The organism is Streptomyces sp. AK010 (assembly GCF_014207295.1).
Classification (GTDB): domain Bacteria; phylum Actinomycetota; class Actinomycetes; order Streptomycetales; family Streptomycetaceae; genus Streptomyces; species Streptomyces massasporeus.
The window spans coordinates 467,368-523,905 of record NZ_JACHCX010000002.1 but is presented as its reverse complement, the minus strand read 5'-3'; the positions used below and the strand labels follow the sequence as shown (position 1 = coordinate 523,905).

Annotated in this window: 49 protein-coding genes, 1 tRNA gene, 4 pseudogenes and 1 riboswitch (2 of these 55 cut by a window edge); of the genes and pseudogenes, 25 read left to right on the top strand and 29 right to left on the bottom strand. The window is 70.9% G+C overall.

The window, feature by feature from the left end; genetic code table 11:
- The 15 genes and pseudogenes from HDC93_RS05725 to HDC93_RS05655 all read right to left on the bottom strand — a co-directional run.
- Positions 1-600: the 5' end (the start) of an NAD(P)/FAD-dependent oxidoreductase gene (locus HDC93_RS05725; protein WP_078884975.1), read on the bottom strand. Its footprint begins 789 nt before the window's first position; the window shows 600 of its 1,389 coding nt (coding positions 1-600); the start codon lies at positions 598-600; the stop codon falls past the left edge of the window.
- A 421-nt stretch (positions 601-1,021) separates the two neighbouring features.
- On the bottom strand, positions 1,022-1,963 hold the full coding sequence (locus HDC93_RS05720; RefSeq protein WP_185007764.1) for a Ppx/GppA phosphatase family protein: 942 nt from the start codon (positions 1,961-1,963) through the stop codon (positions 1,022-1,024).
- A complete protein-coding gene (locus HDC93_RS05715) occupies positions 1,960-2,490 on the bottom strand; it encodes a DUF501 domain-containing protein (RefSeq protein WP_185007762.1) in 531 nt (176 codons plus the stop codon). The genes HDC93_RS05720 and HDC93_RS05715 overlap by 4 nt, the downstream gene beginning before the upstream one ends.
- Before the next feature lie 53 nt (positions 2,491-2,543).
- Positions 2,544-3,020, bottom strand: a complete 477-nt coding sequence (locus tag HDC93_RS05710) for a septum formation initiator family protein (RefSeq protein WP_185007760.1) — start codon at positions 3,018-3,020, stop codon at positions 2,544-2,546.
- A 107-nt stretch (positions 3,021-3,127) separates the two neighbouring features.
- Positions 3,128-4,408: a phosphopyruvate hydratase gene (eno, locus tag HDC93_RS05705; protein ID WP_031102807.1), complete on the bottom strand. Its 1,281-nt coding sequence runs from the start codon at positions 4,406-4,408 to the stop codon at positions 3,128-3,130.
- Between the two features lie 286 nt (positions 4,409-4,694).
- Positions 4,695-5,384 (bottom strand): transglycosylase family protein, encoded by a 690-nt coding sequence (locus HDC93_RS05700; protein ID WP_185007757.1) that lies wholly within the window; start codon positions 5,382-5,384, stop codon positions 4,695-4,697.
- 3 nt (positions 5,385-5,387) lie between these two features.
- Positions 5,388-5,554: riboswitch (cyclic di-AMP (ydaO/yuaA leader) on the bottom strand.
- A 228-nt stretch (positions 5,555-5,782) separates the two neighbouring features.
- Positions 5,783-6,745 carry a transglycosylase family protein gene (locus tag HDC93_RS05695; RefSeq protein WP_185007755.1) on the bottom strand — a complete coding sequence of 321 codons (963 nt, stop codon included), beginning with the start codon at positions 6,743-6,745 and terminating at the stop codon, positions 5,783-5,785.
- A 121-nt stretch (positions 6,746-6,866) separates the two neighbouring features.
- Positions 6,867-8,174 carry a cytochrome P450 gene (locus HDC93_RS05690; protein WP_185007753.1) on the bottom strand — a complete coding sequence of 436 codons (1,308 nt, stop codon included), beginning with the start codon at positions 8,172-8,174 and terminating at the stop codon, positions 6,867-6,869.
- 462 nt (positions 8,175-8,636) lie between these two features.
- Positions 8,637-9,665 (bottom strand): nucleoside triphosphate pyrophosphohydrolase, encoded by a 1,029-nt coding sequence (locus tag HDC93_RS05685; protein WP_185007751.1) that lies wholly within the window; start codon positions 9,663-9,665, stop codon positions 8,637-8,639.
- A gap of 93 nt (positions 9,666-9,758) precedes the next feature.
- Positions 9,759-10,406, bottom strand: a complete 648-nt coding sequence (locus tag HDC93_RS05680) for a SurA N-terminal domain-containing protein (protein ID WP_185007749.1) — start codon at positions 10,404-10,406, stop codon at positions 9,759-9,761.
- Between the two features lie 142 nt (positions 10,407-10,548).
- Entirely contained in the window at positions 10,549-12,045 is a 1,497-nt protein-coding gene (locus tag HDC93_RS05675; RefSeq protein WP_221516327.1) for a serine/threonine-protein kinase, read from the bottom strand.
- Positions 12,046-12,083: 38 nt separating this feature from the next.
- Positions 12,084-12,713 (bottom strand): hypothetical protein, encoded by a 630-nt coding sequence (locus tag HDC93_RS05670; RefSeq protein WP_185007745.1) that lies wholly within the window; start codon positions 12,711-12,713, stop codon positions 12,084-12,086.
- A gap of 185 nt (positions 12,714-12,898) precedes the next feature.
- Positions 12,899-13,641 (bottom strand): annotated as a pseudogene (locus HDC93_RS05665) (N-acetyltransferase).
- Between the two features lie 178 nt (positions 13,642-13,819).
- A pseudogene (locus HDC93_RS05660) lies at positions 13,820-14,161 on the bottom strand (MFS transporter); the annotation flags it as partial.
- A gap of 45 nt (positions 14,162-14,206) precedes the next feature.
- Positions 14,207-14,983, bottom strand: a complete 777-nt coding sequence (locus HDC93_RS05655; RefSeq protein ID WP_311774493.1) for an HNH endonuclease family protein — start codon at positions 14,981-14,983, stop codon at positions 14,207-14,209.
- A gap of 161 nt (positions 14,984-15,144) precedes the next feature.
- Here HDC93_RS05655 and HDC93_RS05650 point away from each other — a divergent pair, with 161 nt between their 5' ends.
- The gene (locus HDC93_RS05650) at positions 15,145-15,330 is read left to right on the top strand and encodes an antitoxin (RefSeq protein ID WP_185007743.1); all 186 of its coding nucleotides are present in this window, start codon (positions 15,145-15,147) and stop codon (positions 15,328-15,330) included.
- Positions 15,331-15,516: 186 nt separating this feature from the next.
- On the opposite strand, the gene HDC93_RS05645 is transcribed toward HDC93_RS05650, so the two are convergent.
- Positions 15,517-16,431 carry an SCO6745 family protein gene (locus HDC93_RS05645; RefSeq protein WP_185007741.1) on the bottom strand — a complete coding sequence of 305 codons (915 nt, stop codon included), beginning with the start codon at positions 16,429-16,431 and terminating at the stop codon, positions 15,517-15,519.
- A 132-nt stretch (positions 16,432-16,563) separates the two neighbouring features.
- Here HDC93_RS05645 and HDC93_RS05640 point away from each other — a divergent pair, with 132 nt between their 5' ends.
- The 3 genes and pseudogenes from HDC93_RS05640 to HDC93_RS05630 all read left to right on the top strand — a co-directional run.
- Complete coding sequence (locus HDC93_RS05640; RefSeq protein ID WP_185007739.1) at positions 16,564-17,166, top strand: TetR/AcrR family transcriptional regulator; 603 nt, start codon at positions 16,564-16,566, stop codon at positions 17,164-17,166.
- Positions 17,167-17,226: 60 nt separating this feature from the next.
- Positions 17,227-17,517 carry an SDR family NAD(P)-dependent oxidoreductase gene (locus HDC93_RS39585; RefSeq protein ID WP_398983912.1) on the top strand — a complete coding sequence of 97 codons (291 nt, stop codon included), beginning with the start codon at positions 17,227-17,229 and terminating at the stop codon, positions 17,515-17,517.
- Positions 17,518-17,919: pseudogene (locus HDC93_RS05630) on the top strand (MerR family transcriptional regulator); the annotation flags it as partial.
- A 50-nt stretch (positions 17,920-17,969) separates the two neighbouring features.
- Here the strand turns inward: HDC93_RS05630 and mfd are convergent.
- From mfd to HDC93_RS05615, 3 genes are all read right to left on the bottom strand, one after another.
- Positions 17,970-21,503, bottom strand: a complete 3,534-nt coding sequence (gene mfd, locus HDC93_RS05625) for a transcription-repair coupling factor (protein WP_185007737.1) — start codon at positions 21,501-21,503, stop codon at positions 17,970-17,972.
- Positions 21,504-21,855: 352 nt separating this feature from the next.
- Complete coding sequence (locus HDC93_RS05620; RefSeq protein WP_185007735.1) at positions 21,856-24,435, bottom strand: ABC transporter permease; 2,580 nt, start codon at positions 24,433-24,435, stop codon at positions 21,856-21,858.
- Positions 24,432-25,220 (bottom strand): ABC transporter ATP-binding protein, encoded by a 789-nt coding sequence (locus HDC93_RS05615; RefSeq protein ID WP_185007734.1) that lies wholly within the window; start codon positions 25,218-25,220, stop codon positions 24,432-24,434. The genes HDC93_RS05620 and HDC93_RS05615 overlap by 4 nt, the downstream gene beginning before the upstream one ends.
- Before the next feature lie 470 nt (positions 25,221-25,690).
- Here HDC93_RS05615 and HDC93_RS05610 point away from each other — a divergent pair, with 470 nt between their 5' ends.
- From HDC93_RS05610 to HDC93_RS05590, 5 genes are all read left to right on the top strand, one after another.
- Positions 25,691-27,184, top strand: coding sequence for an MFS transporter (locus HDC93_RS05610; protein ID WP_185007732.1), 1,494 nt, complete (start codon positions 25,691-25,693; stop codon positions 27,182-27,184).
- A gap of 20 nt (positions 27,185-27,204) precedes the next feature.
- On the top strand, positions 27,205-27,714 hold the full coding sequence (locus HDC93_RS05605; protein ID WP_185007730.1) for a GNAT family N-acetyltransferase: 510 nt from the start codon (positions 27,205-27,207) through the stop codon (positions 27,712-27,714).
- A gap of 92 nt (positions 27,715-27,806) precedes the next feature.
- Positions 27,807-28,181 (top strand): hypothetical protein, encoded by a 375-nt coding sequence (locus HDC93_RS05600; RefSeq protein WP_185007728.1) that lies wholly within the window; start codon positions 27,807-27,809, stop codon positions 28,179-28,181.
- 192 nt (positions 28,182-28,373) lie between these two features.
- Positions 28,374-28,823, top strand: a complete 450-nt coding sequence (locus HDC93_RS05595; RefSeq protein ID WP_185007726.1) for a DUF485 domain-containing protein — start codon at positions 28,374-28,376, stop codon at positions 28,821-28,823.
- 29 nt (positions 28,824-28,852) lie between these two features.
- A complete protein-coding gene (locus HDC93_RS05590; protein ID WP_221516325.1) occupies positions 28,853-30,433 on the top strand; it encodes a cation acetate symporter in 1,581 nt (526 codons plus the stop codon).
- A gap of 437 nt (positions 30,434-30,870) precedes the next feature.
- On the opposite strand, the gene HDC93_RS05585 is transcribed toward HDC93_RS05590, so the two are convergent.
- The 4 genes from HDC93_RS05585 to HDC93_RS05570 form a co-directional block, all read right to left on the bottom strand.
- The gene (locus HDC93_RS05585; RefSeq protein ID WP_185007722.1) at positions 30,871-31,758 is read right to left on the bottom strand and encodes a cellulose-binding protein; all 888 of its coding nucleotides are present in this window, start codon (positions 31,756-31,758) and stop codon (positions 30,871-30,873) included.
- A gap of 158 nt (positions 31,759-31,916) precedes the next feature.
- A complete protein-coding gene (locus HDC93_RS05580) occupies positions 31,917-32,378 on the bottom strand; it encodes a carboxymuconolactone decarboxylase family protein (protein ID WP_185007961.1) in 462 nt (153 codons plus the stop codon).
- Positions 32,379-32,555: 177 nt separating this feature from the next.
- Positions 32,556-35,759: an SUKH-4 family immunity protein gene (locus HDC93_RS05575; protein ID WP_185007721.1), complete on the bottom strand. Its 3,204-nt coding sequence runs from the start codon at positions 35,757-35,759 to the stop codon at positions 32,556-32,558.
- 8 nt (positions 35,760-35,767) lie between these two features.
- Positions 35,768-36,772: an SMI1/KNR4 family protein gene (locus HDC93_RS05570; RefSeq protein WP_185007719.1), complete on the bottom strand. Its 1,005-nt coding sequence runs from the start codon at positions 36,770-36,772 to the stop codon at positions 35,768-35,770.
- A 345-nt stretch (positions 36,773-37,117) separates the two neighbouring features.
- Between HDC93_RS05570 and HDC93_RS05565 the strand changes: the two genes are divergently transcribed.
- Positions 37,118-37,720: a YwqJ-related putative deaminase gene (locus tag HDC93_RS05565; protein ID WP_185007717.1), complete on the top strand. Its 603-nt coding sequence runs from the start codon at positions 37,118-37,120 to the stop codon at positions 37,718-37,720.
- Between the two features lie 80 nt (positions 37,721-37,800).
- Positions 37,801-38,295 carry an SUKH-3 domain-containing protein gene (locus tag HDC93_RS05560; RefSeq protein WP_185007715.1) on the top strand — a complete coding sequence of 165 codons (495 nt, stop codon included), beginning with the start codon at positions 37,801-37,803 and terminating at the stop codon, positions 38,293-38,295.
- 13 nt (positions 38,296-38,308) lie between these two features.
- Here HDC93_RS05560 and HDC93_RS05555 read toward each other — a convergent pair whose 3' ends face one another.
- Positions 38,309-39,613 (bottom strand): sensor histidine kinase, encoded by a 1,305-nt coding sequence (locus HDC93_RS05555; RefSeq protein ID WP_185007713.1) that lies wholly within the window; start codon positions 39,611-39,613, stop codon positions 38,309-38,311.
- Between the two features lie 168 nt (positions 39,614-39,781).
- Here HDC93_RS05555 and HDC93_RS05550 point away from each other — a divergent pair.
- The 8 genes and pseudogenes from HDC93_RS05550 to HDC93_RS05515 all read left to right on the top strand — a co-directional run bounded on the left by HDC93_RS05550 (position 39,782) and on the right by HDC93_RS05515 (position 46,238).
- A pseudogene (locus HDC93_RS05550) lies at positions 39,782-40,653 on the top strand (hypothetical protein).
- 8 nt (positions 40,654-40,661) lie between these two features.
- Positions 40,662-40,734 (top strand) — tRNA-Gln (locus HDC93_RS05545).
- 113 nt (positions 40,735-40,847) lie between these two features.
- Positions 40,848-42,296: a bifunctional UDP-N-acetylglucosamine diphosphorylase/glucosamine-1-phosphate N-acetyltransferase GlmU gene (glmU, locus tag HDC93_RS05540; RefSeq protein WP_185007711.1), complete on the top strand. Its 1,449-nt coding sequence runs from the start codon at positions 40,848-40,850 to the stop codon at positions 42,294-42,296.
- A 135-nt stretch (positions 42,297-42,431) separates the two neighbouring features.
- Positions 42,432-43,412: a ribose-phosphate diphosphokinase gene (locus HDC93_RS05535; protein ID WP_185007709.1), complete on the top strand. Its 981-nt coding sequence runs from the start codon at positions 42,432-42,434 to the stop codon at positions 43,410-43,412.
- Between the two features lie 186 nt (positions 43,413-43,598).
- Positions 43,599-44,195, top strand: coding sequence for a 50S ribosomal protein L25/general stress protein Ctc (locus HDC93_RS05530; protein WP_185007707.1), 597 nt, complete (start codon positions 43,599-43,601; stop codon positions 44,193-44,195).
- A gap of 69 nt (positions 44,196-44,264) precedes the next feature.
- On the top strand, positions 44,265-44,867 hold the full coding sequence (gene pth, locus HDC93_RS05525; protein WP_185007705.1) for an aminoacyl-tRNA hydrolase: 603 nt from the start codon (positions 44,265-44,267) through the stop codon (positions 44,865-44,867).
- A gap of 42 nt (positions 44,868-44,909) precedes the next feature.
- Positions 44,910-45,413, top strand: a complete 504-nt coding sequence (locus HDC93_RS05520; protein WP_185007703.1) for a hypothetical protein — start codon at positions 44,910-44,912, stop codon at positions 45,411-45,413.
- Between the two features lie 138 nt (positions 45,414-45,551).
- On the top strand, positions 45,552-46,238 hold the full coding sequence (locus HDC93_RS05515; protein WP_185007695.1) for an LPXTG cell wall anchor domain-containing protein: 687 nt from the start codon (positions 45,552-45,554) through the stop codon (positions 46,236-46,238).
- 65 nt (positions 46,239-46,303) lie between these two features.
- On the opposite strand, the gene ppc is transcribed toward HDC93_RS05515, so the two are convergent.
- Positions 46,304-49,036 carry a phosphoenolpyruvate carboxylase gene (gene ppc / locus HDC93_RS05510; protein WP_185007693.1) on the bottom strand — a complete coding sequence of 911 codons (2,733 nt, stop codon included), beginning with the start codon at positions 49,034-49,036 and terminating at the stop codon, positions 46,304-46,306.
- Between the two features lie 293 nt (positions 49,037-49,329).
- Between ppc and HDC93_RS05505 the strand changes: the two genes are divergently transcribed.
- Positions 49,330-50,343 (top strand): fatty acid desaturase, encoded by a 1,014-nt coding sequence (locus tag HDC93_RS05505; RefSeq protein WP_185007691.1) that lies wholly within the window; start codon positions 49,330-49,332, stop codon positions 50,341-50,343.
- Positions 50,340-51,017: a TetR/AcrR family transcriptional regulator gene (locus HDC93_RS05500; RefSeq protein WP_030844886.1), complete on the top strand. Its 678-nt coding sequence runs from the start codon at positions 50,340-50,342 to the stop codon at positions 51,015-51,017. The genes HDC93_RS05505 and HDC93_RS05500 overlap by 4 nt, the downstream gene beginning before the upstream one ends.
- Positions 51,018-51,028: 11 nt before the next feature.
- On the opposite strand, the gene HDC93_RS05495 is transcribed toward HDC93_RS05500, so the two are convergent.
- On the bottom strand, positions 51,029-51,388 hold the full coding sequence (locus HDC93_RS05495; protein ID WP_185007689.1) for a VOC family protein: 360 nt from the start codon (positions 51,386-51,388) through the stop codon (positions 51,029-51,031).
- On the bottom strand, positions 51,388-52,218 hold the full coding sequence (locus HDC93_RS05490) for a trans-aconitate 2-methyltransferase (RefSeq protein ID WP_185007687.1): 831 nt from the start codon (positions 52,216-52,218) through the stop codon (positions 51,388-51,390). Before HDC93_RS05490 ends, HDC93_RS05495 begins: the two co-directional genes overlap by 1 nt.
- Before the next feature lie 136 nt (positions 52,219-52,354).
- Here HDC93_RS05490 and tamR point away from each other — a divergent pair, with 136 nt between their 5' ends.
- Positions 52,355-52,852, top strand: a complete 498-nt coding sequence (tamR, locus tag HDC93_RS05485) for a MarR family transcriptional regulator TamR (protein ID WP_185007685.1) — start codon at positions 52,355-52,357, stop codon at positions 52,850-52,852.
- Here the strand turns inward: tamR and HDC93_RS05480 are convergent.
- Complete coding sequence (locus HDC93_RS05480) at positions 52,811-53,578, bottom strand: response regulator transcription factor (RefSeq protein ID WP_031104593.1); 768 nt, start codon at positions 53,576-53,578, stop codon at positions 52,811-52,813. The two genes, tamR and HDC93_RS05480, sit on opposite strands and share 42 nt — an antisense overlap.
- Positions 53,579-53,885: 307 nt before the next feature.
- On the opposite strand from HDC93_RS05480, the gene HDC93_RS05475 reads away from it, so the two are divergent.
- From HDC93_RS05475 to HDC93_RS05465, 3 genes are all read left to right on the top strand, one after another.
- Positions 53,886-54,344, top strand: coding sequence for an N-acetyltransferase (locus tag HDC93_RS05475; protein WP_185007682.1), 459 nt, complete (start codon positions 53,886-53,888; stop codon positions 54,342-54,344).
- Positions 54,345-54,649: 305 nt separating this feature from the next.
- Positions 54,650-55,102, top strand: a complete 453-nt coding sequence (locus HDC93_RS05470) for a hypothetical protein (RefSeq protein ID WP_260419416.1) — start codon at positions 54,650-54,652, stop codon at positions 55,100-55,102.
- 155 nt (positions 55,103-55,257) lie between these two features.
- Complete coding sequence (locus tag HDC93_RS05465) at positions 55,258-56,115, top strand: hypothetical protein (protein ID WP_311774492.1); 858 nt, start codon at positions 55,258-55,260, stop codon at positions 56,113-56,115.
- A 56-nt stretch (positions 56,116-56,171) separates the two neighbouring features.
- Here the strand turns inward: HDC93_RS05465 and galK are convergent, their stop codons facing one another.
- On the bottom strand, positions 56,172-56,538 hold the end of the coding sequence (gene galK, locus HDC93_RS05460) for a galactokinase (RefSeq protein WP_185007676.1). 788 nt of this gene lie beyond the right edge of the window; only the last 367 of its 1,155 coding nucleotides appear in the window; the start codon falls outside the window, past its right edge — the gene reads right to left on this strand; its stop codon occupies positions 56,172-56,174.

Genomic DNA, 56,538 nt, shown 5'->3' with positions numbered 1-56,538 from the left:
CTCACGGGACACGTTCTTGTAGTACTTCGAGGCGTCCCGGGCCATGTCCTCGACCTCGCCGATGGTCTCCGCACCGGCGAAACCGCCGCCCACGAAGACGAAGGTGAGCGCCTTGCGGCGGATCTCCTCGTCGGTGGTGGAGTCGGCCTTGTCGAGCTGCTCGAGGACGTGGTTGCGCAGGCCGATGGCCTCCTCGACGCCCTTCATGCCGATGCCCTGCTCCGCGAGGCCGGGGATCGGGAAGGTGCGGGAGACCGCGCCGAGCGCGATCACCAGGTAGTCGAAGGGCAGCTCGTAGGCCTCGCCGACCAGCGGGGAGACCGTGGCGACCTTGCGGTCCTGGTCGATGGTGGTGACCCGGCCGGTGAGAACCTCCGCCTTGGGCAGCACACGTCGCAGCGGGACGACGACGTGGCGCGGGGAGATGTTGCCGGCGGCGGCTTCGGGGAGGAAGGGCTGGTAGGTCATGTACGACCGGGGGTCGACGACCGTGACGGTCGCCTCGCCGTAGCGCATCTTCTTCTGGATGCGCCGAGCTGCGTACAGGCCTACGTACCCACCGCCTACTACGAGGATCCTGGGACGCTCCGTGGTGCTCATGCCATCGAGTATCCACCCGTCTCAGGGGGGTGGCTCGTGCGCCCCTTCACAAGCTCGGGTGGGGTGTGTGTTATCCTCCGCGACCCACGTGATCCAGGTCATGGTGACAACCGGGCTCCTTTGTGCACCCCGGAGCGTTGTCAATGCCGCGTGAGCTGCCTCTCTGTGCCTGAGGAGCCTCCGTGAGGCACTCCCCGAGCGCCACTCCGAGCAGCTTCCCGACCCCCTCCATACCATGCTTCTGAACATGTTCAAAGGGCCGTTCAGTCCCCGGACGGGTCAACGGGGCCCCTCTCATCGCCCAGGAGGACCGAATTCCTTGTGAAGAACTTCACGAACTTTCCCGACGGGCTGTCGCCCGGGGGTCCCTCCGGACCCCCGGAACGCGCTCATTCGTGATCCATGCCTGCTCAGAAGCGGGCTACGCGACCGACCATGCGATGCCGTCGAGGATGTCGTGCTCGCTCACGACGACCTCCTGCGCGCCGATCCGCTCCATGATCGACAGGAGCACGAGGGCACCCGCCCCGATCACGTCGACCCGGCCCGGGTGCATGGAGGGCACGGCCGCGCGCTCGGCGTGGGTGGAGCGCAGCAGCCACTCGGTGATCTCCCGGACCTTTTCGTGGGAGACGCGGGAGTGGTGGATGGCCTCGGAGTCGTACTCGGGCAGTTCCTGCGCGATCGCCGACACGGTCGTCACGGAGCCGGCGAGGCCGACCAGCGTGCGCGCCTCGCGCAGCGGAACCGTCTGCTCGGCGAGGTCGAGCGCGGCCTCGATGTCGGCCCGCATCGCCGCGATCCGCTCCTCGGAGGGCGGGTCGCTCACCACCCCGTCCCGGACCAGGTGCCGCTCGGTCATGCGCACGCAGCCGACGTCCACCGAGCGGGCCGCCCGGACCTGGTCGTCGCCCACGACGAACTCGGTCGAACCGCCGCCGATGTCCACGACCAGGTAGGGCTTCGGGAGGTGGTCGCCCCCGGCGAGTTCCTTGGTGGCGCCGGTGAAGGAGAAGGCGGCCTCCTGGTCCCCGGAGATCACCTCGGGCTCGACGCCCAGGATGTCCAGCACGCCGCGCACGAACTCGTCCCGGTTCCCGGCATCCCGGGAGGCGGACGTCGCCACGAACCGCAGCCGCTCCGCCCCGTGCTCCTTGATGATCGCGGCGTACTCGCGGCACGCCGCGAAGGTCCGCTGGAGCGCCTCGGGCGCGAGCCGGCCGGTGCGGTCGACACCCTGCCCGAGCCGCACGATCGTCATCCGGCGGTCCAGGTCGACGAGCTCGCCGGTGCTCGGGTCGGCGTCGGCGACCAGGAGCCGGATGGAGTTCGTACCGCAGTCCACGGCGGCGACACGGGTCACTGGGCGTCCTCCTCGGCGGTCGTCACACAGGCGCCCTTGCGCCACCACTGAGGCAGCATCGCCAGCGCCTCGTCGCCCAGCGGGTTCACGCCCGGCCCCGCGGCCAGCGAGTGGGCCACCAGGACGTGCAGGCACTTCACCCGGTCCGGCATGCCGCCCGCGCTCGGGAAGTTCTTCAGCTCCTCGATCTCGTCGCGCCGCCGGACGTAGTCCTCGTGCGCGGCCCGGTAGGCCGCCGCGAGCTCCGGGTCCGAGGCCAGCCGCTCGGTCATCTCCTTCATCACGCCGTTGGCCTCCAGCGTGCCGATGGCCGAGTTCGCCTTCGGGCACGTCAGGTAGTACAGCGTGGGGAACGGCGTGCCGTCCGGCAGCCGCGGGGCCGTCTCGACGACGTCGGGCTGTCCGCACGGGCAGCGGTGCGCGATCGCGCGCAGACCGCGCGGAGGCCGACCGAGCTGCTGCCTGAAGGCCTCGACGTCGGCGTCGGTGGGCTCGGTGCGCGGGGTGGTCGGCGGGGGCGTTTCCATGACTGTCTTCAGGCTGTCTTTCTCTGGGTTCAGGTCACTGAGCGGGACTCGGGTCACCGGCCGGCGGCGTCGGCCTTGTCGACCCCGTCCCACACGTTCGAGTACCAGGGGCGGTCGGCCGCCCCGAGGTCGGTGCGCGACTGCTTCGCCGCGTGCGGGTCGACGACGATGAAGCCCGTCTCCCCCGGCATGACGTAGTGCAACCGCTGCCGGATCTGCTGCTCGGCGTACGCGTCGTCCTGCCAGCGCGCCTTCAGGTCGCGCAGCCGTTCGACGCGCTCGCGGGCCTGCTGCTGTTCGCGCTGGAGGTCGTCGATCTCGGCGCGCTGCGAGACGTACTCCCGCATCGGGTAGGCCAGGGCCACGATCAGCGAGCACAGCACCAGGGCGAGCAGCGCGGCCCGGCCGGTCAGCCGCGAGCGGCGGGCCTGGCGCTTGGTCTGGGAACGGTAGACCCGGGCCGCGGTCTGCTCACCGAGCAGCCGGATCCTGGTCGCGGTGGAGAACCGGTCCCGGTCCTTCACGGCCATCTGTCCGCCTCCCGCTCCACCGTCATACGCGCGTACGTCCCCGGACACGGTACGGGACCGAGTACGGGGACGTACGTACGACTGGCTTAGGCTTGACCCGCCGAGGTTCAGCCCTTGAAGCGCGGGAAGGCGCTGCGGCCGGCGTAGACCGCGGCGTCGTCGAGGATCTCCTCGATGCGCAGCAGCTGGTTGTACTTGGCGACGCGCTCGGAGCGGGCCGGGGCGCCGGTCTTGATCTGGCCGCAGTTGGTGGCGACGGCCAGGTCGGCGATGGTGACGTCCTCGGTCTCGCCGGAGCGGTGCGACATCATGCACTTGAAGCCGTTGCGCTGGGCCAGCTCGACGGCGTCCAGCGTCTCGGTGAGCGAGCCGATCTGGTTGACCTTGACCAGGAGCGCGTTGGCCGCGCCCTCCTCGATGCCGCGGGCGAGGCGCTCGGGGTTGGTGACGAACAGGTCGTCACCGACGAGCTGGACCTTGTCACCGAGCTTGGCGGTGATGGTCTTCCAGCCCTCCCAGTCGTCCTCGAACAGCGGGTCCTCGATGGAGACGAGCGGGTACGCGTCGACGAGCTCCGCGTAGTACTCGGTCATCTCGGCCGCCGAGCGCTGCTTGCCCTCGAAGGTGTAGACGCCGTCCTTGTAGAACTCGGAGGCGGCGACGTCGAGCGCCAGGGCGATCTGCTCGCCGGGGGTGTAGCCGGCTTCCTTGACGGCCTCGAGGATGAGGTCGAGGGCCTCGCGGTTGGAGCCGAGGTTCGGGGCGAAGCCGCCCTCGTCGCCGAGGCCGGTGGCCAGGCCCTTGCTCTTCAGGACCTTCTTCAGCGTGTGGTAGACCTCGGCACCCCAGCGCAGGGCCTCGGAGAAGGACTCCGCGCCGATCGGGGCAATCATGAACTCCTGGATGTCCACGTTGGAGTCGGCGTGCGAGCCGCCGTTCAGGATGTTCATCATCGGCACCGGCAGCAGGTGCGCGTTGGGGCCGCCCAGGTAGCGGAACAGCGGCAGGTCGCTGGCCTCGGAGGCGGCGTGGGCGACGGCGAGCGAGACGCCGAGGATGGCGTTGGCGCCGAGGGAGCCCTTGTTGTCGGTGGCGTCCAGGTCGAACATCGCCTGGTCGATCAGGCGCTGCTCGGTGGCGTCATAGCCGACCAGCTCCGGGCCGATCTGCTCGATGACCGCGAGGACGGCCTTCTCCACACCCTTGCCGAGGTAGCGGTTCGAGTCGCCGTCGCGGAGCTCGATGGCCTCGAAGGCGCCCGTGGAGGCGCCGGACGGGACGGCGGCACGACCGGTGCTGCCGTCGTCGAGGCCGACCTCGACCTCGACCGTGGGGTTGCCTCGGGAGTCCAGGATTTCCCGGGCTACGACGACGTCGATGGACGGCACGAGCATCTCCTTCTTATGTGACGCGGTGACGCGGGTCGCGTGGACCCGGCGAGGTGCGGGCCCGGTGGCTCGCGACATGAGCCTAACCGGCTCGGAGCGATCGGCCACCGGGTCGCCCACCCCATGGACAGAACCGAGAGTAAATTGTTTCCGAACGGAACAAAGCCGGTCGCCGAAAAGACCCCGCCCCGGTGCGTACGGGGGATGACGCACCGGGGCGGGGAGCCTGCGGACCCTGGGCGGGTCCGGGCGGGCCGGGACCCTGGCGGGCCCGGTGGGCCGCTGCTTACTTCAGGTGCAGCTGCTGGCCCGGGTAGATGAGGTCGGCATCGGTGACGATGTCCTTGTTCAGCTTGAAGAGCTTCTCCCAGCCGCCCTTGACCTTCTTGTCCTCGGCGATCGAGCTGAGGGTGTCACCCTTGACGACCTTGTACTCGCCGTCGCCCTTCTTGACCTTCTTGCCGGTCGGGGTGGTGACGGTCTTCTTGGCCGCCGGACGCTCGTCGGAGCGGGAGGCCGGCTGCTGGGTCTCGCGGGACTCGGTGCTCTGCTGGCTCTGCTCGGAGGAGCTGCCGGAGTCGCTCGAGGAGCCGCCGGTGTAGCCGGCGCTCGACAGGCCCTTGCCGCAGACCGGCCAGGCGCCCTTGCCCTGGCTCGCCAGGACCTTCTCGGCGACCTGGATCTGCTGGTCCTTGCTGGCCTGGTCGGCGGTCGAGGCGTACTGGGTGCCGCCGTACGCGGACCAGGTGGAGGCGGAGAACTGCAGACCGCCGTAGTAGCCGTTGCCGGTGTTGATGGACCAGTTGCCGCCGGACTCGCACTGGGCGACGGCGTCCCACTCGGAGGCCGTGGCGGCGGAGGCGTTGCCGGCCGCCATCAGCGGGGCGGCGACGGCGGCACCGGCGACACCCGCGACGGCGATGGCACGGGTGGCCTTGGACGGACGGCGGTGCTTGCCCTTGCTGGAAAACAGCATGGTGGATCCCCTCACCGACGCCTGCGAGGTGAGCTGTCGGGTTCGGGCCGGTTGAGTTGCCCGGCCGCGTCCCTCCCGGGACACGGCTTCACCCCAAGCCCTTCCGGCACAACTGTCCGGTCGGGCACCTACCTTGGGTCCCCCGCTCCTGCCTACGGCGCTTGACGCGACGACTGTTCCCGTACGGCCGCTGGCAGGATTCGGCGTTGCGGCAGCCGGGGCTCGCGGTGGCGAGCGGTCATGACCGTAGACACGCGATCCACGGAATTTCAAAGACGATCAGGGCTTCTGAGATCTATCTCTCACGGGCCGCAAACAGGACATTAGCCGCGAAACATGACGCTAACTCGCGCCGTTCGAGGGCGACTTCCACCCCCGTTTCCGCACTGCCCGAACGGCTACTTCTCGCCCCCTTCGCCCTCCACCGTGAGCTTCTGACCGGGATGGATGAGGTTCGGGTCGGTACCGACGGCCTTCTCATTGCCGACGTAGAGCTCGTGCCATCCGCCGCTGACGTCAAGGGAGTCGGCGATGGACCAGAGACTGTCACCGACTCCCACGATGTAGTCGCCCTGGACGGCGTCGCCGGAGCCCTCGTCGCCGCGCGAGGCGTGACGGCCCGTGGACTCGTCCGAACGGCTGCTGTCGGACGGGAGGGATTCGTCGGCACTGGGGCCGCGGTGACGTCCGGAGCCGGTGTCGGTCAGCGCCGAGGACTCGTCACCCTCCCGCGACTTGCCGGACTCGCCGCTCTCGGGGGTGGCCGACGGGGAGCTGCCGGACCCCAGGTCCCGCGACGCGGAGTCGGTGGATTCAGGCGACTTGTCCGACTTGTTCTTTCCATCCTCCGTGTCCGACGTGTCGGACGGCGGCGGGGATGAGGAAGAGCTCGCGGAGGGCGACGACCCGAGCGAGTCGAGCAGGCCGGGCGAGTCCGTCGGAGCCGACGAGTCGGACGAACCGGACGCGCCGGAGTCCGAGTCCTTGCCCTGCTCGAGCCCGGAGAGCAGTCCGCAGGTGCGCCACGCGCCGACCCCCTGGTCGGCGAGGATTCTCTCGGCCACGGCTATCTGCTGGGAGCGGCTGGCCAGGTCGGCGCTCGCGGCGTAGTCGAGGCCGCCGTGGCTCTCCCAGTCCTCCTGGGACAACTGCAGGCCGCCGTAGTAGCCGTTGCCGCTGTTCTGGCTCCACGCGCCGCCGGTTTCGCAGTCCGCGACCCGGTCCCAGGTCGTGCCGTCGGCCGCACTGGCACCGGAGGCCCCGAGGAGCGGGATCGCGATGGCGGAGCCGGTCACTCCGGCCACCACGAGGAGAGCCGGAGCCTGGCGGGGGCGACGGTGCCGACCGTTCCCGGAGAGCATACGGAGACCTTTCGCGAGACAGCAGTGACCGACGCGGCGCGATTCCCCGCCGCGTTGATGGGTGAACGTATCGGCAGTCGATCACTTGTCACAAGTTCATGCCGCGCAGATCACGTGAAGATCACAGGTCTGATGTTTCGTCACCATCAGCCGGTGCTACCGGTGTGAACTCCACCGGCAGCGTGCGCAGCCCCCGCATGATGAGGCCGCCGCGCCACCGCAGCTCGGCCGGATCCGCGGCGAGCCGGAGGTCCGGGAGGCGGGTGAGCAGGGTCGAGAGCGCGGTCTGGCCCTCCAGACGGGCGAGCGGCGCGCCGAGGCAGTAGTGGATGCCGTGGCCGTAGCCGAGGTGCTGGTTGTCGCGGCGGGAGAGGTCCAGCACGTCCGGATCGGCGAACCGCTCCGGGTCCCGGTCCGCGGCGGCCAGGACCACGAGGACGGGGTCGCCGGCCTCGATGCGCTGCCCGCCGAGGGTGAGGGACTGCGTGGCGAACCGCCAGGTGGCGAGTTCGACCGGGCCGTCGTACCGGAGGAGTTCCTCGACGCCGGTCTCCAGGAGGCCGGTTTCCCCGGCGGCGAGGGAGCCCTGGAGCCGTGTGCGCTGTTCGGGGTGGGTGAGCAGGGCGTAGGTGCCGTTGCCGATCAGGTTCACGGTCGTCTCGAAACCGGCGAACAGCAGAATGAAGGCCATGGCCGCCGCCTCGTTCTCGGTGAGGTGCTCACCATGGTCGGACGCGCGGATGAGACCGGAGATGAGGTCCTCGCCGGGGGCGGCTTCGGTGGGCAGCGCCTCCCGCTTGCGGTGGATGAGCTCGGCGAGGTAGCCGCGCATCTTCTTCACGGACCGCGCGACGCCGCCCCGGGGGCCGCCCTGGTGACGGATCATCATGCCCGCCCAGTCGCGGAAGTCGTCCTGGTCCTCGCGCGGGACGCCGAGCAGGTCGCAGATGGCGTAGATGGGGAGCGGGAACGCGAACTCGTGGATCAGGTCGGCGGACCCCTTCTCCGCGAACCCGCCGATGAGGGTGTCGGTGAGCTCCTGCACCCGCGGCGCGAACTCGGCGACCCGGCGGGGCGTGAACGCCTTGGACACCAGCCGCCGCAGCCGGGTGTGGTCCGGGGGGTCGATGTTGAGCAGATGCGTCATCAGCTCGGCCTTGCGCTCCCCGGGGATCCCGGTCTTGCCCTTGGCGTGCGCCGGTTCGTCGTGATGGGCGGGGTTCTTGGAGAGCCGGTGGTCGGCGAGCGTCTGCTTGGCGTCGGCGTACCGCGTGACCAGCCAGGCCTCCACACCGCTGGGGAGCCGCGTCTTGTGGACGGGGCTGTGCTCGCGGAGCCAGGCGTAGGCGGGGTAGGGGTCGCTCGCGAACTCCCAGGTGAAGAGGTCTGGAGCGGTCGCGGGTGTGCGGGGCTGGGGCTGGTCGGTCACGGCTCGACGGTATCCGGCTTCCGGGAGCGCTCTTGCCTCGGTCGCGGCTGGGCCGGGCTTCCCCGGAGCTGTTCCGTCCTCCTGGCTCCCGGCCCCCAGCTTCGGCTCCCGGCTCCCGGCCCCCAGCTTCGGCTCCCGGCTCCCGGCCCCCAGCTTCGGCTCCCGGCTCCCGGCCCCCAGCTTCGGCTCCCGGCTCTCGGCTCCCGGCCCCCAGCTTCGGCTCCCGGCTCCCGGCCCCCAGCTTCGGCTCCCGGCTTCGGCTCCTGGCTCCCGGCTCCCGGCTCCCGGCCCCCAGCTTCGGCTCCCGGCTCCCGGCCCCCAGCTTCGGCTCCCGGCTTCGGCTCCTGGCTCCCGGCCCCCAGCTTCGGCTCCCGGCTTCGGCTCCCGGCTCCCGGCCCCCAGCTTCGGCTCCTGGCTCCTGGCTCCTGGCTCCTGGAGCCCGCGTCTCCGTCCCCGGGCCGCTCAGCCCTCGGCGCCCTCGGCGTCCCTGATCGCGTCCCGGTACGCGCGGGCCGCCGCTCTCAGGGCCGCCTCCGGGTCGACGCCCTCCGACTCGGCGCGGACGGCCAGGGCCAGGAGGTCGTAGCCGATGCCCGCCACGGGCGGGAGGGGTATGTCCAGGCTCGCCGTGCGGACACGGGAGGCCAGTTTGGCGGCGAGGGCCAGGCCGGGCTGGCCGAGGGGGATGCCCTCGGTGATCGAGGTGCGCTGCTTCTCGACCGCCTTGGTGCGCAGCCAGTGCTCCTTGACCTCCTCGGGGGTGGTGGCCGTCGCGTCGCCGAAGACATGCGGATGGCGGTGGATCAGCTTGGCGACGATGCCGCCGGCCACATCGTCGATGGAGAAGGGCTCCTCCCCGTCCTCCGGGCGGCCCTCCTCGGCGATGCGGGCGTGGAAGACGACCTGGAGGAGGACGTCGCCGAGCTCCTCGCGCAGTTCGTCGCGGTCACCCTCCTCGATCGCCTCGACGAGTTCGTACGCCTCCTCGATGCCGTACTTGGCCAGACCCTCGTGGGTCTGCTGGGAAGACCACGGGCATTCGGCACGGATGCGGTCCATGACCTGGACCAGATCGAGGAGCCGGGCGCCCGGCAGGTCGTAGGAGGCGGGCAGCAGCTCCAGCTCGGGCATGGCGATACGGCCGGTGCCGGCGAGGCGGGCCAGGCCGTCCGTGAGGACCGGTTCGCCCTCGCCGGTCGCGACCACGACCAGCGTGTGTCCGCCGGCGCAGGCGTCGACCAGCTCCTGGGCGGTCGGGGACGCCTCGGCGACGGGGATCCCCGCCTCGCGCAGGTACGGCAGCTGCGGGTGCGTGCCGTCCGCGCACAGCACCCGGTCGGCCGCGTGCAGTGCCTGCCAGGCGGGCCAGGAGAGCAGGCCGGGGGCGACGCGGTGGCTGGTGGTGAGCAGGACGATGCGGCCGGGGGCGGCGGCCGCGTCGGGGGCGGTCCGCTCGGGTCCCGGGGTGGCGTCGGGGCTGTTGGCGTTCACGGTTCGAAGCTATCCCACGCCGCCGACAGCGCCCGAAGTTGTCCACAGGGCCCCGGAGGTCAGGTTGTCCACAGGGCCCGGCGGCCGGGCGTCCTACATGCCCTGCTGCGTCTGTGCCGCCGTGACGTCCCGTACCCACGGTGTCTTGGCGTCGGCGCGGCTGCTCTTCTGGACGTCCCAGGTGCCGTAGCGCGGGTTGAGGTCGACGTTCAGGTCCTTGGAGGCGTCGGAGAGGGCCTTCCAGAACTCGGGACGATCGGTGTTCGTGCCGAGCTTCTCGGCGAGCTTCTGGGCCTCCAGCTGGAGGCGGAGGTTCTCGTCGAGGCGCTGCGGCGGGATGCCGTACTGCTGGAGCCAGGTCGTCTCCAGCGCCTTCGCGCCGCCGGCCTGCTGTTCCAGTCCGGACCGCATCGCCTGGATCTCCTTGCGGGAGACGCTCACTCCGGCGTTCTCGGCGGCGCGGTGCAGCACCCGGTCCAGGACCAGGGTGTGCAGGGTGTCGCGGGTGAGGGTGCCGGTCCTGGCGATGACCTGCTGGTACTGCGCCTCGTCCTGTACGGCCGCCCGCTGGGCCGCGCGAACCTCGCCGACCCTCTCGTCCAGCTGCGAGACGGTGATCCGCTGGCCGCCCACCACGGCTGCCGCGCCGGGATGCGCGTCGTTCCCGCAGGCGGTGAGAAGGGGCGCCGCGGCGGCGATCGCGGCGGTGAGGACGAGCGCGGTGCGACGGCGGCGGTGCAAGGAAACCTCCCGAGGAGATTGTGCGACGGTGCACAAGGTCTTGCGATGATCGATGGTAGGCAGTGGCCAAGCTCTGGCCAACCCATTCGACCAACGATTCACCGGGACTTCCGGCACCGCCGCGCCTCACCCCGGACGGTCGTCAGCCGCGGACCTGCCCCAGCCACTGCAGCGTCCTGCGGATCTCCGCACCGAGCGGGTGCCCGGGGCCGTGGGTTCGCTCCACGTCGTGCAGCAGCCGGGCGAGGGTGTCGTGGGCGGCACCGCGGTCCCCGAGGGCGAGCTGGAGGTGCCCGATCCGGCGGCGGACGTCGTGCGCGAGCTCGGGTCCGCCTGCGGCGACGTACTGGTTCTCGTAATACGGCAGGACCGCCCGGTACTCGGCGAGCGCCGCGGCCGGTTCGCCCAGCTGTTCCAGGCACTGGGCGGCCTCGTAGCGGTGGCACAGGGCCTGTGGGTCGGCCTGGCCCGCCTCGGCGGCGCGTTCGTCGGCGAGGCGGCGCAGCTCGGGCAGGGCGCGCCGGTACTGGCCGTCGTCCAGGAGCGTCGCCGCGTACTGCTTGCGCAGGGTGCGCACGACCGGGGAGTGCGCCCCGTGCTGTTCGGCGGCGGCGGGCAGGATCGCCCCGAGGATGTCGACGGCCTGGGTGACACGGCCCTCGCCGAGGAGCCGTTTGACCTCGTCGACGGCGCGGGCGATGTCCGTCTGCCCCGGCGTCTCGGTGACGGGCGTGGCCGGCGTGGGCTGGGGCGCGGGGGTGCGCGCGCGGTCGGGCCAGGGGGCGTGTGGGCGCAGGAAGGGGCGGGTGGGATCGAGGGCCGCTCCGGTTGGCGTCCCGCGCGCGGGCAGGAGCAGCTCCAGGTGCTCGTAGACCTCCTGTGCGGAGGCGGGCCGGTGCTGCGGCTCCTTGGCCAGGAGGCGCAGGACGAGGGCCTCCAGGGCCTCGGGGACTTCGGGCCGGACGCGGCGTACGGGCAGCGGCGGCTCGTACAGGTGCCGGTGCAGGACGCCGAGGGCCGTGGAGCCGGAGAACGGCACGTCGCCGCTGAGCAGCTCGTGCAGGACCACACCGAGCGCGTAGAGGTCGGTGTAGGGGCCGACGGCGCCGCCCATCGCCTGCTCCGGGGCCATGTAGGCGGGCGAGCCGATGGGCGTGCCGGTGTGGGTGAGGCGGGTGGTGTCCGCGTCCATGACGGAGGCGACGCCGAGGTCGAGGACGGTGACCGTGCCGTCCTGCTTCACCATCACGTTCCGCGGCTTGAGGTCGCGGTGGACGATCGGCACCGCGTGCACGGCGCTCAGCACGGCGCACAACTGCGCGGCGACCGCGACCGCCCACTGCCACGGGTACGGAGTGTGCTCGGCGAGGTGGCCGGCGAGGTCGGCGCCGTCGATGTACTGCATGACGAGGAACAGCTCCTCGCCCTCACTGCCCGCGTCGTGCACCGTGACCAGGCCTGGGTGGTCGACCTGCGCGGTCACCCGGCACTCGCGCACGAAACGGCGCCGCAGTTCCTCCGCGTCCTGGCCGGCCACCTTGTCGGGGCGCAGCAGCTTCACCGCCACGCGCCGGTCGAGCCGTTGGTCGTACGCCGTCCAGACCTGGCCCATGCCGCCCTGCCCGAGGACGGCGGACAGTTCGTAGCGCCCGGCGACGACACGTCCTGCCGCCGCGGTCACCGTCCGCCCTCGTGGTTTCCGTCCCGCTGGCCTTCTCCCTCGTGCCGGCGCAGGTAGTCGCTGAGCTCGTCGAGTTCGGCGCGGACCTGGTCGATGCGGGCCGGGGCGGGGCGCTGGGGCGACGGGGGCGGCTGGAGCGGGCCCGCGACCTGGGGCGTGTCGTGCGGGGCGGGGGTGTGGGGCCCCGGGGGCTGCGGGATGGGCGTGGAGGTAGGGGCGTACGGCGGCGCCTGGTGCGGATAGCCGTACGGGGTCTGCACGACGGTCGGCGCGTGGGGCGACGCGTAACCGGCGAGCCTCCGCTGCTCGCCGTGGTGTCCGATGTCCATGACGAGGAAGTAGATGGCGGAGGCCGCTCCGAGCAGCAGGATGAGGGCCAGCGCGATGTCGGTGCGGTAGTCGTCCTCCGGCAGGGTGCCGATCACGACGAAGCACGCGATGGCCAGAGGGAGACTCACCCAGGCCAGCACCCAGTCGAGGGCCCGACCGCGCAGCACGGCCACCCGGAACAGGGGTACGCAGGCCAGCACGCCGCACGTGAGGAAGCCGGCTGCTGCGAACAGCACACGCAGGGAGATGACCGTTGCCGCGCTGCGGGGAGGCGGCGCCGCGCCGTGGCCGTACATGACTGCTCCTGGACCGGTGTGGCCGATGGGGACGGACGTGCGAGTGACAGACCCTGTTGGGGAATCCGAGCGTATAGCCCGACACGGACAACCGGTCACGGGTTGTACCGAACCGTTGTCATGCTGATCACTTCGTGTGAACAGCCCGCCCCTGGCCCGTCGTAGGCCGAACCGTCCGTCTCGCCCTACAGGGGGTGCCGCATCCACACGTTGGGCTCGACGTACACCGCGTACCCGCGCTTCACCTCGCAGCGCTCCGGCACCAGACCGCCCGGCACCTCGATGTCGCCGTCGGTGTCGAAGGGCAGGCCCGTCCAGCGACGCCAGTCCGCGAGCGAGGCGGCCACCGTCATGGACGCCGGGGCCACCGAGTCGATGGTGGCCCCGGCCCGGGCGTGGACGCGCAGCCACGGGTCCTGGGGCAGGCCGTCGGGGCGGACACGGCGGGCGTACTCCTCCATCGGCGTGTGCGGTTCGAGGTGCTTGGCGTTGGGGCGGACCGGGGTGACGACCTCGAGGAAGCCGCGGGCCCGGGCGTTGTCCCGCACGGCCGAGAGCATCACCCCGGACAAACCGCGCCCCTGTGCCTGCGGGGCTATGGAGACCGAGATCGCGCTGACGGTGTCGGGCCGGACTCCGCGCCGCAGATCGGAGAAGGCCCACACCAGCACGGTGTCCCAGCCGTTGGACGGCAGCCGGCCGCGGTGTTCGACTCCGAGGGCGAACGGCACGCTGTAGGCGTTCGCCACGACCTCGCCCCGCTCGTCCTCGGCGAACAGGACGTTCTCCGGCAGTTCGGCGGCGATCCGCGGGAAGTGGGCGGCACCCACGAGGTCCTGGATCACGAACTCCGGCAGCTGTCCGCCATGTCTACGACCCGCTCCAGCATGTCCGGACGGTCGGCGAGGCTCGATTTCTTCGGCTGCATGTGATCACGGTAGGCAGGGCGGCCGACACGCGGAACCGGATTACCGGGCGGGCACCCGGTCCGCAGCCTGGGACGACCTGGCCCGCTGCGCGGCAACCACCATGACGGGCACGGACATCAGAACGATCCCGGCCCCCACGTACAGCGGCGCCGTGTATCCGAGACCCGCGGAGATGGCCACGCCCCCCGAGCCGAAGAACGAGCCGTGGCACAACGCCGCCACGATCCGCCCGAGCAGCATCACCTGATAGTTCGGTGCGACCGCGGACAGCAGGTTGCCGATGACGAACAGCGCCACCAGGCCGACCAGGATGTGCTTCCGGGGCAGTCGTGCCGTCGCCGCGGTCAGGGCGATCGCGCCGACCGCGACACTCAACGCGTAGCCCGAGATCAGCCAGCCGGCGGCCGCCTCGGACACCCCGAGACTCGACGCCACCTGCGGCAGCAGCCCGGCGGTCAGGAACTCGGTCAGACCGATACCGAAACCGCCGAGTGCCAGTGCGATGAGCCCACTCGGCATCCGGTCACTCTCCGATCGACACCAACTGCCCACCGGGCAGGCGCCCTACCCGCCGCACTGCTTCAGCATCATCTCCTTGTCGGCCGTCGTCACGGGGAGTTCGTACTTCAGCGACACCTGGGCGAAGCGCACCGAGTAGGCGCAGCGGATCTGCTTGTTCGGGGGCAGCCAGGACGCCGGGCCGGAGTCCCCCTTCGAGCCGTTCGTCCGCCCGTCCACCGGGATGAGGTTGAGCGGGTCGTTGGCGATGGACTCCCGCTTGTCCTTCGTCCAGCGCGACGCGCCCATCTGCCAGTCGTACGACAACGGCATGACGTGGTCTATCTGGACCTTGATCGCATGGGACTTGGTCCACTCGATGACCTTCCCGGTGTAGGGGTCGTGCAGCGTCAGCGAGGTGACGACGCAGTCCGATCCCGCGCGGAAACGCAGGTCCTCCCCGTCTCGCTTCAGGAGGTCGTTCCGCGAGTCGCAGCCGTTGTGGGAGAAGGGGACGTCACGTGGCGCCGAGTCCATCCAGGCGTAGCCGAACTTGTCCCGTTCGTAGCCCGTCCTGGGGCCGCGGCCCTTCGTCGCCACCTTCTCGATCAGGGCGCGTGCCCTCTCCTTGTCCGCGCCGGAGGTGACCGCCGCCAGTCCCGGCTTGGTGCCGTCCGGGTTGTCCAGCGGGTTCGCGGCGCGTCCGTCACCGGCGGCCGGGGCCCCGGAAGCGGAGGCTCCACCGCCGTCCGCGGGCGGGGTCAAACCCTCGCAGCCGGCCAGTGCCGAACCGGTGAACACCATCGCGACAGCCAGTGCCGCCCCGCCCCTCAGACGCTTCACCCTGCGCCCCTCCTCTGTCTGTCTGTTCCGCTCCGGCACGGGCGGCCCGCGCCCGGTCCCACGGTAGCGAGAAGAGGTTCAGACCACATCGGGCCTCAATGCGCATTCCTCGTATATCGCGCGTATCGTCGGTTCTGAGTCACCTCCGGAGGGAGCTTTGCATGGGCATCTTCGACAAGTTCAAGAGCCAGGCGCGGAACAAGGGCAAGCACGGTTCTGACACCGCGGAAGAGCGGATCAACGAGAGGACCGGCGGCAAGTACGAAGACCAGGTCGACTCCGGCCAGCAGCGCGTCGAGGGCTCGCTGGGCATGGACCGCGACCGGGAACAGCCCGAACAGCAGTAAGCCCTCCGACTCCGAGGCCGTCCGCACAGACCCATGGATCTGCCCTGCGGGCGGCTTCACGTGTGCCTGCTGCGCTTCACATGTGGTCTGCTGCGCGCGGCATCACATGTGTCTGCTGCGGGCGGCCTCACTTCTTGCGTCCGGAGTCAATATCCTCCGGTCGGAACTCGTCCGTGTGCCCGATGCTCAGACCTTGCCTATGCCCAACGTCGTTTCCGAAGGCAGCAGGCCGGATGCCAGGACCGCGACCCAGAAGTCACCCAGCAGCTCGGCGAGACGGCCGGTACCGGCAGGGCCGAGGGACTGCCATGGGCCGGCGGCCAGTTGGTCGGTGCGCTGCTCCACGCTCCGGCGCAGGGTCCGGCCCGCCTCCGTGGCCGCGCCGTCCACGCCGACCAGTCCCCTGGCGGTCAGGCGGCCACGCGCGGCCGTCCACTCCTGCCGACTCCAACCGCGACTCTCGAAGCGTTCCACCGACGCGGCGCCTATCGCGGCGAAGGAGACGAGCGACTCCATGGGATCCAGGCCCGCCGTGAGGAGGGCCGCGATGTGGCCGTCGCCGCGGTGCTCGCGCAGGATCGTCGCCGCATGCCAGAGCTGCAGGTGCGGGGCCTGCGGCCAGTCGAGCGCGGCGTTGGCGGCGGCCAGTGGACGGGCGGCCGTGTCCGCGGCCTCTGCCGCACGCCGGGCGAGCGCGGCGGCCTCCGCCAGCTCGGGGCCGGTCACCCGGTCGCCGAAGAGGGCACGGTAGGCCCTGTCGACCGCCCGCGTCCTCGCCTCGATCACCGCGGCGGGGCTCGCGATCCGCCACGCCGGTTCGACGTGCTCGGCGACCATGCGCGGACTGAAGCTGTAGAAGGCCGAGGCCACCTGCTCCGGCCCGGCCTCGCCCAACGGGGCGGCACGGTAGGGGAAGTAGCTGGGCCAGCGCTCGTCCGTGCCGTACCCGAGGGCGGACGCCTCCTCGAATGCCTCCGGCGCGTAGTACAGCACCGCATGCAAGGGCTCCAGCAGGTGCCACATCTGCCGAACGCGGGCCGGCTCGACACCACTTCCCCACGCCCCGGCGCCCTCGTCGATCTCAGCGACCTGTTCCTGCATGGCGTACCTCCACTCGCGCCCGATCCCGCAGGCGTGACCCCATCGATTCCGATCCCGCACAACTTGACACTGACAAGATTGCCCGACCCCACCTCAACTTGTCAACGACAAGATTCGGCGTACGCTCTGCTCATGAGCTCCGGCAAGACACCGGCGGGCGAAAAGAAGCCTGCCGACCGCCCGTACCACCACGGTGACCTGCGCCGCGCCATCCTCGGCGCCGCCCTCGACGTGATCGCGGCGGACGGTCCGTCCGCGCTGAGTCTGCGCGACCTCGCCCGCCGCGCCGGTGTCTCGCACGCCGCGCCGGCCCACCACTTCAAGGACCGCGCGGGGCTCCTCACGGCGATCGCCGCCGAGGGCTTCGGGCTGCTCGCGACCACCCTCAGGGAGGCGGCGGACCTGCAGGAGGCGGGCGTGCACTACGTGCGTTTCACGCGGGAGCATCCGGCGCACTTCCAGGTGATGTTCGCGCCCGGACTGCTGCGCGACGGAGACCTGGAACTGGCCACCGCCCGTGCCCTCGCCGGTGACGCCCTGCGCGACGCCGTCGCGGCCGTGCCGCCGGAGGGCCGCGGCACCGATACCCGTCTCGCCGGTATCGCCGCCTGGTCCCTGGCCCACGGCTTCGCCACGCTGCTGCTCGGCCACAACCTCGACGGCCCGGTGGGCGACCAGGACCCCGAGGAGGTGTTCCGCGAGCTGGCGACGATGCTGTTCCGCGCCGGCGAGTAACAGCCCGGGTGCCGCACCCGCTTGACCTTGACACTGACGTCAGGGGCGGACGATCACCGCATGGCAACCCCGTATCCGAAGACCAGGCAGCAGAACAGGCCGAACGCGCGGACGGCCCCGCGGACCGTGCTCGTCACCGGCGCAGGCAGCGGCATAGGCCGTGCCACCGCACACGCCTTCGCCGGCGAGGGCGCACACATCGTGGCGGTGGGCCGCCGCGAAGCGCCCGCATCCGGTGGACCGCAGCGCGGTCGTCACACGACACTGACGCGCGACCCGCATCCGGTGGACCCAGCCCGGTCGTCACACGACACTGACGCCCATGGCAGCACCTCGTATGCCGATCGGTAACTCGCCGACGCGACCGGCACGTCAGCGCGCGCCCTGCGTCACTACGAGCAGGCGGGCCTCATCTCCTCCGAACGGGCCGCGAACGGCTATCGGCTGTACGACGCCGCTACGGCCGTGCGTGTCCGCACCATCCGGCAGCTGCTCGACGTGGGGCTGACGCTCGACGACGCACGGGTGTTCCTGCCCTGCCTGGACGGTGACGTCACGGCAGGGCCCGCCTCCGAGAAGGGGCTGCGGGTGGCCGCCGACCGACTCGCGGTGCTGGAGGCCCGTATCGCCGCGCAGGTCGCCGTGCGCGACCGGCTTGCGACGGCACTGCGTCCGGCCGGGGTCAGCGCACATGCCCCGGCAGCGGCCCCGCCGCACCAGGCAACCGCTGCACTGGCACGGACGGTGGCCTGACCAACCCTCAGCGGAGCCGGCCCGTCAGCGACGCCCCGGCCACCGAAGCATCACGAACCCAGCACCGACGTCAGGAACTCCCCGACCCACGCCAGCAGTTCCCGACCGACCAGCGGCTTGCCGCCCACCTTCGCGGTCTTCGGGCGCGGTACCAGCACCTGGTGCACGGCCGGCTTGATGACGACCCCGGGGTACAGCCGCTTGAGCCGCAGCTCCTGCGACTCGCGCAACTCCACCGGCGCGAACCGGATGTTGTTGCCCTGGAGCACGATCTCGCCGACGCCGCACGCACGCGCGAACATGCGCAGGCCCGCGACGAGCAGCAAATTCTCCACCGGTTCGGGCAGCTTGCCGTAGCGGTCGACGAGTTCCTCGCGGACCGCCTTGATGCCCTCCTCCGAGTTGGCGGAGGCGATGGCGCGGTACGCCTGGAGGCGAAGGCGCTCGCCCGGCGCGTAGTCGTGCGGGACGTGCGCGTCGACGGGCAGCTCGATCTTGACCTCGAGCGGCGGCTCCTCCTCGATCTCGCCGGTCTCCAGCTGGCGCCGGTAGTCCGCGACGGCCTCGCCGACCATCCGCACGTACAGGTCGAAGCCGACGCCCGCGATGTGACCGGACTGCTCGCCGCCGAGGAGGTTGCCCGCGCCGCGGATCTCCAGGTCCTTCATGGCCACGTACATACCGGCGCCCATCTCCGTGTGCTGGGCGATGGTCGCGAGCCGCTCGTGCGCGGTCTCGGTCAGCGGCTTCTCCGGCGGGTAGAGGAAATAGGCGTAGCCTCGCTCGCGGCCACGGCCCACCCGGCCGCGGAGCTGGTGGAGCTGGCTGAGCCCGAAGTTGTCACCGCGCTCCACGATCAGGGTGTTGGCGTTGGAGATGTCGATGCCGGACTCCACGATCGTCGTGGACACCAGCACGTCGAACTTCTTCTCCCAGAAGTCGACGACGACCTGCTCCAGCGCCTGTTCCGACATCTGCCCGTGGGCGGTGGCGATGCGTGCCTCGGGGACGATCTCGCGCAGCCGGGCCGCCGCGCGGTCGATCGACTCGACGCGGTTGTGGATGTAGAAGACCTGCCCCTCGCGCAGCAGCTCACGGCGGATGGCGGCGCCGATCTGCTTCTCCTCGTAGGGGCCGACGAAGGTCAGGACCGGGTGGCGCTCCTCCGGCGGGGTCGTGATCGTCGACATCTCGCGGATGCCGGTGACCGCCATCTCCAGCGTCCTGGGGATCGGGGTCGCGGACATCGTCAGCACGTCGACGTTCGCGCGGAGCTTCTTCAGCTGCTCCTTGTGCTCGACGCCGAAACGCTGCTCCTCGTCGACGATGACCAGGCCCAGGTCCTTGAACTTCGTCTCGGACGAGAACAGCCGGTGGGTGCCGATGACGATGTCGACCGAGCCCTCGCGCAGGCCCTCCAGGACCGCCTTGGCCTCGGTGTCGGTCTGGAAGCGGGACAGGGCCTTCACGTTCACCGGGAACTGCGCGTACCGCTCGCTGAACGTCCCGAAGTGCTGCTGCACCAGCAGCGTCGTGGGCACCAGGACGGCCACCTGCTTGCCGTCCTGGACGGCCTTGAAGGCGGCCCGGACCGCGATCTCCGTCTTGCCGTAACCGACGTCGCCGCAGATCAGGCGGTCCATGGGGACCGTCTTCTCCATGTCTTCCTTGACCTCGGCGATGGTGGTGAGCTGGTCGGGCGTCTCCGCGTAGGGGAAGGCGTCCTCCAGCTCCCGCTGCCACGGGGTGTCCGCGCCGAAGGCGTGCCCGGGGGCCGCCATGCGCGCGCTGTACAGCTTGATGAGGTCGGCCGCGATCTCCTTGACGGCCTTCTTCGCGCGGGCCTTCGTCTTCGTCCAGTCGGCGCCGCCGAGGCGGTGCAGGGTGGGGGCCTCGCCACCGACGTACTTGGTGATCTGCTCCAGCTGGTCGGTGGGGATGTAGAGGCGGTCGCCGGGCTGGCCGCGCTTGGCGGGGGCGTATTCGACGACCAGGTACTCGCGGGTGGCGCCCTGGACGGTGCGCTGCACCATCTCGATGTAGCGGCCCACGCCGTGCTGTTCGTGGACGATGTAGTCGCCCGGCTCCAGGGTGAGCGGGTCGATGGTCTTGCGGCGGCGGGCCGGCATCCGGGCGCCCTCGCGGCCGGACGCCTTCTGGCCGGTCAGGTCGGTCTCGGTCAGGACGGCGAGTGCGAGGGCCGCGTCGACGAAGCCGTGCTCGACCGAGCCGCACGCCACGTGCACGACGGACGGGGAGATCTCGGTGAGGTCGGAGTCGAGGCGGGCCGCGATGCCCTCGCCGCCCAGCACCTCGACCGTTCGGGCCGCCGGGCCGTGCCCTTCGGTGACGAACACCGTGCGCCAGCCGTCGGCGAGCCAGCCCTTGGTGTCGGCGAGAGCCTTGGCGGTGTCGCCGCGGTAGGTCTCCGGGGCCCGCATACCGAGCTTGAGGGTGTCCCCGTCGAGCTCCTCGTCGGCGGCGAACGGCGACACCGACCACCACATCATGTCCAGCTCGCGGGCCCGGTCCCGGACGTCCGCGATGGACCACAGGGAGGCCGCGCCGACATCGATGGGTGCCTCGCCGCCCCCGGCGGTGGCGGCCCAGGAGGCCTGCAGGAACTCCTGCGAGGTGGCCACGAGGTCCGACGCGCGCGTACGGACCCGCTCCGGGTCGCACACGACGGCCATGGCGCCCTTGGGCAGCACGTCGAGCAGCAGCTCCATGTCGTCGACGAGGACCGGCGCGAGGGACTCCATGCCCTCGACGGCGATGCCCTCGGCGATCTTGCCGAGCAGTTCACCGAGCTCGGGATGCTGTTCGGCGAGGGCGGCCGCGCGCGTGCGGACGTCCTCGGTGAGCAGCAGCTCGCGGCACGGCGGCGCCCACAGGCCGTGCTCGGCGACTTCGAGGGAGCGCTGGTCGGCGACCTTGAAGTAGCGGATCTCCTCGACGTCGTCACCCCAGAACTCGACGCGCAGGGGGTGCTCCTCGGTGGGCGGGAACACGTCCAGGATGCCGCCGCGCACGGCGAACTCGCCGCGCTTCTCGACGAGCTCCACGCGCGCGTAGGCGGCCGCCGCGAGGGCCTCGACGATCTCGTTGAGGTCGGTGGTCTGCCCCGTTCTCAAGGAGACCGGTTCCAGGTCGCCGAGGCCCTTGACCTGCGGCTGGAGCACGGACCGGACGGGTGCGACGACGACGGAGACCGGGCCGGTCTCGGGGTCGTCGGGGCGGGGGTGGGCCAGGCGGCGCAAGACGGCCAGGCGGCGGCCGACGGTGTCGCTGCGGGGGCTGAGCCGCTCGTGCGGGAGCGTCTCCCAGGACGGGTACTCCACGACCTCCTCGGCCGGGAGCAGGGAGCGCAGAGCCGCGGCCAGGTCCTCCGCCTCACGGCCCGTCGCCGTGACCGCCAGCACCGGGCGGCCCGTCTCACGGGCCAGGGCGGCGACTGCGAAGGGCCGGGCCGCAGGGGGGCCGACCATGTCGACGTGCATGCGGTTGCCGTCTGCGGCCGCCCTGATCGCTTCCGCGAGGGCGGCGTCCTTGACTACGGCGTCGAGCAGACCGTGCAGGCTCATTCGGGGGCTTTCCGTCCAGGGGGGTGGGCAAGTCGACGGGCGGGGGTCGGCAAGTCGAGGGCAGGGGGTGGGCAGGACGACGGGCCTGACGCGCGCCGCGGGCCGGGGGGTCTCCAGCGTACGACGATGCGCGTCCGCGCGGCGGGCCTGTGGACAACGCCCCGTTCCCCCCGGAGCGAACACCCGTTCCCCTCGGGGCCGGCTCCTGGGAAGCGCCGGCTGAAAGCAAAGCCACCCGGAGGCTGAACCGCCGCCCCGGAGGCTGAAAGCAAGGCCGCCCCGGAGGCGATGCCTCCGGGGCGGTCCCATCCTCCGCAACCCCCGTGTGCGGTGGTTCTCGCGCGACGTCCGGCTACTCCGTCGCGATCGCGTTCAGGACGTTCATCCGGCCCGCCCGGAACGCCGGGATCAGTGCGGCGAACAGGCCCACGAACGCCGAGCCGATGAAGACGCCGATGATCGTCGGCCAGGGGATGTCCAGGACCCCAAGGCCCTCCAGGGCGAGCAGCTGCTGCGCCGTGGCGCCCCAGCCCATGCCCAGCCCGAGGCCCAGCAGGGCACCGAAGAGGGCGATGACGACCGACTCCATGCGGATCATGCGGCGCAGCTGGCGGCGCGAGAGGCCGATGGCCCGCATCAGGCCGATCTCCCGAGTGCGCTCCACCACCGACAGGGCCAGCGTGTTCACCACACCCAGGATGGCGACGATGATCGCCAGGGCCAGCAGGCCGTAGATCATGTTGAGCAGCTGGCCGATCTGGTCCTTCAGGGCGTCCTTGTAGTCGGTCTGGTCGCGCACGATGTACTGCGGGTAGTCGTGCAGCGCCGACTTCAGGGACTTGTAGGCGGCGTCCTGCCGCCCGTCCTTGGCGCTGGCGAAGACCAGCGAGTCCAGCGGCATCTTGTCGGCCGGGACGTACTTGGCCATCGTCGAGATGGACGTGTACATCGAGCCCGCGTCGATCACGACGTCGCTGCTGGTGATCGCCCGGACCGTCAGGCCGGCCGCGGAGCCGTCCTTGAAGGCTACCTTGATCTTGGACCCGAGGGTGATGCCGTGGTCCTTGGCGAACTGCTCGTGGACCGACATCGAGTCGGGCCTGTAGGCGTCGGGGAGCTTGCCGGCGACGGTTTCGGTGCGCAGGTCGGTCGCGTACGACGGGTCGGCCGCGGTGATCGACGTGTCCTTGAGCGTCTTGCCGTCGGGAGTGGTGAAGTCGGCCTTGCCCAGCTTGTACTCGGTGACCCGCTCGACGTCCGGCGCCGACTTGGCGGCCTTGACGGCCTGCGGGGTGATCAGCTGGCCGCGGTCGGACTGGATGATGAAGTCCGTGCCGACGGTCTTGTCGAGCTGGTCGGTGGCGGACGCCACCATGGACGAGCCGACGACGGACAGGCACGCCACGAGGGCGAGGCCGATCATCAGCGCGGCTCCGGTCGCGCCGGTGCGGCGCGGGTTGCGCAGGGCGTTGCGCTCGGCCATGCGGCCCACGGGGCCGAACATCCGCAGCAGGACGGCACCGAGGACGCGAACCACCGCGCCGGCGAGCAGGGGGCCGATGACGACGAAGCCGATCAGCGACAGCACGATGCCGAGGCCGAGCCACATGGAGCCGTCCTTGGCCTTGTCGGCCTCCGCGCCGAGGTAGAGGGCGAAGCCGCCGGTCCCGGTGAGGACCGTGCCGATCGCGGCGCGGATCCAGCCGGCCTTGGCGTCCGCGGGGGCTCCCGCGTCGCGCAGGGCGGCCATCGGGGAGATCTTGCCGGCGCGCCGAGCGGGCAGGTAGGCGGCCAGGACGGTGACGATCACGCCGAGGACGAGGCCGACCACCGGGGTCGTCCAGGCCACCGTGAGGTCGTCGGTGGACAGTTCCATGCCCATCTGGCCCATGACCTTCATCAGGCCGATGGCGAGGCCGACGCCCGCGCCGACGCCGAGCACCGAGCCGACGACGCCGAGCAGCAGCGCCTCGACCAGCACGGAGCGGTTGACCTGCTTGCGGGAGGACCCGATGGCCCGCATCAGGCCGATCTCCCGGGTGCGCTGGGCGACCAGCATGGAGAAGGTGTTGATGATCAGGAAGATGCCGACGAGGAAGGCAATCCCGGCGAAGCCGAGCATCGCGTACTTCATGACGTTCATGAAGCCCTCGACGTCCTTCTGGTTGGCGTCGGCGGTCTCCTTGGCCGTCTTCACCTGATAGCCGCCGCCGAGTTCGGCGGTGACGTTCTTCTTCAGCCGCGCGTCGCTGACGCCGGCGGCCGCGGTGACGTTGACGTTGGTGTAGACGTCGCTCTCGCCGACCAGGGTCCGCTGGGCGGTCCTGGTGTCGAGGTAGAAGATCGCGGCGCCGGGGTTGGTGACGGTGAAGTCGGCGATGCCGGAGATCTTCGTGCTGTGGGTGCCGATGGCGCTGATCACGCCGATCTCGTCACCGAGCCTCAGGTCGTGCTTGCCGGCGGTGCCGGCGTCGACCATGATCTGCTCGGGGCCCTTGGGCGCCACACCGGAGGTGATCTTCATGGTGCGGGCGTCGTTGCCGTTCCAGCTGCCCACGATGGTCGGGGCGCCGCTGGAGGGCGACAGGTTCTTCTTGTCGCCGTCGACGACCGTCACCGAGGTGGAGAACACCGTTCCCTCGGCGGACCTCACGCCCTGCGCCTTGCGGACCTCACCGAGCACGGAGGCCGGCATGACCGGCGGCTTGCCGTTGCCGGCGGTGGTCTCGCCGCTGTCGGAGGCGCCCTTGGCGCTCACCGTCACGTCGGAGGAGGTGGCCGCGAAGAGCTTGTCGAACGTGGTCGACATGGTGTCCGTGAAGACGAGCGTGCCGCAGACGAAGGCGACCGACAGCAGGACGGCGATCGCGGAGAGCGCCATCCGCCCCTTGTGCGCGAGGAAGTTGCGCATCGAGGTCTTCATGACGGTCATGACGTGCGCCCCCGGGCGTCGAAGTCCTTCATGCGGTCGAGGACGGCCTCCGCGGTCGGCTTGTACATCTCGTCGACGATGCGGCCGTCGGCGAGGTACAGCACCCGGTCCGCGTAACTGGCGGCCACCGGGTCGTGGGTGACCATCACGATCGTCTGGCCCAGCTCGTCGACGGACCGGCGCAGGAAGCCGAGGACCTCGGCGCCGGCACGGGAGTCGAGGTTTCCGGTCGGCTCGTCCCCGAAGATGATCTCAGGCCGGGCCGCGAGGGCCCGCGCCACGGCGACGCGCTGCTGCTGGCCGCCGGACAGCTGGGTGGGGCGGTGCTTGAGGCGGTCGGCGAGCCCGACGGTCTCCACGACCCGCGTCAGCCACTCCTTGTCCGGCTTGCGGCCCGCGATGTCCATGGGCAGCGTGATGTTCTCGATCGCGTTGAGCGTCGGCAGCAGGTTGAACGCCTGGAAGATGAACCCGATCCGGTCCCGGCGCAGTTGCGTGAGCTTCTTGTCCTTCAGACCGGTGATCTCGGTCTCGTCGAGGTAGATCTGGCCGTCCGTCACAGTGTCGAGTCCGGCGAGGCAGTGCATGAGCGTGGACTTGCCGGACCCCGAGGGGCCCATGATCGCGGTGAACTGGCCGCGTGCGATGTCCACGTCGACGTGGTCGAGGGCGACGATCCGGGTCTCACCGGATCCGTACGCCTTCACGACCTGCCGCGCCCGCGCGGCAACGGCCGTACGCCCTCCAGTACCCCCGTGCCTGGGAATGGTCACAGCCGAAGTCACGGTATGTCTCCTATATCGGTCAGCAGATGGTGAAGGCGGTCGCCCGGTCGACAGCCGCTGTGCGCGGTGGCGGACCAGGAGTCCGTTCGTCGCGTTGTCAGTCTCGCGGCGGGGAGGGGTCCCGCGCCCTGGTGTTCAGCGCAGTCTTCTGCTGTGGAAAACCCCACCCCCGCCGGTGTGCCAGCCGCCCCCCGGCGGCGTAAAGCCAGGTTAAGGACGAGCCCCCGCCCGTCTCGTCCTCCGCCGGTACGAACCCTCCCCAGGTCGTAGTACGGAGGTACCCCTAGGGGCAGTCCACCGCAGGGTGGAGGCGGACTCAGGGTTCGCTCCACCCGCCGGCCCAGTCAGGCTCCACCCTCCCGCTGCGTCAGGGTCAAGTGGGAAGCTGTCCACGGCAGATAGGTGCAAGGGGCAGGCATACGACGGGACCCGTGGCGCGGGCGCGGCCGGGGCCAGGGGGAGACACCGGCATGGGCAGCACCGGTTCCGCGGCACGAGAGGCCGCACGTCCCGCCACGACCGGCCGGCGCGGTGCCGTCGTCGCGGCGCTGATGCTCTCGATGGCGCTGGCGGCGCTCGACGCGACCATCGTCTCGACGGCCGTCCCGCAGATCGTCGGGGACCTCGGCGGTTTCTCCGTCTTCTCCTGGCTGTTCTCCGGCTATCTGCTGGCGGTGACCGTCACCCTGCCCGTGTACGGCAAGCTCTCCGACACCTTCGGCCGCAAACCGGTCCTCATAGCCGGGTCGGTGGTCTTCCTGCTCGGGTCCCTGCTGTGCGCGGTGGCCTGGAACATGGGGGCGCTCATCGCCTTCCGCATCGTGCAGGGCCTGGGCGGCGGCGCGCTCCAGGGCACGGTGCAGACCCTCGCCGCCGACCTGTACCCGCTGAAGGACCGTCCCAAGATCCAGTCGAAGCTGTCGACGGTGTGGGCGGTGTCCGCGGTCGCCGGCCCGGGCCTCGGCGGAGTGCTCGCCGCGTACGGGGACTGGCGATGGATCTTCCTGATCAACCTTCCGATCGGCGCGGTCGCGCTGTGGCTGATCGTCCGTCACCTCCACGAGCCGGAACGGGAGGCCACCGTCCACGCGCGCGTGGACTCGGCGGGCGCGCTGGCGGTGTTCGCCTGCGGCGGCGTTCTGCTCACGGCCCTGGTGCAGGGCGGGGTGGCGTGGCCGTGGCTGTCGGCGCCCTCACTGGCGTTGTTCGGTGCGGGGCTCGCCCTGGTCGCGGTCGTGGTGCTGGTGGAACGCCGGGCGGCGGAGCCGATCATCCCGGGCTGGGTGTGGCGGCGGCGTACGATCGCCGCGGTCAATCTGGCCCTGGGCGCGCTGGGCCTGCTGATGGTCGCGCCGTCGGTCTTCCTGCCCACCTACGCCCAGTCGGTGCTGGGCCTCGCACCCGTGGCCGCCGGATTCGTGCTGTCCGTCTGGACGTTGAGCTGGCCCGTGTCGGCGGCACTGAGCCAGCACGTGTACCGCAGGATCGGCTTCCGCAACACGGCGATGCTGGGCATCGGCACGGCCGCCCTGATCCTGTTCGCGTTCCCCTTCCTGCCCTATCCCGGGCAGGCGTGGCAGCCGACGCTGCTGATGCTGCTGCTGGGCGCCGCGCTGGGCCTGTTCCAGCTGCCGCTCATCGTCGGTGTGCAGTCGACGGTGGGATGGGCGGAGCGCGGTACGACGACCGCGTCCGTGCTGTTCTGCCGCCAGACCGGCCAGACGATCGGCGCCGCGGTGTTCGGCGCGGTCGCCAACGGGGTGCTGGCCGCCAGGCTCGGCGGAGCGGGCGACCTGGACTCGGTGACGCGGGCGCTCGATTCGGGCACGGCGCCGGAGGCGACCCGGCGCGCGATCGCCGACGCGGTGCACGCGGTCTACCTCGGCGCGGCGGGGGCGGCGGCCCTGGCGTTCCTGGTGTTGCTGTTCCTGACGCCCCGGAAATTCCCGGTGCTCAAGGACTGAGCATCCGTATCCTCACGCCCATGGTGACCCTGGAACCCCTGCGGGCTGATCACGCGGACGCGCTGCTGGCGTTCGAGCGGGAGAACCGGGCGTACTTCGCGCGTACGGTGCCGGACCGCGGGGACGCCTTCTTCACGCCGGCCGGGTTCGCCGCCCGCCTCCAGGCGCTCCTCGAGGAGCAGCACGCGCGCGTGTGCCGCTTCCATGTCGTCCTCGGGGAGGACCGCGAGCTGATCGGCCGGGTGAACCTGATGGAACTGGCGGACGGCAGCGCCGAACTCGGCTACCGCGTCGGCGAACAGGCCGCGGGCCGGGGCGTGGCGACGGCGGCCGTCGCGCAGGTGTGCCGGCTGGCGGCGACCGACTACGGCCTGACGTCCCTCACCGCGCGCACGACCCTCGACAACCCGGCGTCCATGAGGGTCCTGACCCGCAACGGCTTCACGTGGGTGGAGAACATCACGGTGGGTGGACAACCGGGGGTCCGCTACGTGCGCCGGTCCCTCGACGCCTCCCCCGACAGCCCTTAGGGCACCCCTAGGGCGCGACCCCGACCCCTTTCCGGGTCCGCACACTCTTTCGGGTGACGCGGAGTGACGGGCCGTGCGTGTCTGCTGGTGGCATGGACTTCAACAGGCGCACGACGATGGCGGCGAGGCTCGGGGCGGTGGCGGGCAGCAAGCGGCGGCACCGCCCGGGCGCCCGCACCCACACCCGCACCCGCACCCGCACCCGCATGACCGTCGACGTCTACCACTTCGGCGACACCGCACGCAGGGTGACCGTCGCCGCACGGCCGGTGGGTGGCGGGTGGACCGTGCGGGCGGAGCAGGAGACACGCATACGCGTGCCAACCGGGGGCCGGCTCGGTGTCAACTCCACACTTCTCGCGAGCAGTTCGGTCGCGCGTCGGACCGACCGGCGGCCGGCCTTCCGGGCGACGCTCGACGACCGCTCCGAAGTACCGGCGTCCGTGGCACCCATCCACCTCGGGTGACACGCCGTGACCTGCGAAGAATCCGAGTCGCCACGGATAACACCCGAGGTCGGAAAGGTAAGCGCATACCGACCGATCAGTTTGCCGAAACCCTCGCGCTGGCCCCCTACTCCGAAGTAGCGTGCGTGGCTCCCGCCCCCCACCTCCCTGCGGCCCGCCGCACCGGATCCAACCCTCGCAAGGAGAACCGGGATGTCCTACGACCCGTCCCCGTCCTACCCGTACCGACCACCCGATCCACCCCAGCCCTACGACCCGTACACGTACGACACCTACCCCTGGGCACCGCAGGAGGCGCCCGAACCGGCCGGACGACGTCCCCAGCGCCACACCGCGCTCGGGCACCACAGCGACCTCCGTGTCCTGCGCAGCGCCTACCGCTGGCAGCGACGCGTGGCCACGCTCACGGCGCTCGGCTACTTCGTCCTGTTCCTGATCCTGTCGGCGTTCGCGCCGGCGTTCATGACGAGCACCGTCACCGACGGACTGCCCACCGGCCTGCTGCTCGCGCTCATCCAGGTCCCCGTGACCTGGCTGGCGATCGCCCTGTACGAGCAGACGGCCCGCCGCCGCGTCGACCCGATCGCGGACCGGATACGCAAGCACGCCGAGCTGGACGCGAAGCGAGAGGGGACACGGTGAACACCGACTTCAGCGGCAACGCCCAGGCCATGTCCCTGGTCGGCTTCTCCGCCGTCGCCACGATCACGCTGCTGCTGTGCGTGATGACGGGCCCGGACCGGGACGACCTGGACGAGTTCTACACCGGCTACAGCTCCCTGTCCCCCATGCGCAACGGCCTGGCCATCGCGGGCGACTACATCTCCGCCGCGACCGTCCTCGGCACCGGCGGCGTCATCGCGCTGTTCGGCTACGACGGGATCGTCCTGGCCCTGAGCACGGCGCTGTCGCTGATGCTGCTGATGTTCCTGCTGGCCGAACCCCTTCGGAACGCCGGCCGGTTCACCATGGGCGACGCGCTGACCCGCCGGATGCCGGGACGCGGTGTCCGCATCGCGGCCTGCGCGGTGACCCTTGCGGCGCTGCTGCCCCTGATGCTGGTCCAGCTGGCGGGGACCGGGCAGTTGATGGCGTTCATCCTCGGCTTCTCCGGCGAGTCACTGCAGACCGGCTGCATCATCGGCGTGGGCGCGCTGATGATCAGCTACGCGGCGATCGGCGGCATGAAGGGCACCGCCCTCATCCAGATCCTGAAGATCGTGATGCTGCTCGGCTCCGGCATGGTGGTCGCGGTACTGATCCTCAACCGGTTCGACTGGGACCCGGGAGCCCTGTTCGACGCGGCCGCCCAGAACAGCGGCGTGGGCTCGTCGTTCCTCTCCTCGGGCCTGCAGTTCTCCGGCGGTCCCAGCCCCGACCTGGACATGATCACCGCGCAGCTGACGGTGGTCCTCGGCGGTGGCGTCCTGCCGCACGTCACCATGCGCATGTACACGGCCTCCAGTGCCCGGCAGGTGCGGCGCTCGATGTCCTGGGCGGTGTCGGGCGTGGCCCTGTTCGTGCTCGTCATCACGGTCGTCGGCTTCGGCGCGACCGCGCTGGTCGGGCGGGAACTGATCGCGCAGGTCGACCCGCAGGGCAACACGGCGTATCTGCTGGGATCAAAGGCGGCATTCGGCGCGGACGTGTCGTCGGCGGAGACGTTCCTGTTCACGACCGTCACCACGGCGGTCTTCCTCACGCTGCTCGCCTCCGTCGCCGGCATGATCCTGGCCTGCGCCAACTCCCTCGCGCACGACGTGTTCGCGGCGCGGGTGCAGGAGATGTCGCCGCGGCGGGAGATGACCGTGGCGCGGCTGTCGGCACTGGCCGTGGGCGTCCCCGCGATCCTCCTGGCCACCCAGGTCCAGCACCGCAGCCTGCAATGGCTGGTGACGCTGTCCTTCTGCCTGGGCGCCTCGGCCATCGCGCCCGCGCTGGTCTACAGCCTGTTCTGGCGCCGCTACACGCAAACGGGCCTGCTCAGCACACTCATCGGCGGCTCCCTCGCGGTCCTGTTGCTGATGCCGGGCACCAACCTGGTCTCCGGCTCACCCGTCTCGGCCTTCCCCGAGGCCGACTTCAACTGGTTCCCGTTCACCACCACGGGCCTGCTCTCCATACCCCTGGGCTTCGCCTGCGGCTGGCTGGGCACGATGGCCTCCGGCCACCGGAAGTCGGAGGAACAGCGCCACCAGTACGAGGCGGTGGAGGGCTGGATCCTGGCGGGCGCGGCCCGCAGGGACCAGTGACGCGGGCGGCACGGCAGCCGGGGACGGCTCGCCGTGCCGCCGGGTGGACGGAGAGCCCGACCGGCACACCGGGCCGGGCTCGTCAGCGGCTGACGGCTGGCGGTTGGCCGGCTCTATGGCGACTGGCCGCTGGCGGTTGGTTTCTGGCTCGCTCTATGGCTACTGTCGGCCGGCCGCTGACTGGCGGCTGCTTGCCACTCACTGCCTGATCCTGGCTGCCAGCTGCCGCCTGCCGGCAGCTGGTTGCCGCCCTCTGGCTGTCGGGCCCTGGCTGCCGGCTGCGGACTGCATGCTGCCGGCCCGGCCCCCAGCCCCCAGCCCCCAGCCCCCAGCCCCCGGAACGAACTCCGCAGCACATGGGGCCGGACGACTACGGGGTCGGTCACCACTCCCGACAGCCTGGGCGGCGGCGGCCCCACAGGGGGCCGCCGCCCGTCTCATTCCGCCGCCACCCGCCCCGCCCAAGCCGTCAGGCTGGAGTGGACGCGGTCGATGTGGGAGCGGGCGTCGTCTCGTTGCTCGGCGTGTTCGCCGAGGATCCGGTCCGTCTCCTCCGCCACGGTCTCGGCGTGCTCGCGGGCCTGGGCGACCAGCTCCGCCGCATGGGCGTGGGCCTCCTCCTCCAGGTCGCGGGCGGAGTCCTCTGCGTCGGCGAAGGCGTGCTCGGCGTCGGACAGTGCTTCCTCGGCGCGCGACATGGCCTCCTCGTCGTGCGCGTCCGACGCGGCCTCGCGGGCGGCCTCCTCCCGCTCCGCCCGCGCCCACCGTTCGGCGTGCTCCTTGGCCTGCTCGGCCAGCATCCCGGAGGTGCGCCGGCGCATCTCCCGCAGCGCGGCCACCGCCTCGCCCCGTTCTTCCTCCGCCTCACGCCCTGCCACGCCCCGGATCTCGCCGGCCTCGGCGTGTGCGGCGAGCAGCCGCTGGCGAGCGCGTTCGTCGCCGTCGGCGCGTACGGCATCGGCGTGCGCCTGGGCGGACCCGCGCACGCCGGCCGCGGTCGACCGCGCCGAGTCCACGCGTTGCCGCGCTTCCCGCAGCGCTTCCTCCCGCACGGCAGCGGCCTCCTGCTCGCCGAGTTCGAAGAGGTGCCGTGCACGCTCCCCGAGCGTCTCGTAGGTGTGCGGGGCCAGCCGGGCCACGGCCTCGCGCAGCCGCTCCAGTTCCTCGTCCATCCGCCGGGCGAGCACCGTCAGGCGGGCCGCTCTCTCCCAGGCCGCGTCCCGGTCCGCGGAGAGGTTCTCGGCGTACGCGTCGACCTGCTCGGGACGGTAGCCGCGCCCCCGCACGGCCGGGAAGCCGTGCGGTGACGCCGTCGCGCTGCTCATCCGGGCCCCTCTCCACCACACCGATGCGCAGGCAAGCGCACCGATGCGAAGTCGCGCTAGAAATGCGATGATTTCGCGCACATCTTGGTGGATCAGACGGAAGTGTTCATAACGCGACACTCCGCACAGAGGTCACGGGTCCACGGCCTGTACGGCCGTCAGCCCCAAGTGGTGCCCGCGGGCTCCTGGATGGTCGTGTTGATGCGGTTGAACATGTTGGTGACCGAGACGGTGAGGATCAGGGCGGAGAGTTCCTTCTCGTCGAAGTGGTCGGCCACCTCGTCCCACAGCGCGTCCGGCACCGACTCCCCCGAGAGGTCGGAAAGCCGCGGCATCGCCTCCGTCAGCTTCAGCGCGGCGCGCTCGGCGTCCGAGAAGACGGGCGCGTGCCGCCAGGCGGCGACGGCCGCGATGCGCTCCTCGCTCGCCCCGGCCTTGCGGAGGTTGGCCACGTGTCCGTGCACACAAGCCCCGCAGCCGTTGGTCTGGCTGGCGCGCAGCCCGACGATCTCCGCCACGTCCGGTGCCAGGCCGCCCTCCCCGATCGCCTGGAAGAGGGTGCCGATGCCCTTCATCGCGCCGGAAAGGACGTACGCCGGGTTCGTCATCCGTGCCTGCATGATCTCTGCCTCCTGTGTCGGCGGTGCGTCGTGCGTCGCTGTCATTGCACTGACGGAACGTCGGAGAGAGATGTGACAGGCCGGCGCGAAGAATCTTCGGCACGGGCGTGAAAAGAGCCGGGCCCGGTCGTACGAGCGACCGAACCCGGCTCCTTGTGGCACATCAGCGGCGAGCCGTCACAGCAGTCCGTCCCACATCTGCTCCAGCAGCACCGACCACCAGCTCTCCGGCGACCCCAGTGCCGCCGGGTCGAGCGCGGCCAACTGGGCCTGGAAGTCGACGGTCCAGCGGCCCGCCTGCTCCTGGTTCAGCCCGAACCGCAACCGCCACATCCGCCCGAGCAGCGCCAGGCAGCGCACGAACTCCGGCAGCCCGGTGTTCACGAACTGCGGCGGCACGGGCGCTCCGCCCGGCCCCGCCTCCACCGGCACGGCGACGATGTTCGCCGTGCCGTACTGCACGCAGATCGCCTTGCCGAAGTCGCTGCCCATCACCAGGTAGGAACCGGCGTCCGAGGCCGGCTGCACCCCGCGCTCGGCCGCCAGCTCCGCCAGTGTCGGAACGGGCCGGCCGGGCTGCGCCTGCGCCCAGAAGAACGGACCCATGTCCATCGGCAGTCCGGCCGCCACCAGCGTGTGCGCCACCACCGGCGGCACACCCTGCCGCGACACGGCGGCATGCTCGAACCGGAACACCCCCGGCCCGAACGCGGCCCCCAGCTCCTGCCCGATGGCCTCCGGCGGGATCGGCGGCGCCATCTGCACCGGCGGCAGCGGAGCGCGCACCGGCGCAGGGCGCGCCGGGCCGTCCGCCACCTGGTGCAACTCGCCCTGGTGGGCCAGCAACTGCTGCATGCCCTGCTGCCGGCTCGCATGGTCCGTGCCGTACGGCGCGATGCTCGTGATGCGCGCCTGCGGCCACTGCTCCCGGATCATCCGCGCGCAGTACGCACCCGGCAGCTCGCACGACTCCAGCTCGGTGTGCAGCTCCAGCACCTGGTCCGGGGGCACGTTCATGGCCCGCAGCTCGTGGAAGATCTGCCACTCCGGGTGCGGCGTACCCGGCGCGGAACGCCGGATCAGCTGCTGCTCGGAACCGTCCTGCGCGCGGTAGCGCAGCACGGCCTGATAGCCGGGCCCGACCGTCGGCTGCCCGGTCGGCTGCTGCGGATAGCCGTACGCGGGCGGCTGCCCGGGGACGGGCTGGCCGGGCGGCGGCATCGCACCCGGGGGCATCGCGCCCGGCGGCATCGCGCCCAGCGGCATACCGGGCGGCATCGCCCCTGGCATACCCGGCGGCATCGGCTGCGCACCGGGCGTGCCAGGGGCGCCCGGTGCGGCACCCGGGGCGGCGGGGGGTGCGCCGGGAGCCTGCGGCGGCGGAGGCACGCCGGGACCGCCCGCCGGGGGCGCGGCCAGCATGGTCTCCGCATGGTGCACGGGACCCGGACCACCGGGAGCACCAGGGGCACCGGGCGCACCCGGAGGCTGCGGCGCACCGGGCGGGCCGGGCGGGTGGGGAGCACGTGGCGGGTTCGGCATCCCCGGGGGCTGAGGGGCACCCGGAGCACCGGGCGCTCCAGGAGGAGCCGGAGGCTGCGGCTCCCCCGGGCCCATCCGGCCCGGGTCGGCGAGCATCGTGGCAGCGTGGTGGACACCGCCGGGCGGCGTACCACCCGGAGCACCCGGAGGCCGCGGCGCACCGGGAGGACCGGGCGGGTTCGGCGCGCCGGGAGGACCGGGCGGGTTCGGCGCGCCGGGAGGACCGGACGGGTTCGGCGCGCCGGGAGGACCGGACGGGTTCGGCGCGCCGGGAGGACCGGACGGGTTCGGCGCGCCCGGAGCACCGGGAGCCCCCGGCGGCGGCAGCGGCGTGCCCGTCCCCGAAGAGCCCCCGGATCCGGGTCCACCCGGCCCGTCAGGCCCGAGCGCCGACACCATCTGCGTGGGCACGTAGCCGCCCGCGGGAGTGCCCGGCGCCCCGGGCCCGGACGGCGGAGGCGTGCTGCCCGGCTGAACACCGGGCCTCCCCGGGGCACCCGGAGGAGGCGGAGTGGACGGACCCGTACCCCGTCGCCCGGGCGGCGGAGCGGCCTTGCTGGTCGCGGCGTCGGCGATGTCCCCGGCGTTCGGAGCGGCCCCCGGCCCGGCGGCCGGCGGAGGCGTACTCCCCCGCGGGGCCTGCGGATACCCGTACGGCTGCCCGCCGGGCACGGGCGCAGGCGTGCTGCCCCGCGGCACACCACCGGGCGGCGTCCCCGGCGCACCACCGGACGGCATCCCCGGCACACCAGCAGGAGGCGTCCCCGGAACACCCTGAGCACCCCCCGGGCCTGCCGGACAGCCGTACCCGGGACCACCGGGCGCGGGCGCGGACGCCGCCCCCGGCCCCTGCGCGTTCGGGTCGTCGACCGCCGGCGACAGCGCCGTGGGCGGCAGCTGACTGCCACCCGACATCAAAGTCGTCTTGGCCTCGGGCGTGGCCGAGGGCGGCGCGGAGTCGCTGTCGGCCCCGCTCAGCGGCGGCGCGAAAACCGTCGCCGGCAGCGGCACGGAACGATCGTCACCAGCGTCCGCGTTGGTGTCCGTGCCGGCCCAGGGCGTCGCCCCCGCAGGCACGGACGGTGCCGCCGGAGCCCCGGAAGCACCCGCGTCGGCGCCGGAGTCACCGCCCCCGGCCGCCGGCCACGAGGCACCACTGCCCGGCGCGGCCGGCGCCCCCCGCGCGGGAGTCGCCGAACCGGAAACAGGACCGGAACCAGAACCGGAACCAGGCCCGGAACCAGAACCGGAAACAGCGCCGGAGCCAGGACCGGAGCCGGAACCAGGCCCGGAGCCGGAACCAGGACCGGAGCCAGAACCAGGACCGGAGCCGGAACCAGGACCGGAGCCAGAACCAGGACCGGAGCCGGAACCAGGCCCGGAACCAGAGCCGGAATCCGATTCCCCAGCGGCAGAAGCCGCCTGCTCCCCGGCTCCAGCCCCCGCACCCCGCCGATCCGGAATCCCCAGCTTGTCCGCCGCATCCTGCAACCACTCCGGCGGAGTCAGCAGGAACGACGTCTGATTCAGATCCACCCGAGGGGCAGGCGCCGCCGATGCCGGCTCGTCCACCTCGTCCGGACGGCCGTACTCCTCCTCGTACCGGCGGATCACCTCACCCACCGGCAGCCCGGGCCACAACGTCGCCTCGCCACTGTCCCGCGCGATCACCAGCCGCTGCGCACCACCGTCCGACCGCGGCCCGTCCACCCGGTCCTCGGCCCACACCACGAACCCGAGATCGAACTCCCGCACCCGCACCTCACGATGCTGGTACGACGCCAGATCCCCGTTGATCCACTCTTCCGCGCGCTCCTGCGCCTGCGCGAAGGTCACCATCGCCGACCTCACTCCCCCACGGCCGAGGACGACACCGCACCCACCGGCACCACACGCGCGAACCCGCCGTCCACCATCAGGTTCGCCACCGTCTCCAACTCCGGCGGATTGCCCGCCAGCCGCGACAGGAAGACATCGAAGTCGTCCCCGCACGGCAGCAGCAACCGCTCCACGCGCTCCGCCGGCGGCACCGAGGGATCCACGTCCCGCGCGTCGTCGTACGCGCAGAACCACACCGAACCGATGCGCTCGCCCTTCACCTTCACGGCCAGCAGCCCGCCCTGGACGAACGCGATCCCCAGGTAGTCCTTGGTCAGATGGTCACGCAGACACTTGTTGACGTACACCAGGTCATTGACCGCCGCCTCGTCGCGCACCGTGAAGAACGGCTGATCCACCAGCAGCCCCAGCTCCGCGTCCAGCGCGGCACCCACCGGCGCACAGCCGCCCGCCGCCTTCAGGAACGACCGGTACGCACCCGGCAACCGGTAGCCGAGGTCCTCCTCGACCCCCTGCACCTGCGACTCCGTCACCGCGACACCCGACTTCGGCAGCCCGAAATGCGCCGGACGCGTCTCCTGCAACGGCCGCGTGCCACGCTTGGAATGGTCGACACCCGACGTCGCCACACCCCCGTGATGCCGCAGCAGCGCCTTCACCTCGACCGGAACCAGCTCCAGCCGCCGCGTCCCCACCACGTGATGCCACGTCCAGCCGTGCGGCGTCGCCACCGCCGGCACCGTGTCCCACAACTCGTGCCCGGACGCCGACAGCGCCGTGTTCGCCGACACATAGTCCGTCAGCCGCAACTCGTCGACACCGAAACCCTCCGGCGGCTCCGCGATCTCCGCGGCCGCGCGCGCGTAAGCCGAGAAGTCGGGGTAACCGTGCTCGTCGACCCGTACCCCTCTCGGGTGACGCGCCGCGCGGACCGGATCCGGGAAGTGCACGACCTGCCCGGCGTAGGCCGCGTTCGGCGGCGCGGCTTGCTGCCCGAGCCGACCTGTCGTCATGGCGGTTGCCCCCTGCGGCACTCTGTACGACCCGTATTGACCACCCTTGGCGCACTACGACCCGTATCGACTGTCACTGCACGCGCCGGCCGCGGGTCACCCTCCGGTTCACTGCATCGAGCCCCGAACGGATCACCGCATCGCCCGCGGTGCCGACAGCCTATGCCGTACGACGACACCGGTCACCGGCACCGGTCAGCACCCCCTCCGCATCCGTGACCAGGCGTCACCCCACCGTGACGGCACACCCCGCTATGGGCGTGTCGCCGCGCCCCAGCTTCCGCACCAGCCACGGCATTTGGCAGTCTGTGACCCCCGGGGGGATGCACGGAGGGGAAGAAGATCATGAACGCCACGCAGACGGGACCACACACCGGCAGGTCCGCCGACCCACGAAACGGCGACCCCCGAGGCGGCAGCCACAGCACCGGCCCCCAGGCCGGCGACCCACGAGCCACCGACCCCCTGGGCGGCGACCCCCGCATCGGCTGGAGCGCCACCGAGGCAGCCCACACCCCCGCCCTCCGGCACCGCCGCGACGGCATCCTCCCCACCGTCGCCGCCGCCCTCTCCGTCCGCGGCGCCACCCTCACCGGCACCGCGGCCCGCGGCGACACACCCCCCGCCCTGCACCCCCTCGTCCAGGACTTCCTCGACACCCTCACCAGCGCCCAACGCGACCGCTACACCGGCCGCTGCGCCGAAACCATCCTCATCTCCCGCCACATCGCCGCCGCCGACACCGCCCGCAGCAAACGCGCCGCACGCAAACCCATGACCAACGGCGAGGCACGCAGAGCCCTCAAGCAGGCCAAACTCACCGCCCGACGCATCCGCGAGGACGGCGACCCCCTCCACGGCAGCTTCGCCACCCCCTGCCGCGCCTGCACCGCGCTCAGCGCCCACTTCGGCGTCCGCATAGTCGACCCGGCGTCCCAGAACGGCTGACGCACCCCCCAACACACAGCACGGGACACCCCGGCGTGCCCCCTCGCGCCACCCCATGACCTCGACGAGACGAAGGGCGCATGCACACCGACCGCACCTCCACCACCCGCTTCGCCGTACCCGTCGACGCCGCCCTGCGCGCCGCCGGCTGGCAACCCGGACGCTGGGACATCAAACAAGCCGAGATCTGGGCCGACGCCCTGCGCGACCACGCCTCCCCCGCCGGCCACCGCCACACCGTCTTCCCCGCCGCCGTCGAGGCCTGGGCCGAATTCGGCGGACTCCACATCACCCCCACCGGCCCCGGCCGCCAAGTCGCCCCCGCCCGCCTCCACCTCGACCCACTGCACGGCCTCCACATGGCCCGCACCCTCGGCGACCTCGGCCGCGCCCTCGGCACCGACGTCTGCCCCCTCGGCGCTGAAACCGACAGCCAAGCCCTCCTCGCCATCGACACCGACGGCCGCGTCTACACCCTCGACCACACCGGCGACTGGTACCTCGGCCCCGACATCGACCACGCCCTCGCCACCCTCATCGCCGGCACCGCACCCGCCCGCCTCACCACCAGCTGAGCCCCCAGCCGCGTCACGACGCCGGAATCACCGCCGACACCCGGAAACCCCCCGCATCCGTCGGCCCCGACACGAACACACCACCCAGCGCCGAAACCCGCTCCCTCATCCCCACCAGCCCGTTCCCACCCGACGGCAACCGCGCCGACGACGCCGCCTCCTCAGGCGGCTCGTTCTCCACCTGCATCGCGATCTCCGACACCCGATGCGCCAACCGCACATACGTCTTCGCCCCGGCCGCGTGCTTGTGGACGTTCGTCAACGCCTCCTGCACCACCCGATACGCCGTCTGCTCCACCAACGGCGCATACGACCGGACATCCCCCTCCACCGACAACGCCACCACCATCCCCGCGGCAGCCGACTGCCCCACCAACTCCTCCAGCTCCGCCAGACACGGCCCCTCGTCATCCGCCGCCCGCGAAGCCGCCGCAGCCGCCGCCGCGGCCACCCCCACCGCCGCCAACGGCACCGCCGCCGCCGACTCCCGCCGCTCACCCCCACCGCTGCGCAGCACCCCGAGCATCTCCCGCAGCTCCGTCAGCGCCTGCCGCCCCATGTCCCCCACCAACGCGGCGTTCCTCACGGCCTTCTCGGGATCCTTCCGCGCCACCGCCTGCAGCGCCGCCGCATGCACCACCATCAGACTCACCCGATGCGCCACGACATCGTGCATCTCCCGCGCGATCCGCGTCCGCTCCTCGTTACGGGCCCACTCCGCCCGCTCCTCAGCCCGCTCCGCGAGCAACTGAAGCTCCCGCTCCAGACTGTCCGCCCGCTCCCGCAGGCTCTCCATCAGCCGCCGCCGCGCCCCCACGTACAGACCCAGCAGCACCGGAGGCGCCGTGAAGCCCAGCGACATCGTGATCGCCGCGAACGGCACGAACCAGTCCCCTATGTCCAGGTCCCCCCGCGACATGTCCTGCCGCGTCTTCACGAACGTCACGATCAACGTCCCCACCAGCGACATCCCCGCCAGCGAGGCGATGATCCGCCGGGGCAGCTCCGCCGCGGCCAGCGTGTACAGGCCGACGACACCCATCACGAAGCCCATCTCGGCGGGCGTGATCGCGATCGAGACCAACACGACGGCGATCGGCCACCGGCGCCTCACCAGCAGCACGGAACCGGCCAGCAACCCGAAGACGACCCCCGCCGCCACCGGGATCCCCGCGTCCCGCGCGAACGGGATCCCCTCCAACGCGCACTCCAGCGCGGACACCACGGCCAAGCTCGCGTCGAACACGGCGCTACGCCGCCTGGCCCACCACCACGGCCCTCCACGGGCCGTCACATGGTCTTCCCCCGTCGCGGTCATGCCTCCCAGCCTAAAGGCGCCCCCCGCCCGCTTTCCGGTGAGTTTCCGGGACTGGCCCACACCACACTCCGTGACCGTTCGGCTGCGATACCACCCGATATCCCTCGAACTGCTGAATCGCTCACTGCTCGACACCGGAAGCGATCATTCCGCCCGGACGGTATGCGTATGACACATGCAGCTGGCAAGTACGCGGGCTTCGAGGAGTCGCGGGAGAGGGCGGTGGCGCTCCGCCGCGCGGGGCTGAGCCGGCGCCAGATCCGCGACCGCCTCCACGTCGACAACAACGACATCCTCAACCGCCTCCTCCAAGGCGAACCGGCCCCGGACTGAACGAGCGGCCGAACGCGAAGGACGACCTGCGGGAGAAGGCGAGGGAGCTCCGCCTCCAGGGCTGGACGTACGACCAGATCGAGGTGGAGCTGGGGTGCTCCAAGAGTTCGATCTCGCTGTGGGTACGGGATCTGCCGAAGCCGGAGCGCCGCGATCCGACGGAACAGGCGAAGCTGGCGGCGCAAAAGCGCTGGGAGCACGAACTGGCCATCCGGGACGAGGAGCGACTGCGAACCAAGCGGGCTGCGGCACAGGAGATCGCCGAATTGTCGGCGCGTGACCTGTTCATTGCCGGCGTGGCGCTCTATTGGGCCGAGGGCTCGAAGGACAAGCCCTACGACCGACGCGAGAACGTGCTCTTCGTCAACAGCGACCCGGGAGTGATCCGCCTCTACCTGGCATGGCTGGACCTGCTGGGCGTGGAACGCGACCGCCTGCGGTATCGCGTCATGATCCACATGACAGCCGACGTCGAGGGCGCCGAGCGCTACTGGGCCGACATGGTGGGCGTTGACAGCTCCACCTTCCAGAAGACGACGATCAAGAAGCACAATCCGAAGACCGTCCGCAAGAACGTGGGCGAGAACTATCGGGGTTGCCTCGTGGTCCGAGTCTCCCAAGGCGCCGAGTTGTACCGTCGCATCGAGGGCTGGTGGCATGGCATGGTCTCCGGGATCACCACCTCCTTCTCCTCGGGTAAGGTCTGACGCAGCCATCCGCCATGGGGTAACTGGTAGCCCGCGGGCCTTTGAAGCCCTGTAGTGCTGGTTCGAATCCAGCTGGCGGAGCTCCGCGGTGCGGGCCCTGACAGTCATGTCAGGGCCCGCACCCATGCCCCCCACAAAACCCCCCGGTATCCTGCGGATGTCACCCCACCCCATCCACAGCCGAAGGGCATCCCGTGAGCGCCAACCGCCCGGCAGCCGTCGTCGTTCTCGCAGCGGGTGAGGGCACCCGTATGAAGTCGGCCACACCCAAGGTCCTGCACGAGCTCTGCGGCCGCAGTCTCGTGGGGCACGTCCTCGCCTCCGCCGGCGAGCTGCAGCCCGAGCATCTGGTCGTCGTGGTCGGCCACGCCCGTGAGAAGGTCACCGCGCATCTCGGTGAGATCGCTCCCGACGTCCGCACCGCCGTGCAGGCGGAGCAGAACGGCACGGGGCACGCCGTGCGGATGGGTCTGGAGGAGCTGGGCGGGGCCGTCGACGGGACGGTCGTCGTCGTGTGCGGTGATACGCCCCTGCTGACGGGTGCGACGCTGCAGGCCCTGGCGGCCACGCACTCCGCCGACGGCAACGCGGTCACCGTGCTGACCGCCGAGGTGCCGGATGCGACGGGGTACGGGCGGATCGTCCGTGACGACGCCTCCGGTGCCGTGACGGCGATCGTCGAGCACAAGGACGCCACCGATGCCCAGCGGTCGATCCGTGAGATCAACTCGGGTGTGTTCGCGTTCGACGGTCAGCTGCTGGCGGACGCGCTGAAGAAGGTGCGGACGGACAACAGCCAGGGCGAGGAGTACCTGACGGACGTGCTCGGGATCCTGCGTGAGGCGGGGCACCGGGTCGGGGCGTCGGTGGCCGGCGACCACCGTGAGATCGCCGGGATCAACAACCGTGTGCAGTTGTCGGAGGCCCGCCGGATCCTGAACGACCGGTTGCTGACCGAGGCGATGCTGGCCGGTGTGACCGTGATCGATCCGGCCACGACCTGGATCGACGTGACCGTCACCTTCGAGCAGGACGCCGTCGTTCACCCGGGCACACAGCTGCACGGCACGACGCATCTCGGTGAGGGTGCGGAGGTCGGGCCCAACTGCCGGCTGACCGACACCCGGGTCGGTGCGGGTGCGCGGGTCGACAACACCGTGGCCGCGGGTGCCGAGGTCGGTGCGGAGGCGACGGTGGGTCCGTACGCGTATCTGCGTCCGGGGACGCGGCTGGGTGCGAAGGGCAAGATCGGGACGTACGTGGAGACGAAGAACGCGTCGATCGGTGACGGGACGAAGGTGCCTCACCTGTCGTACGTGGGTGACGCGACGATCGGTGAGCAGACGAACATCGGTGCCGCGAGCGTGTTCGTGAACTACGACGGCCAGGAGAAGCACCACACGACCATCGGTTCGCACTGCCGGACGGGCTCGGACAACATGTTTGTGGCGCCTGTCACGGTGGGGGACGGTGCGTACACCGCTGCCGGGTCCGTGATCACGAAGGATGTGCCGGCGGGTTCGCTGGCCGTGGCCCGTGGTCAGCAGCGGAATATCGAGGGTTGGGTGGCTCGGAAGCGTCCGGGGAGCGCGGCGGCGAAGGCGGCCGAGGCGGCTTCCCGGGAGTCGGCCGGCGAGGGCTGACCGGAAACCGATGCCTGAAACACGGCGTACGGTGATAAGTGCACACCCGCACCCCCACCAGCTGAGACGGCCTCCGGCAAGCCGGCTGCGAGGTTTCTCGACCCCTAGCTGCGACACCTCTGAGGAGACAGTGCTGTGACCGGGATCAAGACGACCGGCGAGAAGAAGTTGATGTTCTTCTCCGGCCGCGCCCACCCCGAGCTTGCCGAGGAGGTCGCCCAGCAGTTGGGTGTCGGGGTTGTCCCGACGAAGGCCTTCGACTTCGCGAACGGTGAGATCTATGTGCGTTATCAGGAGTCGGCGCGTGGCGCGGACTGCTTCCTGATCCAGAGCCACACGGCTCCGATCAACAAGTGGATCATGGAGCAGTTGATCATGATCGACGCGCTGAAGCGTGCGTCGGCCCGCTCCATCACGGTCATCGTGCCGTTCTACGGTTACGCGCGGCAGGACAAGAAGCACCGTGGACGTGAACCGATTTCGGCGCGTCTGATCGCGGACATGATGAAGACCGCGGGTGCGGACCGGATCCTGACCGTGGATCTGCACACGGACCAGATCCAGGGCTTCTTCGACGGTCCGGTGGACCACCTGTTCGCGCTGCCGCTGCTGGCGGACTACGTGGGCCGGAAGGTGGACCGGGAGAAGCTGACGGTCGTGTCGCCGGACGCCGGCCGGGTGCGGGTGGCGGACCGCTGGTGCGACCGGCTGGGTGCGCCGCTGGCGATCGTGCACAAGCGGCGTGACAAGGACGTCGCGAACCAGATCACCGTCCACGAGGTCGTGGGTGAGGTGAAGGGTCGCGTGTGTGTCCTGGTGGACGACATGATCGACACCGGTGGGACGATCTGTGCCGCTGCGGACGCGCTGTTCGCGCACGGTGCGGAGGATGTGATCGTGACGGCGACGCACGGTGTGCTGTCGGGTCCGGCCGCGGATCGGCTGAAGAACTCGCGGGTGAGTGAGTTCGTGTTCACGGACACGCTGCCGACGCCGGGTGAGCTGAGCCAGGATCTGGAGAAAATCTCGGTGCTGTCGATCGCTCCGACGATCGCGAGTGCGGTGCGTGAGGTGTTCGAGGACGGTTCGGTGACGAGCCTGTTCGACGAGCAGTAGGAGCCTGTGGTCGGGCTTCTGTAGATCCTTTTGGGTGTGGCCTCCCTGTCCGAGTAGACTGCTTCAGTTGCTCGGCGAGGGAGGCCGTTCCCGTTTCGGGATGCGGTTGTCCGTTATCGACGCGCTCTTCGTAGCAGGCCGTTCGTGGCCGGGTGACCACGTCCGTTCTGAATTCGAGGAGTGACTATGTCCGAGGTGAAGATCTCCGCCGCGACGCGCAGCGAGTTCGGCAAGGGTGCCGCGCGCCGTATCCGTCGTGAAGACAAGGTTCCGGGTGTCCTGTACGGGCACGGTTCGGACCCGCTGCACCTGACCCTGCCGGGTCACGACCTGCTGATGGCGCTGCGTACGCCGAACGTGCTGATCGCGCTGGACATCGACGGCAAGACGAACGAGCTGGCGATCCCGAAGTCGGTGCAGCGTGACCCGCTGAAGGGCTTCCTGGAGCACGTGGACCTGCTGCTGGTGAAGCGCGGCGAGCAGGTCACGGTCGAGATTCCGGTGCACACCGAGGGCGAGCTGGCCCCGGGTGCCTTCCTGCTGGAGCACGTGCTGAACGCGCTGCCGGTCGAGGCGGAGGCGACCCACATCCCCGAGTCCGTGACCGTCTCCATCGAGGGTCTGGCGGCCGGTGACTCCGTGCTCGCCAAGGACATCAAGCTGCCGAAGGGCACGACGCTGACCGTCGAGGAGGACACCGTCGTCCTTCAGGTCCTGGCCGCGCAGGCCGAGGAGGCCCCGGAGGGTGAAGAGGCCGAGGGCGACGAGGCCGCCGAGGCCTGATCCTCTTCGTCGTCGTTTCGTCGGCCGCTGTTCCCGTGCGGGGCAGCGGCCGACGCGTATGAAGGAGACATGGACGTGACGACCGATGCGGCCGCTCCCTGGCTGATCGTGGGGCTGGGCAATCCGGGGCCGGAGTACGCGGGGAACCGGCACAACGTGGGTTTCATGGTGGCGGATCTGCTGGCGGACCGGGTCGGGGGGCGGTTCAAGCGTGCCGGGCGGGCGCAGGCGCAGGTCGTGGAGGGCCGGATCGGGCCTCCTGGTCCGTTGAACCGGCGGGTGGTGCTGGCGAAGCCGATGTCGTACATGAACCTGTCGGGTGGGCCGGTGAACGCGCTGCGGGATTTCTACAAGGTGCCGGTGGGCCATGTGGTGGCGGTGCATGACGAGTTGGACATCGACTACGGGGTGCTGCGGCTGAAGCTGGGTGGCGGGGACAACGGGCACAACGGGCTGAAGTCGATGACGAAGGCGTTCGGTGCGGAGTATCACCGGGTGCGGTTCGGGATCGGGCGGCCGCCGGGGCGGATGCCGGTGGCGGATTTCGTGCTGAAGGATTTCTCGTCGGCGGAGCGCAAGGAGCTGGACTACTTCGTGGACCGGGCGGCGGATGCGGTGGAGGCTCTGGTGATCGAGGGGTTGGAGCGGGCGCAAAGCACGTACAACTCCTGACTTGTCACCCGTCGAGGTTGACGGGCCGTTCAGGCATGGCCAATGATCCCGGCCATGCCTGCCATTGCCACCTCTTTGTCCCAGGGTTCGGCCGCCGTGCTGCGGTTCGGGAGGTTCGCGGCGATGGGTACGGTCGCGGTGCTGATCCTGATCGCGGGTGTGTGGGCGTCGTGGGGTACGGCGCAGCATGTGATGCTCACGAAGGGCCGGGAGCGGGGCACGGTCGATGTGACGCGGTGCGGGGCGGATGCGTGCTGGGGTCGGTACACGCCGTTGTCGGAGGGTTCGCAGCCGCGGGCGCGGGTGGTGCTGGAGAAGTCGGTCGCGGTGGAGCGGGGCCGGACGTACACGGTGGTCCTGAAGTCCGCTGGTGATGACGCGGTGCGTTCGGGTCCGGCGGGTGTGCTGTACGCGTGGATTCCGCTGGGTGGTGCGTTGTTGCTGGCGTCGGTGGTGGTGGCGGGTGGTCTGCTGCGGACGCGGGCGGCGTGGGTGATGGCGTTGTCGGGGGTGGCGTTGCTGACGGCGGCGTTCGTGACCGTCTGAGGGGTTCTGGCGTTCTCCACATCTGTGAGGGAACGGAGCGTTGTCTGTTCGTGATTGACGGGCGTTCGGGTGCGGCTGGAAGCTGAACCGCCCCCTCCACATCTTCCCGGTCACTTCACGAAGACGGACGACTCCTCCATGCGAACCCTCTCTCGCCTCGGCGCTGTCTGCGCCGCCGCTTCCGCGGTCCTTCTGCTCGCTCCATCCGCCCACGCCACGCCTCCCGGTGACAACGGCACGGTGAAGATCCATGACGCCTCGACGGGCGAGGAGCTGCGCCGCAACGAGCCGCACGTGTGCGCGTTCTATCTGGATGCCTTCGGTTTCGACGGCGGTCAGCGGGTCGACTGGCACATCGACGCGATCCCCCCGAGTGAGAACAAGGGCGAGACGGTGGAGTCCGGTGCGCTGACGCTGGATTCCCAGGGCCACGGGCGCAGCGAGGACCTGTCGCTGCCCGACGGGCACTACAAGCTGTTCTGGAACTTCGAGGGCGAGAAGGGCTCCGCCAAGCACAAGGTGTTCTGGACGGACTGTGAGGACGAGCAGGAGCCGGGTGGTTCCACGCCGTCCGCGTCGGCTTCGCCGTCGTCGCCGGGGGCGTCCGAGGCGCCGTCGGGTGAGCCGAGTGTGTCGGCGTCGGCGAGTTCGTCGGCCGGTGGGGCTGTGCCGGCGTCGTCGCCGTCGCCGCAGGGTGGTGCGGAGGGTGATCTCGCCGAGACGGGCAACGGGGCCCCGGTGGGTGTGCTGTCGGGTGTGGCTGCCGCGCTGGTGGCGGCGGGCGGTTACCTGGTGCTGCGGCGTCGGCGGGCCGGCCGCGTCTGACGTGGAACATGACCGTGCCCCCGAGCCTGTACGGGCTCGGGGGCACGGTCGTGTCCGGGGTGGGGTCAGCCGGTGTTGCGCAGGCCGGCTGCCACGCCGTTGACGGTGAGGAGGAGGGCGCGGGCGAGGAGCGGGTCGGGCTGCTCGGCGGCCTGGGCGGCGTCGCGCTGCCGCTTGAGCAGGGCGACCTGGAGGTAGGAGATGGGGTCGAGGTAGGCGTCGCGGATGGCGAAGGTCTGCTTCAGGACGGGCGCGGCGTCGAGGAGTTCCTCTTCGCCGGTGACGCGCAGCACCTCACGCACGGTGAGTTCGTGTTCGGCCTTGATGGTGTCGAAGACGTGCTTGAGCTCGTCGGGGACGAGGGTGTCGACGTAGTGCTGGGCGATCCGCAGGTCGGTCTTGGCCAGGGTCATCTCGACGTTGGAGATGAAGTTGCGGAAGAAGTGCCACTGCTGGTGCATCTCGTCGAGGACGGTGTCGAGGCCGGCTTCGCGCAGGGCCTTGAGGCCGGAGCCGACGCCGAACCAGCCGGGGACGATCTGCCGGGACTGGGTCCAGCCGAACACCCAGGGGATGGCGCGCAGGCCGTCGAGCGAGACGCCGGAGCCGGGGCGGCGGGAGGGCCGGGAGCCCAGGTGCAGGTCGGCGAGCTGGTCCACCGGCGTCGACGCGAGGAAGTACGTCGGCAGGTCGGGGTCCTCGACGAGGCGGCGGTAGGCGGCGTGGGCGGCGTCGGAGACGACGTCCATCGCGGCGTCCCAGCGGGCGAGGGCCTCGTCGGACTGGCGGGGCGCGGTGTGCAGGGCGGACGCCTGGAGGGTGGCGGCGACGGTCAGCTCCAGGTTCTCCCGGGCCAGGGACGGGATGAGGTACTTGTCGGAGATGACCTCGCCCTGCTCGGTGACCTTGATCTCGCCTTCGAGGGTGCCCCAGGGCTGGGCGAGGATGGCGTCGTGCGTGGGGCCGCCGCCGCGGCCGACGGTGCCGCCGCGGCCGTGGAAGAGGCGCAGGCGGACGCCGTAGCGGTGGGCCACGTCGCGCAGGCGGCGCTGGGCGCGGTGGATCTCCCACTGACTGGTGGTGATGCCGCCGAACTTGGAGGAGTCGGAGTAGCCGAGCATGACCTCCTGGACGTCCCCGCGCAGGGCGACGAGGCGCCGGTAGGAGGGGTCGGAGAGCATGTCCTCGAGGATGGTGTCGGCGGCCTTGAGCTCGTCGGTGGTCTCGAGGAGCGGCACGATGCCGATCTTGGCCCAGCCGGCGTGCAGGTCGATGAGACCGGCTTCGCGGGCGAGGACGGCGGCGGCGAAGACGTCGTCGGCGCCCTGGCACATGGAGATGATGTAGGACTCGATGACCTCGGGTCCGAAGACCTCCAGGGCGCGCTTGACGGTGCCGAAGACGCCGAGGGTCTTCTCGCCGGGCGCGTCGACGGGGGCCGGGGTGGGGGCGAGCGGCCTGCGGGACCTGAGCTCCTTGGCGAGGAGCTTGGAGCGGTAGTCGCGGGGCATGTCGGCGTAGCGCCAGGATTCCTCGCCGAGCCGGTCGAAGAGCTGGCCGAGGGCGTGGTGGTGGGCGTCGGCGTGTTCACGGACGTCCATGGTGGCGAGCTGGAGGCCGAAGGCGGCGAGGGTGCGGATGGTGCGGGCGAGGCGGCCGTCGGCGAAGAGTCCGCCGCGGTGCTCGCGCAGGGAGCGCTGGATGATCCGCAGGTCGTCGAGGAGTTCGCTGGTGCCGAGGTAGTCGCGGCCGTCGCGGTGGGCGGTGCCCTTGGCGAGGCGCTTCTTGGTGTTCTCCAGCTTCTGGCGGATGCAGGTGGCCTTGAGCCGGTAGGGCTCTTCGGCGTTGAGGCGCTTGTAGCGGGGGCTGATCTCGGGGAGGTTCTCCAGGTCGGTCTGGAGGGAGGTCAGCAGTTCCTCGGTGGCGCCGGCGTAGCGGATGGAGTTGGACAGGAAGCCGCGGAGCTCGTCGATGGTCTCCAGGGCGTCGTTGATGCCGTGCTCGTGCTGGAGGATCAGGACGTCCCAGGTGACCTGGGGGGTGACGTTGGGGTTGCCGTCGCGGTCGCCGCCGATCCAGGTGCCGAAGGTGAGGGGGCGGGTGTCGTCGGGGAGCTTGACCCCGGCGCGCTCCAGTTCGGCGGTGAGGTCCTCCAGGACGTCGCCGACGGCGCCCGCGTGCAGCTCGTCGAGGTAGTAGATGGCGTTGCGGGCCTCGTCGGCGGGCTCGGGGCGCACCACGCGCAGTTCGTCGGTCTGCCAGACGAGGTCGATGTTCTCGGCCAGGCGGGTGTCCAGGCGGCGCCGGTCGGACTCGATGACCGGGGTCTCCAGGAGCGCGGCGACGCGGCGGAGCTTGTTGAGGACCGAGCGGCGTGCGGCCTCGGTGGGGTGGGCCGTGAAGACGGGGCGGACGTTGAGGTTGCGGACCGTCTCGCGCAGGTGCTCGGGGTCGGCGTCCTTGAGCCGGTCGGCCGTACGGGCGAGGAGGCCGCCTTGGGCGGCGCGGCGGGCGCGCAGCTCGCGGCCGCGGTGGACCTGCTCGGTGACGTTGGCCAGGTGGAAGTACGTGGAGAAGGCGCGGACCAGCTTGGCCGCGGTGTCGAGTTCGGTGCCGCGCAACAGCTCGGCGGCGGCCTCGCCGTCCTCGCGGGTGAGGCGGCGGACCTTCTCGACGAGTTCCAGCAGCTCGGGGCCCTCTTGGCGGACGAGGGTCTCGCCGAGCAGGTCGCCCAGCCGGCGGATGTCGGCACGCAGCTCGCTGCTCGTCGTCGTGGTCTGGTCGTCGGCACTGCTCACAGGTGCGGCTCCTTGCAGTGTTGAAGCTCGTCTGGGAGGGGAACCCGGACGGCGTCTCGCGCGGCGGGGCGCCGCATACGGTCCGGTACATCCGGGAAAATCAGAGCGGACCGCGCTGTCCGACCGACTCAAGGATAGGTGTCGGCAAGGACGCGCAGGCTCGCGGGCTCTTGCCGCCGGGCGACGCACTGCCATACTTACGATGCCGTAGGTTACGGAACCGTAGGAAGCACATCACGGTTGACGTGCCCCGGCTACCCCTTCTCCATCCACATACCCCCCGGGGGGCGCGTATGACCAGTAGTTCCGACGTGATCGAGGACGCCCCGAAGGCGCCCGGTCAGGCCACCGATGCCGCTTCCGCCACGCTGGGCGGCGAGAAGAAGCGCTCCATCGAGCAGATCGCCCTGCTCCTCTTCATCACCGTCCCGTTCGTGGCGCTGCTGGCGGCCGTGCCGCTGGCGTGGGGCTGGGGGGTGAGCTGGCTGGACCTCGGTCTGCTGGTCTTCTTCTACTACCTGGGGTGCCACGGCATCACGATCGGCTTCCACCGTCACTTCACGCACGGATCCTTCAAGGCCAAGCGGCCACTGAAGATCGCCCTGGCGATCGCGGGGTCGATGGCGGTCGAGGGTCCGCTGGTGCGCTGGGTGGCCGATCACCGCAAGCATCACAAGTTCTCCGACGCGGAGGGTGACCCGCACTCGCCGTGGCGGTTCGGTGAGACCCTTCCGGCCCTGATGAAGGGCCTGTGGTGGGCACACATCGGATGGATGTTCGACGAGGAGCAGACGTCGCAGGAGAAGTACGCCCCGGACCTGATCAAGGACAAGACGCTCCGCAACATCTCCCGCCAGTTCGTCCTGTGGACGGTGGTGTCGCTGGCGCTGCCGCCGCTGATCGGCGGTCTGGTCACGATGTCCTGGTGGGGCGCGTTCACCGGCTTCTTCTGGGGTTCGCTCGTGCGGGTGGCCCTGCTGCACCACGTGACCTGGTCGATCAACTCGATCTGCCACGCGGTCGGCAAGCGTCCCTTCAAGTCGCGTGACCGCTCGGGCAACGTGTGGTGGCTGGCGGTGCTGTCCTGCGGTGAGTCCTGGCACAACCTGCACCACGCCGACCCGACGTCGGCCCGGCACGGTGTGATGCGCGGGCAGCTGGATTCGTCCGCCCGGCTGATCCGCTGGTTCGAGATGGCGGGCTGGGCGTACGACGTGCGGTGGCCGTCACGCTCCCGTATCGATTCGCGCCGTGATACCGGGGAAGGCGGCTCCCCGCGCGGGAAGGAGCCGGTCGAGGCGGCATGATGGGCGCTGTGGCGACCGACTCGAGCAGCACCCCCAGCAATGACAAGCCGCGGCGAGCGCGTCGCACCCGGATGACCGGTGCCGAGCGCCGCCAGCAGTTGCTGGAGATCGGTCGCACGCTCTTCGCGGCGAAGGGTTTCGAGGGCACGTCGGTGGAGGAGATCGCGGCGAAGGCCGGGGTCTCCAAGCCGGTGGTGTACGAGCACTTCGGCGGCAAGGAAGGGCTGTACGCGGTCGTGGTGGACCGTGAGATGCGGCGCCTGCTGGACATGGTGACCAGCTCCCTCACGGCCGGTCACCCCCGCGAACTGTGCGAACAGGCGGCGTTCGCCCTGCTGGACTACATCGAGGAGTACACGGACGGTTTCCGCATCCTGGTCCGTGACTCCCCCATCCCCCAGTCGACGGGCTCCTTCGCCTCGCTGATCTCGGACATCGCCACGCAGGTGGAGGACATCCTGGGCCGCGAGTTCAAGAGCCGCGGCTTCGACCCGAAGCTGGCCCCGCTGTACGCCCAGGCCCTGGTCGGCATGGTCGCCCTGACCGGCCAGTGGTGGCTGGACGTGCGCCGGCCGAAGAAGGCCGAGGTGGCCGCGCACCTGGTGAACCTGGCGTGGCACGGCCTGGACGGGATAGAGGCCAAGCCGCATCTGATAGGGCGCCGCAAGGCCTGACCAGGTCCGTCTCAGAGGGGCTCGAGGAACTCCAGGCGGTTGCCGACCGGGTCCTGCGCGTAGAACCGCTTGTGCCCGGGCAGGGCGGAGTCCCGGACGACGGACGCCCCGCCGGACTCCAGCCGGGCGGCGCAGTCGTCGATGCCCGTCACCCGCAGTCCGGGGTGGGCCTTGCTCGCCGCCCGGAAGTCCTCCTCGATCCCCGGGTGCGGCTGCACCGCCCCGGCCCGGAACCAGCACCCGCCCCGCCGGGCGAGCTCGGGCGGTTTCGGCACCTCGGTCATGCCGAGGACGTCGACGCAGTACGCCCGCAGCCGCTCCTCGCTGCCGGGCGGGGCGGCGACCTGGACAAGGTCGAGGGCGGTGATCATCAGCCCTCCTTCCGGGCGACGGTGAACACCCGGCGGAAGGGGAACGGCGTGCCGTGCGGACCGGCGGGATAGGCCTCGCGCAGCGCCGCCCGGTACTCGGCGACGAACGCCTCCCGCGCCTCGGGGTCGTCGGCGAGCGCGGTCAGCACGGGCCGCAGGCCGGTCCCCTTCACCCAGTCGAGCACCGGGTCCTCGCCCTGGAGCAGGTGGATGTACGTCGTCTCCCACACGTCGGCCGCGCAGCCGAGGGACGTCAGCCGCTCCAGGTAGGCCTCGGGGGCGTGGACGGCGTCGGCGTGGCGCAGGGTGTCGGCGAGCCGGTCGCGCCAGCGCGGTGAACCGGCGAGTTCGCGCATGAGCCGGTGGCTGGGAGCGGCGAAATTGCCGGGCACCTGGAAGGCGAGGGTGCCGCCGGGCTTCAGTCCCGCCACCCAGTCGGGGAAGCGCTCGGCGTGGCCGGGCACCCACTGGAGCGTGGCGTTGCTGATGATCAGGTCGTGGGGTTCGTCCGGTGTCCACGTCCGTACGTCGGCGCGGCCGAAGTCGAGACGCCCGCCGCCCGGGGTCGGCCCCTCGTGGTCGACGTGGGCCTTGTCGAGCATCTCGGGCGAGTTGTCGTAGCCGGTGATCCGGGCGGTGGGCCAGCGGGCGGCGAGCAGCGTGGTGACGTTGCCGGGTCCGCAGCCGAGGTCGGCGATGCGGGGGTGGTCCGCGGACGGTCGGGTGGGCAGGTCGGGGACGCGGGCGAGGAGGTCGGTGAAGGGGCGGGCGCGGTGGTCGGCGTGGCGGAGGTACTGGGTGGGGTCCCAGGTGGGGGTGGCTGCGGACATGAGTCCTCCTGGTGTCCTGTGTGTCCTGGTGGTGACGGTGCGGAACGCACACCCAGCGTGATCCTTTAAGTATCTCGACGTCAAGAAACTGAACGTCAAGAGACTCTACGTCGACACAACCACTACACTGATCGTCATGGAGGACGAGGTCGATCGGCTGGTCGCAGCGTGGCGCCGGGAGCGCCCTGACCTCGACGTGGAACCGCTCGAGGTGCTCAGCCGTGTGAGCAGACTGGCCCGGCATCTGGACCGGGCGAGGCGGCTGGCGTTCTCGGAGCACAACCTTGAGCCGTGGGAGTTCGACGTCCTGACGGCCCTGCGCCGTGCGGGCACGCCGTACCAGCTCTCGCCGGGGCAGCTCCTCACCCAGACGCTCGTCACCTCGGGCACGATGACGAACCGCATCGACCGCCTGGCCAAGAAGGGTCTGGTGGAACGGCTCCCCGACCCCAGTGACCGCCGAGGCGTCCTGGTCCGGCTGACGGACGAGGGGCGGGACCGCGCGGACCAGGCCCTGGCGGGTCTGCTGGAGCAGGAGCGCGCGATCCTCGCGGAGCTCTCCCGGGCCCAGCGCGGCGAACTGGCGGGGCTGCTACGCCAGCTGACCGCCCCGTTCGACAACATCCCCGGCTAGGTCCACGGGTCCGACCCCGGCGCGCCGCGCGAGGGCGACGGCGGCGAGGGTGGAGTGCACGCCGAGCTTGCCGAGCACGTTCTGCATGTGGGTCCGCACGGTGTGCGGCGACAGATACAGGCGCTCGGCGACGGCCTTGCGCCCCAGCCCCGCGACCATGCACCGCAGCACTTCCCGCTCACGCGGAGTGAGGGACTCGACGAGCCTCTCGCTCTCGGTGCGGTGCTTGCGGGCGGCGGTGAGCTCCCGCAGCACGCCCGTCAGCAGCGCGGGCGGCAGATGCGTCTCGTCCCGCAGCACACCCCGGATGACCGTGAGCAGCCGGGACAGGGAGCAGTCCTTCGCCACCCACCCGGAGGCGCCGGCCTGCAGGGCGAGCGCCGCCCGCCGCGGGTCGTCCTTCTCGGCGAGCACGACGATCCGGACGTGCGGCTGCGCCGAGCGCACGCCCGTGACGAGGGAGATCCCGTCGACGAGCCCGTCCTCGTTGCCCTCCTGCACGGGTACGGCCGGGCGGGCGCCCGGCACCTTGCCGCCAAGGTCGGCGTCCACGAGCAGCACGTCGAAGCGCCGCCCCTCGGCGACCGCCCGCTCCAGGCTGCGCAACGCGGCCGGACCACTGCCGGCCGCGGAGACGTCGACGTCCGGCTCGGCCGCCAGGGCCGCCGCGAGTGACTCCGCGAAGATGCGATGGTCGTCGACGACCAGGACTCGGATGCGAACCACGAAACCCCCTTCCCCGAGCTCCCGAAGAGCAGGGGCTACCCCATCGTCGGAGGATGACACCGCGCGGGTACGACGCCGGAGTGTCCGGCTCTGCCGCGTCCGACCGTCGGTCGTTGCCGCAGCAGCCTGTTCGGGTCGCCGCAGCCGCACGGCCGCCGCCGTGCAGTACCGCTACCCCCACCCCGGGCGTCGTACCCGGCTGTCTCGCCCCCTGAGCGGCACCGGCCCCCACCGGTGCTGTTCATCAGGGTACGGACGGGGGCCCGGAGCGGAAGGTTATTTGCAGAACTGACTGTCCGACGCGTTTATGGTGTGCCGCATGTTTCGTCTTGAGACAGAAGTCGACAAGGCCCGACGTGATCTGCTCCGCACACGCCTGCGGGACACGAACACAGCCGCCTCCCCGATCCTGCGCGCCCTGCGCGGAACACCGGACGAAAGGGACGCGCCCTTGCATGTATGGGCTGTGAACGACCGGGACGACGCCCTCGCCGGCGGCCTGGTCGGCCACACCTGGGCGACCTGGCTCCACGTCACCTACCTCTGGGTCGACGAACGCCACCGCGGCAGGGGCCTGGGCGCGCGATTGCTCGCCCAGGCGGAACACATCGCGGCAGCCTCCCGCGGCTGCCGCGCGTCCCGCCTGGAGACCTGGGACTTCCAGGCCCCGCGGTTCTACGAGAAGCAGGGGTACGAGGTGGTGTGCGTGGTGCCGGACTACCCCCCGGGCATCACGGAGTACATGCTGACGAAGAGGCTGGGCTGAGCTGCGGGGACGAAACCCTCGATGACGCCCCGCCTTCACTCACCGATAGCGTTGGTTCGCTTGAGTTATCCCCCCACACATGATCAACGGGAGACACAGTGAACCGCCCCGCTCGGCTCGTGACAGCCGCGCTCACCGCATCCGCGGCCCTGCTGCTGACCGCCTGTGGCTCCGGGGGAGGTGACAGTTCGTCATCGTCCGACAAGATCGCCGGTGCGGGTTCGGGTGACAAGGCATCGGCTTCGCCTTCGGCCTCCGCGTCTGCGGACGGGATCGATCGGCCGGAGATCAAGCTGCCCGGAGACATGAAGCTGGCTTTCGAGGACCGGCAGACGGGCGACTCCGTCAAGGACGCGATCCTGGCGGACAACGAACGGGCCGTCAGCACGGTGTGGCAGGCCGTGGCGTCCGGCGATCTTGCGAAGTCGGGCATTGGCTTCTACTACACGGACGCCGCACTGACGGGCGTCTACAACTACGCGAAGGACAACAACGCCAGGAAGACCAGTTGGGCCGGCACTCTGCGCTACTTCGACCGACAAGTGACGGTGTTCGACAAGACGTCGGCGGCCCTGACCTACTGCGTGGACGAGAGCAAGGCCAACGTCAAGGACCTCAAGACGGACAAGGTGAAGGTGGTCGAGACCTCGCCTGACAGCTACGTGTACTACAACGCCAGCGTGAAGAGGGACAAGCAGGGCGTCTGGCAGATCTGGAAGCTTCACGAGGACCGCGGCGCCCAGAGGTGCCAGCCGTGACGCAGCGCGCGGCACTGGCGGCACTGACCGCCGCAATGCTCCTCCTCGGGGTGGACACGGCTGTCGCCGGCGGGATCGGCAGCAACGGAACCCAGGTCTCGCAAGCGTCCGGGAACTCATCAGGACGGGTGCTTCAGTCACGCATCACCTTCAATGTGAATGGCGCAACCCCGTCGAAGGACGGCGGCCCGATCACCTCCACCGCCATGGACTGGGAACCTCCGGCCTGTTGGTACGAGCCCTACTGGAAGGCCAAGGACTTCAAGACCTACACCGAGGCCAACTGGTCCATCTACGACTCCGTCGGTGGTGCGCCCGATGGCGTGGCGGACGACAAGGCCCGCTACAAGGAGGGTCGTCCCTACAAGGACTTCAACATCGACAAGAACGACGAGGGCATGTGGTGGGTCGCCGTCACGAATCCGAAGATGGAGGACGACCCAGCCGCCGGAAACTGCAAACGCGACCCCTTCTGGGTCGACAACGATAAGAACCCGGGTGTCCCCCAGGCCATCGACACCGAGACCCTCGCCGGGCTCGCGCACCAGCGCACGGTCGTGCCGCCGACCAAGATCTCCCTCGCGCCGGACGCCAGGTCCACGGTCAACGCGCCCACTTGGGTCTGGCTGGACAAGGGCGCCTTCAAGCCCGTTTCCGTCACGGCGAGTCTGCCCGGCACCGGGCTGTGGGCGACGACGACGGCGAAGCCGGTGAGCCTGCACATCGATCCGGGAACGGCGGACGCGCAAGCCCTTCCCTCGTCCGGCGAGTGCCTGATCAACGACGACGATTCCATCGGAGAGCCGTATGCCCGGGGCAAGGCGGAGCTGACGCCTCCGTGCGGGGTCCGGTACCTGCGTTCGTCGGGGGACGGCACCTACGGCCTGAAGGCGACTCTCACCTGGGAGATCACCTGGGAAGGCGCGGGGAACACGGGCGGCGATCTGCCCAACGGCACCTTCGCCACCACCACCGAGGTGCCCGTCCAGGAGATCCAGTCCGTCAACCGCTGACCGTGGCAGCGGTGCCCTCCCCGCTGGAGGGAGGGCACCGCTGGCGTCGGGGTCGGTCAGTCGAGGCGGTGGGCGCCCGATGAGGGGACCGCTTCGAAGACTCGGGGGGTTGTGAAGCCCGCCGTCGCGAAGGCCTCTGTCACTGCCTTGGTGATGGCGTCGACGTCCGGCTCCTCCGCGAGGACGATCGCCGAGCCGCCGAAGCCGCCGCCCGTCATGCGGGCGCCCAGCGCGCCGGAGGCCAGGGCCGTGTCGACGACCAGGTCCAGCTCCGGGCAGGAGATGCGGAAGTCGTCGCGGAGCGAGGCGTGGCCCTCGACCAGGACGGGGCCGATCGCGCGGGTCTCGCCCGCCTCCAGGAGGGAGACGACCCGTTCGACGCGCTCGTTCTCCGTGACGATGTGGCGGACCAGGCGGCGGACC

What these genes read in the sequence shown, in the direction of transcription:
- HDC93_RS05530 (WP_185007707.1), top strand. Translation starts at nt 43,599, where the DNA reads ATGTCCGAGGTGAAGATCTCCGCCGCGACGCGCAGCGAGTTCGGCAAG.
- HDC93_RS05650 (WP_185007743.1), top strand. Translation starts at nt 15,145, where the DNA reads ATGGGCATCTTCGACAAGTTCAAGAGCCAGGCGCGGAACAAGGGCAAG.
- HDC93_RS05585 (WP_185007722.1), bottom strand. Translation starts at nt 31,758, where the DNA reads ATGAGCAGCGCGACGGCGTCACCGCACGGCTTCCCGGCCGTGCGGGGG.
- HDC93_RS05620 (WP_185007735.1), bottom strand. Translation starts at nt 24,435, where the DNA reads ATGACCGTCATGAAGACCTCGATGCGCAACTTCCTCGCGCACAAGGGG.
- HDC93_RS05470 (WP_260419416.1), top strand. Translation starts at nt 54,650, where the DNA reads ATGAAGCTGGCTTTCGAGGACCGGCAGACGGGCGACTCCGTCAAGGAC.
- HDC93_RS05710 (WP_185007760.1), bottom strand. Translation starts at nt 3,020, where the DNA reads ATGGCCGTGAAGGACCGGGACCGGTTCTCCACCGCGACCAGGATCCGG.
- HDC93_RS39585 (WP_398983912.1), top strand. Translation starts at nt 17,227, where the DNA reads ATGGCAACCCCGTATCCGAAGACCAGGCAGCAGAACAGGCCGAACGCG.
- HDC93_RS05570 (WP_185007719.1), bottom strand. Translation starts at nt 36,772, where the DNA reads ATGACGACAGGTCGGCTCGGGCAGCAAGCCGCGCCGCCGAACGCGGCC.
- HDC93_RS05555 (WP_185007713.1), bottom strand. Translation starts at nt 39,613, where the DNA reads ATGACCGCGACGGGGGAAGACCATGTGACGGCCCGTGGAGGGCCGTGG.
- HDC93_RS05605 (WP_185007730.1), top strand. Translation starts at nt 27,205, where the DNA reads ATGGTGACCCTGGAACCCCTGCGGGCTGATCACGCGGACGCGCTGCTG.
- HDC93_RS05505 (WP_185007691.1), top strand. Translation starts at nt 49,330, where the DNA reads ATGACCAGTAGTTCCGACGTGATCGAGGACGCCCCGAAGGCGCCCGGT.
- HDC93_RS05700 (WP_185007757.1), bottom strand. Translation starts at nt 5,384, where the DNA reads ATGCTGTTTTCCAGCAAGGGCAAGCACCGCCGTCCGTCCAAGGCCACC.
- HDC93_RS05695 (WP_185007755.1), bottom strand. Translation starts at nt 6,745, where the DNA reads ATGCTCTCCGGGAACGGTCGGCACCGTCGCCCCCGCCAGGCTCCGGCT.
- pth (WP_185007705.1), top strand. Translation starts at nt 44,265, where the DNA reads ATGGACGTGACGACCGATGCGGCCGCTCCCTGGCTGATCGTGGGGCTG.
- HDC93_RS05645 (WP_185007741.1), bottom strand. Translation starts at nt 16,431, where the DNA reads ATGCAGGAACAGGTCGCTGAGATCGACGAGGGCGCCGGGGCGTGGGGA.
- HDC93_RS05580 (WP_185007961.1), bottom strand. Translation starts at nt 32,378, where the DNA reads ATGCAGGCACGGATGACGAACCCGGCGTACGTCCTTTCCGGCGCGATG.
- HDC93_RS05475 (WP_185007682.1), top strand. Translation starts at nt 53,886, where the DNA reads ATGGTGTGCCGCATGTTTCGTCTTGAGACAGAAGTCGACAAGGCCCGA.
- tamR (WP_185007685.1), top strand. Translation starts at nt 52,355, where the DNA reads ATGGAGGACGAGGTCGATCGGCTGGTCGCAGCGTGGCGCCGGGAGCGC.
- HDC93_RS05610 (WP_185007732.1), top strand. Translation starts at nt 25,691, where the DNA reads ATGGGCAGCACCGGTTCCGCGGCACGAGAGGCCGCACGTCCCGCCACG.
- HDC93_RS05560 (WP_185007715.1), top strand. Translation starts at nt 37,801, where the DNA reads ATGCACACCGACCGCACCTCCACCACCCGCTTCGCCGTACCCGTCGAC.
- HDC93_RS05715 (WP_185007762.1), bottom strand. Translation starts at nt 2,490, where the DNA reads ATGGAAACGCCCCCGCCGACCACCCCGCGCACCGAGCCCACCGACGCC.
- HDC93_RS05520 (WP_185007703.1), top strand. Translation starts at nt 44,910, where the DNA reads ATGATCCCGGCCATGCCTGCCATTGCCACCTCTTTGTCCCAGGGTTCG.
- HDC93_RS05565 (WP_185007717.1), top strand. Translation starts at nt 37,118, where the DNA reads ATGAACGCCACGCAGACGGGACCACACACCGGCAGGTCCGCCGACCCA.
- HDC93_RS05500 (WP_030844886.1), top strand. Translation starts at nt 50,340, where the DNA reads ATGATGGGCGCTGTGGCGACCGACTCGAGCAGCACCCCCAGCAATGAC.
- HDC93_RS05590 (WP_221516325.1), top strand. Translation starts at nt 28,853, where the DNA reads ATGTCCCTGGTCGGCTTCTCCGCCGTCGCCACGATCACGCTGCTGCTG.
- HDC93_RS05575 (WP_185007721.1), bottom strand. Translation starts at nt 35,759, where the DNA reads ATGGTGACCTTCGCGCAGGCGCAGGAGCGCGCGGAAGAGTGGATCAAC.
- HDC93_RS05490 (WP_185007687.1), bottom strand. Translation starts at nt 52,218, where the DNA reads ATGTCCGCAGCCACCCCCACCTGGGACCCCACCCAGTACCTCCGCCAC.
- HDC93_RS05640 (WP_185007739.1), top strand. Translation starts at nt 16,564, where the DNA reads ATGAGCTCCGGCAAGACACCGGCGGGCGAAAAGAAGCCTGCCGACCGC.
- HDC93_RS05670 (WP_185007745.1), bottom strand. Translation starts at nt 12,713, where the DNA reads ATGTACGGCCACGGCGCGGCGCCGCCTCCCCGCAGCGCGGCAACGGTC.
- HDC93_RS05600 (WP_185007728.1), top strand. Translation starts at nt 27,807, where the DNA reads ATGGACTTCAACAGGCGCACGACGATGGCGGCGAGGCTCGGGGCGGTG.
- mfd (WP_185007737.1), bottom strand. Translation starts at nt 21,503, where the DNA reads ATGAGCCTGCACGGTCTGCTCGACGCCGTAGTCAAGGACGCCGCCCTC.
- HDC93_RS05495 (WP_185007689.1), bottom strand. Translation starts at nt 51,388, where the DNA reads ATGATCACCGCCCTCGACCTTGTCCAGGTCGCCGCCCCGCCCGGCAGC.
- HDC93_RS05515 (WP_185007695.1), top strand. Translation starts at nt 45,552, where the DNA reads ATGCGAACCCTCTCTCGCCTCGGCGCTGTCTGCGCCGCCGCTTCCGCG.
- HDC93_RS05595 (WP_185007726.1), top strand. Translation starts at nt 28,374, where the DNA reads ATGTCCTACGACCCGTCCCCGTCCTACCCGTACCGACCACCCGATCCA.